This is a genomic window from Streptomyces sp. NPDC048734 (assembly GCF_043198675.1).
Lineage (GTDB): Bacteria > Actinomycetota > Actinomycetes > Streptomycetales > Streptomycetaceae > Streptomyces.
On record NZ_JBICUZ010000024.1, the window covers coordinates 1 to 57028 of the forward strand.

Annotated in this window: 51 protein-coding genes and 2 pseudogenes (1 of these 53 cut by a window edge); 38 read left to right on the top strand and 15 right to left on the bottom strand. The window is 72.8% G+C overall.

The features are described 5' to 3' along the window. Positions 1-205: 205 nt before the first annotated feature. Positions 206-949, top strand: coding sequence for a hypothetical protein (locus ACGFQC_RS34320; RefSeq protein ID WP_363092772.1), 744 nt, complete (start codon positions 206-208; stop codon positions 947-949). A gap of 69 nt (positions 950-1018) precedes the next feature. Here the strand turns inward: ACGFQC_RS34320 and ACGFQC_RS34325 are convergent, their stop codons facing one another. After that, complete coding sequence (locus ACGFQC_RS34325; RefSeq protein ID WP_363092768.1) at positions 1019-2302, bottom strand: DUF1015 domain-containing protein; 1284 nt, start codon at positions 2300-2302, stop codon at positions 1019-1021. Positions 2303-2373: 71 nt separating this feature from the next. On the opposite strand from ACGFQC_RS34325, the gene ACGFQC_RS34330 reads away from it, so the two are divergent. The 4 genes from ACGFQC_RS34330 (at position 2374) to ACGFQC_RS34345 (ending at position 6580) form a co-directional block, all read left to right on the top strand. Then, positions 2374-3402, top strand: a complete 1029-nt coding sequence (locus tag ACGFQC_RS34330; protein WP_363092767.1) for an HAD hydrolase-like protein — start codon at positions 2374-2376, stop codon at positions 3400-3402. A 123-nt stretch (positions 3403-3525) separates the two neighbouring features. Beyond that, positions 3526-4569, top strand: coding sequence for an iron ABC transporter permease (locus ACGFQC_RS34335; protein ID WP_363092766.1), 1044 nt, complete (start codon positions 3526-3528; stop codon positions 4567-4569). A 125-nt stretch (positions 4570-4694) separates the two neighbouring features. Beyond that, positions 4695-5714 (top strand): iron chelate uptake ABC transporter family permease subunit, encoded by a 1020-nt coding sequence (locus ACGFQC_RS34340; RefSeq protein WP_363092771.1) that lies wholly within the window; start codon positions 4695-4697, stop codon positions 5712-5714. After that, the gene (locus ACGFQC_RS34345) at positions 5711-6580 is read left to right on the top strand and encodes an ABC transporter ATP-binding protein (RefSeq protein ID WP_363092765.1); all 870 of its coding nucleotides are present in this window, start codon (positions 5711-5713) and stop codon (positions 6578-6580) included. The genes ACGFQC_RS34340 and ACGFQC_RS34345 overlap by 4 nt, the downstream gene beginning before the upstream one ends. A gap of 22 nt (positions 6581-6602) precedes the next feature. On the opposite strand, the gene ACGFQC_RS34350 is transcribed toward ACGFQC_RS34345, so the two are convergent. Further along, entirely contained in the window at positions 6603-6950 is a 348-nt protein-coding gene (locus ACGFQC_RS34350; protein ID WP_363092764.1) for an SCP2 sterol-binding domain-containing protein, read from the bottom strand. 42 nt (positions 6951-6992) lie between these two features. Between ACGFQC_RS34350 and ACGFQC_RS34355 the strand changes: the two genes are divergently transcribed. The 6 genes from ACGFQC_RS34355 to ACGFQC_RS34380 all read left to right on the top strand — a co-directional run bounded on the left by ACGFQC_RS34355 (position 6993) and on the right by ACGFQC_RS34380 (position 13493). Then, a complete protein-coding gene (locus ACGFQC_RS34355) occupies positions 6993-7292 on the top strand; it encodes a hypothetical protein (protein ID WP_363092763.1) in 300 nt (99 codons plus the stop codon). Positions 7293-7346: 54 nt separating this feature from the next. Next, the gene (locus tag ACGFQC_RS34360) at positions 7347-8162 is read left to right on the top strand and encodes a TlyA family RNA methyltransferase (RefSeq protein WP_363092762.1); all 816 of its coding nucleotides are present in this window, start codon (positions 7347-7349) and stop codon (positions 8160-8162) included. Further along, complete coding sequence (locus ACGFQC_RS34365; RefSeq protein ID WP_363092761.1) at positions 8159-9064, top strand: NAD kinase; 906 nt, start codon at positions 8159-8161, stop codon at positions 9062-9064. Before ACGFQC_RS34360 ends, ACGFQC_RS34365 begins: the two co-directional genes overlap by 4 nt. Before the next feature lie 208 nt (positions 9065-9272). Further along, a complete protein-coding gene (recN, locus tag ACGFQC_RS34370; RefSeq protein WP_363092760.1) occupies positions 9273-11015 on the top strand; it encodes a DNA repair protein RecN in 1743 nt (580 codons plus the stop codon). Between the two features lie 84 nt (positions 11016-11099). Continuing rightward, on the top strand, positions 11100-11912 hold the full coding sequence (locus tag ACGFQC_RS34375) for a hypothetical protein (RefSeq protein ID WP_363092759.1): 813 nt from the start codon (positions 11100-11102) through the stop codon (positions 11910-11912). A 459-nt stretch (positions 11913-12371) separates the two neighbouring features. Further along, positions 12372-13493, top strand: a complete 1122-nt coding sequence (locus tag ACGFQC_RS34380; RefSeq protein WP_363092758.1) for a glycosyltransferase family 4 protein — start codon at positions 12372-12374, stop codon at positions 13491-13493. Positions 13494-13559: 66 nt separating this feature from the next. Here the strand turns inward: ACGFQC_RS34380 and ACGFQC_RS34385 are convergent, their stop codons facing one another. Then, positions 13560-15197, bottom strand: coding sequence for a PucR family transcriptional regulator ligand-binding domain-containing protein (locus ACGFQC_RS34385; RefSeq protein WP_363092757.1), 1638 nt, complete (start codon positions 15195-15197; stop codon positions 13560-13562). An 86-nt stretch (positions 15198-15283) separates the two neighbouring features. Then, on the bottom strand, positions 15284-17086 hold the full coding sequence (locus tag ACGFQC_RS34390; protein ID WP_363092770.1) for a glycoside hydrolase family 15 protein: 1803 nt from the start codon (positions 17084-17086) through the stop codon (positions 15284-15286). A gap of 532 nt (positions 17087-17618) precedes the next feature. On the opposite strand from ACGFQC_RS34390, the gene ACGFQC_RS34395 reads away from it, so the two are divergent. The 11 genes from ACGFQC_RS34395 to ACGFQC_RS34445 all read left to right on the top strand — a co-directional run bounded on the left by ACGFQC_RS34395 (position 17619) and on the right by ACGFQC_RS34445 (position 30338). Beyond that, a complete protein-coding gene (locus tag ACGFQC_RS34395) occupies positions 17619-19286 on the top strand; it encodes a CTP synthase (protein WP_363092756.1) in 1668 nt (555 codons plus the stop codon). Between the two features lie 134 nt (positions 19287-19420). Further along, positions 19421-20047 carry an NUDIX hydrolase gene (locus ACGFQC_RS34400; RefSeq protein ID WP_363092755.1) on the top strand — a complete coding sequence of 209 codons (627 nt, stop codon included), beginning with the start codon at positions 19421-19423 and terminating at the stop codon, positions 20045-20047. Positions 20048-20221: 174 nt separating this feature from the next. After that, a complete protein-coding gene (locus tag ACGFQC_RS34405) occupies positions 20222-22279 on the top strand; it encodes a tetratricopeptide repeat protein (protein WP_363092754.1) in 2058 nt (685 codons plus the stop codon). Between the two features lie 144 nt (positions 22280-22423). After that, on the top strand, positions 22424-23539 hold the full coding sequence (gene ald, locus ACGFQC_RS34410) for an alanine dehydrogenase (protein WP_363092769.1): 1116 nt from the start codon (positions 22424-22426) through the stop codon (positions 23537-23539). Positions 23540-23940: 401 nt separating this feature from the next. Continuing rightward, positions 23941-25077, top strand: a complete 1137-nt coding sequence (locus tag ACGFQC_RS34415; protein ID WP_363092753.1) for a ParA family protein — start codon at positions 23941-23943, stop codon at positions 25075-25077. After that, positions 25062-25625: a hypothetical protein gene (locus ACGFQC_RS34420; protein WP_363092752.1), complete on the top strand. Its 564-nt coding sequence runs from the start codon at positions 25062-25064 to the stop codon at positions 25623-25625. The genes ACGFQC_RS34415 and ACGFQC_RS34420 overlap by 16 nt, the downstream gene beginning before the upstream one ends. Before the next feature lie 17 nt (positions 25626-25642). Next, the gene (locus tag ACGFQC_RS34425) at positions 25643-26695 is read left to right on the top strand and encodes a segregation/condensation protein A (RefSeq protein ID WP_363092751.1); all 1053 of its coding nucleotides are present in this window, start codon (positions 25643-25645) and stop codon (positions 26693-26695) included. After that, positions 26692-27366, top strand: a complete 675-nt coding sequence (gene scpB / locus ACGFQC_RS34430) for an SMC-Scp complex subunit ScpB (protein WP_363092750.1) — start codon at positions 26692-26694, stop codon at positions 27364-27366. The genes ACGFQC_RS34425 and scpB overlap by 4 nt, the downstream gene beginning before the upstream one ends. Then, positions 27366-28487 (top strand): pseudouridine synthase, encoded by a 1122-nt coding sequence (locus ACGFQC_RS34435; RefSeq protein WP_363092749.1) that lies wholly within the window; start codon positions 27366-27368, stop codon positions 28485-28487. The genes scpB and ACGFQC_RS34435 overlap by 1 nt, the downstream gene beginning before the upstream one ends. Positions 28488-28596: 109 nt before the next feature. Then, positions 28597-29319 (top strand): NUDIX domain-containing protein, encoded by a 723-nt coding sequence (locus ACGFQC_RS34440; RefSeq protein ID WP_363092748.1) that lies wholly within the window; start codon positions 28597-28599, stop codon positions 29317-29319. Beyond that, complete coding sequence (locus ACGFQC_RS34445) at positions 29316-30338, top strand: ADP-ribosylglycohydrolase family protein (protein ID WP_363092747.1); 1023 nt, start codon at positions 29316-29318, stop codon at positions 30336-30338. Before ACGFQC_RS34440 ends, ACGFQC_RS34445 begins: the two co-directional genes overlap by 4 nt. A 53-nt stretch (positions 30339-30391) precedes the next feature. Here the strand turns inward: ACGFQC_RS34445 and ACGFQC_RS34450 are convergent, their stop codons facing one another. Then, a complete protein-coding gene (locus tag ACGFQC_RS34450) occupies positions 30392-30805 on the bottom strand; it encodes a Rieske (2Fe-2S) protein (RefSeq protein WP_363092746.1) in 414 nt (137 codons plus the stop codon). A gap of 207 nt (positions 30806-31012) precedes the next feature. On the opposite strand from ACGFQC_RS34450, the gene aroH reads away from it, so the two are divergent. The 5 genes from aroH (at position 31013) to der (ending at position 35611) form a co-directional block, all read left to right on the top strand. Beyond that, complete coding sequence (gene aroH / locus ACGFQC_RS34455) at positions 31013-31375, top strand: chorismate mutase (RefSeq protein ID WP_363092745.1); 363 nt, start codon at positions 31013-31015, stop codon at positions 31373-31375. Next, positions 31372-32457, top strand: a complete 1086-nt coding sequence (locus tag ACGFQC_RS34460; protein WP_363092744.1) for a prephenate dehydrogenase — start codon at positions 31372-31374, stop codon at positions 32455-32457. The genes aroH and ACGFQC_RS34460 overlap by 4 nt, the downstream gene beginning before the upstream one ends. 190 nt (positions 32458-32647) lie before the next feature. Continuing rightward, positions 32648-33334 carry a (d)CMP kinase gene (cmk, locus tag ACGFQC_RS34465; RefSeq protein ID WP_363092743.1) on the top strand — a complete coding sequence of 229 codons (687 nt, stop codon included), beginning with the start codon at positions 32648-32650 and terminating at the stop codon, positions 33332-33334. Then, positions 33331-34008, top strand: coding sequence for a lysophospholipid acyltransferase family protein (locus ACGFQC_RS34470; RefSeq protein WP_363092742.1), 678 nt, complete (start codon positions 33331-33333; stop codon positions 34006-34008). Before cmk ends, ACGFQC_RS34470 begins: the two co-directional genes overlap by 4 nt. 124 nt (positions 34009-34132) lie before the next feature. Continuing rightward, the gene (gene der / locus ACGFQC_RS34475) at positions 34133-35611 is read left to right on the top strand and encodes a ribosome biogenesis GTPase Der (protein WP_363092741.1); all 1479 of its coding nucleotides are present in this window, start codon (positions 34133-34135) and stop codon (positions 35609-35611) included. 73 nt (positions 35612-35684) lie between these two features. Here der and ACGFQC_RS34480 read toward each other — a convergent pair whose 3' ends face one another. Both ACGFQC_RS34480 and ACGFQC_RS34485 read right to left on the bottom strand, forming a co-directional pair. Further along, positions 35685-36176, bottom strand: a complete 492-nt coding sequence (locus tag ACGFQC_RS34480; RefSeq protein ID WP_363092740.1) for a hypothetical protein — start codon at positions 36174-36176, stop codon at positions 35685-35687. A 92-nt stretch (positions 36177-36268) separates the two neighbouring features. Beyond that, positions 36269-37051, bottom strand: coding sequence for a hypothetical protein (locus ACGFQC_RS34485; protein ID WP_363092739.1), 783 nt, complete (start codon positions 37049-37051; stop codon positions 36269-36271). Positions 37052-37568: 517 nt separating this feature from the next. Between ACGFQC_RS34485 and ACGFQC_RS34490 the strand changes: the two genes are divergently transcribed. Next, entirely contained in the window at positions 37569-38282 is a 714-nt protein-coding gene (locus ACGFQC_RS34490; RefSeq protein WP_363092738.1) for a transglycosylase family protein, read from the top strand. A gap of 58 nt (positions 38283-38340) precedes the next feature. Here ACGFQC_RS34490 and ctaD read toward each other — a convergent pair whose 3' ends face one another. Beyond that, a complete protein-coding gene (ctaD, locus tag ACGFQC_RS34495; protein ID WP_363092737.1) occupies positions 38341-40020 on the bottom strand; it encodes a cytochrome c oxidase subunit I in 1680 nt (559 codons plus the stop codon). Between the two features lie 421 nt (positions 40021-40441). On the opposite strand from ctaD, the gene ACGFQC_RS34500 reads away from it, so the two are divergent. Continuing rightward, a complete protein-coding gene (locus tag ACGFQC_RS34500; RefSeq protein WP_363092736.1) occupies positions 40442-40657 on the top strand; it encodes an I78 family peptidase inhibitor in 216 nt (71 codons plus the stop codon). Positions 40658-40716: 59 nt separating this feature from the next. Here the strand turns inward: ACGFQC_RS34500 and ACGFQC_RS34505 are convergent, their stop codons facing one another. Both ACGFQC_RS34505 and ACGFQC_RS34510 read right to left on the bottom strand, forming a co-directional pair. Continuing rightward, positions 40717-41730, bottom strand: coding sequence for a phosphatase PAP2 family protein (locus ACGFQC_RS34505; RefSeq protein WP_363092735.1), 1014 nt, complete (start codon positions 41728-41730; stop codon positions 40717-40719). 238 nt (positions 41731-41968) lie between these two features. Continuing rightward, positions 41969-43135: a glycosyltransferase family 39 protein gene (locus ACGFQC_RS34510; protein ID WP_363092734.1), complete on the bottom strand. Its 1167-nt coding sequence runs from the start codon at positions 43133-43135 to the stop codon at positions 41969-41971. Positions 43136-43391: 256 nt separating this feature from the next. Here ACGFQC_RS34510 and ACGFQC_RS34515 point away from each other — a divergent pair, with 256 nt between their 5' ends. Then, positions 43392-44987 carry an MFS transporter gene (locus ACGFQC_RS34515; protein ID WP_363092733.1) on the top strand — a complete coding sequence of 532 codons (1596 nt, stop codon included), beginning with the start codon at positions 43392-43394 and terminating at the stop codon, positions 44985-44987. 203 nt (positions 44988-45190) lie between these two features. After that, positions 45191-46396, top strand: a complete 1206-nt coding sequence (locus tag ACGFQC_RS34520; RefSeq protein WP_363092732.1) for an acyl-CoA dehydrogenase family protein — start codon at positions 45191-45193, stop codon at positions 46394-46396. Between the two features lie 36 nt (positions 46397-46432). On the opposite strand, the gene ACGFQC_RS34525 is transcribed toward ACGFQC_RS34520, so the two are convergent. Continuing rightward, positions 46433-46870, bottom strand: coding sequence for a cell division protein SepF (locus ACGFQC_RS34525; protein ID WP_363092731.1), 438 nt, complete (start codon positions 46868-46870; stop codon positions 46433-46435). Between the two features lie 365 nt (positions 46871-47235). Between ACGFQC_RS34525 and ACGFQC_RS34530 the strand changes: the two genes are divergently transcribed. From ACGFQC_RS34530 to ACGFQC_RS34540, 3 genes and pseudogenes are all read left to right on the top strand, one after another. Next, entirely contained in the window at positions 47236-48417 is a 1182-nt protein-coding gene (locus ACGFQC_RS34530) for a DUF5685 family protein (RefSeq protein ID WP_363092730.1), read from the top strand. Positions 48418-48998: 581 nt separating this feature from the next. Continuing rightward, a complete protein-coding gene (locus tag ACGFQC_RS34535) occupies positions 48999-49904 on the top strand; it encodes a S1 family peptidase (protein ID WP_363092729.1) in 906 nt (301 codons plus the stop codon). Between the two features lie 322 nt (positions 49905-50226). Next, positions 50227-51252: pseudogene (locus tag ACGFQC_RS34540) on the top strand (S1 family peptidase). 153 nt (positions 51253-51405) lie between these two features. On the opposite strand, the gene ACGFQC_RS34545 reads toward ACGFQC_RS34540, so the two are convergent. Together ACGFQC_RS34545 and ACGFQC_RS34550 are read right to left on the bottom strand one after the other, a co-directional pair. Next, on the bottom strand, positions 51406-52443 hold the full coding sequence (locus tag ACGFQC_RS34545; protein WP_363092728.1) for a DUF3533 domain-containing protein: 1038 nt from the start codon (positions 52441-52443) through the stop codon (positions 51406-51408). A gap of 303 nt (positions 52444-52746) precedes the next feature. Then, positions 52747-53121, bottom strand: coding sequence for a cupin domain-containing protein (locus ACGFQC_RS34550; RefSeq protein WP_363092727.1), 375 nt, complete (start codon positions 53119-53121; stop codon positions 52747-52749). Between the two features lie 98 nt (positions 53122-53219). On the opposite strand from ACGFQC_RS34550, the gene ACGFQC_RS34555 reads away from it, so the two are divergent. Continuing rightward, the gene (locus tag ACGFQC_RS34555; RefSeq protein WP_363092726.1) at positions 53220-53663 is read left to right on the top strand and encodes a MarR family winged helix-turn-helix transcriptional regulator; all 444 of its coding nucleotides are present in this window, start codon (positions 53220-53222) and stop codon (positions 53661-53663) included. Between the two features lie 189 nt (positions 53664-53852). Next, positions 53853-54728 (top strand): alpha/beta fold hydrolase, encoded by an 876-nt coding sequence (locus ACGFQC_RS34560; RefSeq protein WP_363092725.1) that lies wholly within the window; start codon positions 53853-53855, stop codon positions 54726-54728. A gap of 66 nt (positions 54729-54794) precedes the next feature. On the opposite strand, the gene ACGFQC_RS34565 is transcribed toward ACGFQC_RS34560, so the two are convergent. Next, a complete protein-coding gene (locus tag ACGFQC_RS34565) occupies positions 54795-55859 on the bottom strand; it encodes a lytic polysaccharide monooxygenase (RefSeq protein WP_363092724.1) in 1065 nt (354 codons plus the stop codon). A 141-nt stretch (positions 55860-56000) separates the two neighbouring features. Here ACGFQC_RS34565 and ACGFQC_RS34570 point away from each other — a divergent pair, with 141 nt between their 5' ends. After that, positions 56001-56462, top strand: a complete 462-nt coding sequence (locus ACGFQC_RS34570) for a GNAT family N-acetyltransferase (RefSeq protein WP_363092723.1) — start codon at positions 56001-56003, stop codon at positions 56460-56462. Between the two features lie 40 nt (positions 56463-56502). Here ACGFQC_RS34570 and ACGFQC_RS34575 read toward each other — a convergent pair whose 3' ends face one another. After that, on the bottom strand, positions 56503-56637 hold the full coding sequence (locus tag ACGFQC_RS34575; protein WP_363092722.1) for a hypothetical protein: 135 nt from the start codon (positions 56635-56637) through the stop codon (positions 56503-56505). Positions 56638-56777: 140 nt separating this feature from the next. On the opposite strand from ACGFQC_RS34575, the pseudogene ACGFQC_RS34580 reads away from it, so the two are divergent. Beyond that, positions 56778-57028, top strand: a pseudogene (locus ACGFQC_RS34580) (class I SAM-dependent methyltransferase) (it continues 370 nt past the right edge of the window).

The following is a 57028-nucleotide window of genomic DNA, read 5'->3' on the forward strand; positions in this document are numbered from 1 at the left end:
ACGCGGTGGTGACCGTGGCGGGTTCCGCGGCCGTGACGACCGCGGCGACCGTGGCGGACGGCCCGGTGGCTTCCAGGGCCGTGACGACCGCGGTGGTCGGCCCGGTGGCTTCCGGGGGCGTGACGACCGCGGCGGACGTGACGACCGACGTGGTGGCGGCCGGTTCCGTGATGACCGGGACCGGGACCGGGAGCCGATCAAGCGGCTGCCGATCCCCGAGGACGTCACCGGCGAGGAGATCGACAAGGACGTACGGCAGGAGCTGCAGAGCCTGCCCAAGGGGCTCGCCGAGGACGTCGCCAAGAACCTGGTGATGGTCGCGCGGCTCATCGACGAGGAGCCCGAGCGTGCCTACGGGTACGCGAAGGTGGCGCTGCGGCTGGCGTCGCGCGTCGCCGCCGTGCGGGAGGCGGCCGGATTCGCGGCGTACGCCACCCAGAAGTACAGCGAGGCGCTGGCCGAGTTCCGTGCCGCCCGGCGGATGACCGGGACCGTGGAACTGTGGCCCGTCATGGCCGACTGCGAGCGAGGGCTCGGGCGGCCGGAGAAGGCGCTGGAGATGGCCGGCGCGCCCGAGGTGCACAAGCTCGACAAGGCCGGACAGGTGGAGATGCGGCTCGTCGCGGCCGGTGCCCGGCGTGACATGGACCAGCTGGACGCGGCCATCGTGACGCTCCAGAGCCCCGAGCTGGCCTCGAACTCCGTGCAGCCGTGGACCGCGCGGCTGCGGTACGCGTACGCCGACGCGCTGCTCGCCGCCGGCCGCCGGAGCGAGGCGCGCGAGTGGTTCGCGAAGGCCGTCGAGGCCGACCGGGACAGCAGCACCGACGCCTCGGACCGGCTGGCCGAGCTGGACGGTGTGGAGTTCGTCGACGCGCTGGACGAGGACGAGGACGTCGTCGCCGAGGACGAGCGACCGGTCGAGGACAAGGCCGACGACCAGGACTGACGTGGGTGCGTGAAAGGGGCTCGGCTCCGGTGTCATACCGGAGCCGAGCCCCTTTCCTCGTTCTCCCGGTCAGAGGTCCAGTGCGCGCAGGACCAGACCCGAGGCCGGTTTCGGGCCGAACGACGTCGACTTGCGGGGCATCATGACGCCCTGCCGGGCGAGGTCGCGGACGACCTCCTCGCGGACCGGGTGCAGCAGCACGGCCGTACCGGCGTCGCGTTCCGCCTTCTCGACCGTCGCGGCGGTGTCGTGGATGTAGGCGATGCGGGCGGGGTCGTCCTCGGGGACGTGCCACACGTGGTCGAGGAGTGTGGCGTGCAGGACCGTCGCGTCGAGGGTGCGCCAGGCCCGAGGGCGGTCGGCGGGAACCGTGCGGGCGAGGAGGGCCGGGTCCGGGCGGTCCAGGAGGTGGAAGGCGCCGTCGCCGGCCAGCAGGAAGGCGTTGCCCCCTGCGGTCGCGTCCGCGAGGGCGCCGAGGGCCCGGGGCAGGGGCACCTCCAGCCGCCGTACGCGGAACAGCCCCTCCACCGCGGCCAGGGCCTCGGCGACCGGCAGGCCGTGCAGGAGACGGTGGATGGCGCGGACGCGCAGGGGATAGCGGGCCGTGTCCACGAGGAGGACCAGGCCGTCGTCCCAGGGGCCGGGGGAGGCGTGCTCCGCGCGTAGACGCAGGTACGTCGCCCAGCGGTGGTGGCCGTCGGCGATCAGGGCCTGGTGGTGGGCGAGGCCGGCCTGGACGCGGGCCACCTCGGCGGGGTCGGTGATCGACCACAGGCGGTGGCTGAAGCCGTCCTCCGTGGTCGTCGACAGGAGCGGAGGCCGCTCCGCGGTCCGCTCGACGGCCTCCGTCGCCGTGCCGTCGCCGCGGTACGTCAGGAGCAGCGGTTCGAGGTTGGCCCGGGTGGCGCGCATCAGGGCCGCGCGGTCGGCGACGACGTGCGGCATCACGTCCTCGTGGGGGAGGACGACGCCGGCCGATGGCTCGGAGACCCGCAGGGTGCCGATGAGGCCGCGCTGGAGCATGCCGTCGGCGTGCCGCTGCTCGTAGACGTACAGGGCGGGTACGGCGTCGGCCGTCAGGACGCCTTCGGCGAGCCAGCGGCGCAGGGTGTCCGCGGCCTGCTCGTTGCGGGCGCCGACGGTGGTGGCCTGAGGGAGGATCAGGCGGACGATGTTGTGCGGGTCCGCGTCCTGGAGGTGGTGCAGGCCGTCGGGGCGGACCACGACGTCGTACGGCGGGGAGGTGACGGCGGCGAGACTGCCGACCCGGTCGGGGTCGTAGCGCAGGCCTCGGAACGGGGTGAGTTCCAGGCCTCGGGGCGCCGTCGCTTCCGAGTGACCTGCTGAGTTCATCCCGGCATCGTACGTGTGCCGGTGGCATGCGGGATGATCGGGGAAAGCGATCGAACGAGGAGCGATGCGGAATGAGCCGGAGCGTCAGGACGAGGCCCGAGGCCAGTGGGCAGGCCCTGAGCGAGGCGTACGACACGGCGCTGCTCGACCTGGACGGGGTGGTGTACGCGGGCGGGAACGCGATCGTGCACGCCGCCGAGTCGCTGGCCACCGCGCGCGGTGGCGGGATGCGGCTGGCGTACGTCACCAACAACGCGCTGCGCACGCCCGGCGCCGTGGCGGACCACCTCACCGAGCTGGGCATACCCACCGGAGCGGACGACGTCATCACCTCGGCGCAGGCGGTCGCCCGGCTGATCGCCGAACAGGTGCCGGCGGGGGCGCGGGTCCTGGTGATCGGCGGGGAGGGCCTGCGGGTCGCGCTGCGCGAGCGCGGGCTCGAACCCGTCGAGTCGGCGGAGGACGACCCGGCGGCAGTGGTGCAGGGGTTCGGCGGGCCCGACCTGCCGTGGGGGCGGTTCGCCGAGGCGTCGTACGCCGTCGCACGCGGCGTGCCGTGGTTCGCGTCCAACACCGACCTGACGATTCCGAGCGGGCGGGGCATCGCGCCGGGCAACGGCGCGGCGGTGGAGGTCGTGCGGATCGCGACCGGGGCCGAGCCGCAGGTCGCGGGCAAGCCGTTGCCCCCCATGCACCGCGAGACGATCCTGCGGACCGGCGCCGAGCGGCCGCTGGTGGTCGGGGACCGGCTGGACACCGACATCGAGGGCGCGTTCAACGGCGAGGTCGACTCGTTGCTCGTGCTGACCGGGGTGACCGACGGCGCGCAGCTCCTCGCGGCGCCGCCGCGGCACCGGCCGACGTACGTGGACGCCGATCTGCGCGGCCTGCTGACCGGGCAGCCGGAGGTCGCCGAGGAGGGGAGCGGTTTCCGGTGCGGGGGATGGACCGCGTCGGCCGGGGCGGAGAAGCTCGAACTCGACGGTGAGGGCGCCGCCCTGGACGGGCTGCGGGCGCTGTGCGCGGCGGCCTGGACCGCGGCGGGCGACGGCTCGTGCGGGCTGGACGGGGGGAAGGCGCTCGCCCGGCTGGGGCTGTGAGCCCGGCGGCGTGCCCGCCGCGGTGACCCGTACGACGGGGCGGACCGGTCGTGGCCATGGCCTTCGGGCGGTGGCCGTGGCCGACCAACGAAGAGAAATGGCAGGGTAGGCTAACCTAACTGCGTGTTGGTCGACAGTGTTCCCGAACAGCGCGCGGAGAGCGCCCCCGCGCCCCCAACCCGCCGGGCCCTACGGCCCCTTGGGCTGCTCGTGTCCGTCGCCGTCCTGCTGCTGGTGGCGGTGGCGAGCATCGCCATCGGCGCCAAGGAGCTGTCCCTCGAACAGGTCTGGCACGGCCTGTTCCAGGACACGGGGACGTACGGCGACATCGTCGTGGGGGAGCGGGTGTCGCGGACCGTGCTCGGACTGCTGGTCGGCGCCGCGCTGGGACTGTCCGGGACGGTGCTCCAGGCCCTGACCCGCAACCCGCTGGCCGACCCCGGACTGCTCGGCATCAACGCGGGCGCCTCGGCCGCGGTGGTCACCGCCATCACCTTCCTCGGTGTGACCAGCGTCAGCGGCTACGTGTGGTTCGCCTTCCTGGGCGCGGCCGCCGTCGGTGCGCTGGTCTGGTTCCTGGGCGGCAGCCGGGGGGCCACGCCCGTGCGGCTCGCGCTCGCCGGGACCGCGCTCAGTGCCGCGCTCTTCGGGTACGTCCAGGCCGTGATGATCATGGACAAGGCGGCGCTCGCCCGGATGCGCTTCTGGACGGTCGGCTCGCTGACCTCGGCGACGAACGACACGATCTGGCGGGTGCTGCCCTTCCTGGCGGCCGGCACACTCCTCGCGTTCGCGCTCGCCCGGCCACTGAACGCCATGGCCATGGGCGACGACACCGCCAAGGCCCTCGGCGCCCACCTCAACCGCACCCGGGCGCTGTCCATGCTCGCCGCCACCGTGCTGTGCGGGGCCGCGACCGCCGCCTGCGGGCCGATCGTGTTCATCGGACTGATGGTCCCGCACGTGGTGCGCTCCTTCACCGGGCCCGACCTGCGCTGGATCATGCCGTACGCGGCGGTCCTGTCGCCCGTGCTGCTGCTGGGCTCCGACGTGATCGGCCGGGTCGTCGCCCGCCCTTCGGAGGTCCAGGTGGGCATCATCACCGCGCTCATCGGCGGCCCGGTCTTCATCCATCTCGTACGACGGCGGAGGACGGCCCAGCTGTGAAGACCGCACCCCAGTCCGAGCCGGAGCGGACCACGCAAGCCACGAAGGTGACGGAGGCCACGAAGGTTGCGGAGGCCACGGAGGCCACCGGTGCCGGACGTCGCAATGGCGGCACCGTCCGGGCCCTGCGCACACCCGGCGGGCTGTCCGTCCGGGTGCACCCGCGCGCCCTGATCGTCGTGCTCGCACTGGCCCTGGCCGCCTTCGCCGCGAGCGTGGTGCTCATCGGCACCGGCGACTTCCCCATCTCCACCGGTGACGTGCTGAAGACGCTCGCCGGCAACGGCACCGAGGGCCAGGAGTTCATCGTCAACGAACTGCGGCTGCCGCGGGTCCTCGTGGGGCTGCTGGTCGGCGCCGCGCTGGGGCTGGGCGGCGCCGTGTTCCAGGCCGTCTCCCGCAACCCGCTGGGCAGTCCGGACGTCCTCGGGCTCGGGCAGGGGGCGACGGCCGGCGCGCTCGTGGTGATCGTGCTGATGTCCGGCTCCGCCACCCAGGTCGCCCTCGGCGCCCTCGTCGGCGGGCTGGTCACGGGTGCCGCCATCTACCTGCTCGCCTGGAAGCAGGGCGTGCACGGCTACCGGCTGGTCCTCGTCGGCATCGGTGTGTCGGCGATCGCGACCGCGGTCAACGGCTACCTGATCACCAAGGCCGACCTCGTCGACGCGGCCCGCGCGGTCGTGTGGATGACCGGATCGCTCGACGGCCGGGACTGGAAGCAGGTCTGGCCGCTGCTCGTGCTGTGCTGCGTGCTCGTCCCGCTCGTCCTCGCCAACGCGCGCGGGCTGCGCATGATGGAGATGGGCGACGACGTCTCCCACGCCCTCGGAGTGCGCGTGGAGCGGGTGCGGCTGCTGCTCATGGTGTGCGCCGTCCTCCTCACCGCCTCCGCCACCGCCGCCGCGGGACCCGTGGCCTTCGTGGCGCTCACCGCGCCACAGCTCGCCCGGCGCCTGACCCGCTCACCCGGACCGAACCTGGTGCCCGCCCTGTTCATGGGCGCCGCCCTCCTGGTCACCGCCGACTGGGCCGCGCAGCGGCTGTTCGGTGACGGACAGCTGCCCGTGGGCGTGGTCACCGGCGTGCTCGGCGGCGTCTACCTGCTGTGGTTGCTGGTCACCGAGCGCCGGGCGGGCCGGATATGAGCAGCGCCACCACCCGTGCCGGCCGCGGGCCGAACAACCGAAGGAGCACCGTGAACCGCCTGTCCGCCGAGAACGTCACCCTCGCCTACGACCAGCGGGTCATCGCCGAGCAGCTGTCGGTGGAGATCCCCGACCACTCGTTCACCGTGATCGTGGGCCCCAACGCCTGCGGCAAGTCGACGCTCCTGCGCGCGCTGTCGCGGATGCTCAGGCCGAGCGAGGGCCGGGTGCTCCTCGACGGGCAGGTCATCCAGTCGATGCCCGCCAAGAAGGTCGCCAGGACGCTCGGACTGCTGCCGCAGTCCTCGATCGCGCCCGACGGGATCACGGTCGCCGACCTGGTGGGCCGCGGCCGCTATCCGCACCAGGGCATCCTGCGCCAGTGGTCGGCCGAGGACGAGCGGGTCGTCCAGGAGTCCATGGCACGGACCGGGGTCGCCGAACTCGCCGAGCGCTACGTCGACGAGCTGTCCGGCGGTCAGCGCCAGCGGGTGTGGATCGCGATGGCCCTCGCCCAGCAGACCCCGCTGCTGCTCCTCGACGAGCCGACCACCTACCTGGACATCCAGCACCAGATCGACGTCCTCGACCTGTGCGCCGAACTCCACGAGGAGCAGGGCCGCACCCTGGTCGCCGTCCTGCACGACCTCAACCACGCCGCCCGCTACGCCACCCACCTCATCGCGCTGAAGGGCGGCACGGTGATCGCGCAGGGCGCACCCGGCGACGTCGTCACGGCGCCTCTGGTCGAGGAGGTCTTCGGGCTGCGCTGCCAGGTCATCGACGACCCGGAGACGGGGACGCCGCTGGTGGTGCCGGCCGCCCGCAAGGCACGTGCACGCGTGCCGGTGACGGAGGCCTCCTGACGGTCACGGGGGCTGCCCCAGGTCACAGCAGCTTTCTGAGCACGAGCAGATCCCTGAGGCTCGCCTCCAGCCGCACCCGGCCCGAACCCCAGGCCTTCGCGAAGTTCAGCTCTCCGTCGACCAGCGCGACCAGGTCGTCGCCGGCCATCCGCAGCCTGATCCCGGCCCTCTCCGCAGGCGGGCCCTGCACGGTGTCCCGCACGACGATCCGGCCGTCCGTCATCCGGCCGACGAACGTCACGTCCAGGTCGGTGATCCAGCAGCTCACCGACCGGTCGAGGGCGGCGGCCGCGCGGGCGTTCCCCTCGGCGCGGCCCATGCTCTGCGAGAACTTCTCGAGTGCGGCGCGGCACTCCTCGATCGTGGCCATCGCGCTCGACGGTACCCCAGCGGTTCGCGGTAGCGTCGGGGCATGAGCGACACAGTTCCGGAGCCGGCGGCCACGCCTCGGGAGCAGGGACAGGGACAGGAGCCGGAGCCCGAGCACGACCCCTCGGCTCCCGCCCCGCTCCAGGTGCCCCGCACCCCCACCGGCGACGCCGGGGTGGACGCCCACCTGGACCGGCTGGCCGACGCCGACCACCTCGCCACGGCCGGACACCTCGAGGTGTACGAGGATGTACACCGGGGGCTGCGCGACGCGCTCACCGCGCTCGACGCCCGCCCGGGACCTCCGGTTCCCACCCGTCACCCGACCACCACCCCCGAATGAGACCCTGTGGGTCCCCCTTTGATCCAACGCACGGCAGTAGGAGCTGAACCGAACGTGGCAGGAGTCGCACGTCGTCGTCTGGACGCGGAGCTGGTGCGCCGCAAGCTCGCCCGCTCGCGTGAGCACGCCGGCCAGCTGATCGCCGCGGGGCGGGTCTCGGTCGGGAAGACCGTCGCCACCAAACCCGCCACACAGGTGGAGACGGCGGCGGCGATCGTCGTCTCCGTCGACGACAGCGACCCCGACTACGTGTCGCGGGGCGGGCACAAACTCGCCGGTGCCCTGGAGGTGTTCGTGCCGCAGGGCCTCCTGGTCGAGGGGCGGCGGGCACTGGACGCCGGCGCGTCCACCGGCGGCTTCACCGATGTGCTGCTGCGGGCGGGGGCCGCCCACGTCGTCGCGGTCGACGTCGGCTACGGACAACTCGCCTGGTCTCTGCAGAGCGATGAACGCGTCACCGTCAAGGACCGTACGAACGTACGCGAGTTGACGCTCGAAGCGATCGATGGGGAGCCAGTGGATCTTGTCGTGGGGGACTTGTCCTTCATCCCGCTCGGGCTGGTGCTGCCGGCCCTGGCGCGGTGCGCCGCGCCGGACGCGGACCTGGTGATGATGGTCAAGCCACAGTTCGAGGTGGGTAAGGAACGGCTGGGCAGCGGGGGTGTCGTGCGCAGCCCCCAGCTGCGGGCCGAGGCGGTGCGGGGCGTGGCCCGCAAGGCGTGGGAGCTGGGACTCGGGGTGAAGGGGGTCACCGCCAGTCCGCTGCCCGGGCCCTCCGGCAACGTCGAGTACTTTCTGTGGCTCCGGGCCGGGGCGCCCGCTCTGGACCCGGCCGATGTCGAGCGTGCAGTTGCGGAGGGGCCGCGTTGACCCAGAACCGAGCTCGTACTGTTTTCCTGCTGGCCCACACCGGGCGGCCCGCCGCGATCCGCAGCGCGGAACTGGTGGTGAAGGGGCTGCTGCGCGAGGGCATCGGGGTGCGCGTCCTGGAGTACGAGGCCGCCGACCTGCCCCTGCCGGGCGAGGTGGAGCTGGTCTGCGAGGCCACCCCGCAGTGCCTGGAGGGCTGCGAGCTGCTCATCGTCCTCGGCGGTGACGGGACGCTGCTGCGCGGCGCGGAGTTCGCCCGGGCGTCCGGGGTGCCGATGCTCGGCGTGAACCTCGGCAGCGTCGGCTTCCTGGCGGAGGCCGAGCGGGACGACCTCGACAAGGTCGTCGACCGGGTGGTCACCAAGTCGTACGAGGTCGAGGAGCGGATGACCGTCGACGTCGTCGTGCACCGCAACGGGGACATCGTGCACACCGACTGGGCGCTGAACGAGGCGGCCGTGCAGAAGGCCGGCGCGGAGAAGCTGCTCGAGGTGGTGCTGGAGATCGACGGGCGGCCGGTCACCGGGTTCGGCTGCGACGGGATCGTGCTGTCGACGCCGACCGGCTCCACCGCCTACGCCTTCTCGGCCGGCGGGCCCGTGGTGTGGCCCGAGGTCGAGGCGTTGCTGATGGTGCCGATCAGCGCCCACGCCCTGTTCGCCAAGCCGCTGGTGACCTCACCGAACTCGGTGCTCGCGGTGGAGCTGCTGCCGCACATCCCGCCGGGCGTCCTGTGGTGCGACGGGCGGCGTACCTTCGAGCTGCCGCCGGGGGCCCGGGTCGAGGTACGGCGCGGAGCCGTGCCGGTGCGCCTGGCCCGCCTGCACCACGCGTCCTTCACCGACCGGCTGGTCGCCAAGTTCGCGCTGCCCGTCTCGGGGTGGCGCGGGGCGCGGCACTAGGAAATGCCCGGCGCCCCGGTACGGCCCGGGCGCCGGGCCGTACCCGCGGCGGCGGGGAGCACCGCATCCGCGACTCGTCCGGGACGGAGACGACCGGATCGTCCCCGCCACGGCGGGGACCTGTCAGGGCAACGACGATCGGCTGACAAGAGTAACGCCCGACCATCGTTACAGGGGGCGGCGTCGCACGCCGCCGGCAAAACCTCGTATGGTCGGGGACGTGTTGGAGGAGATGCGGATACGGTCGCTCGGAGTCATCGACGACGCTGTCGTCGAGCTGTCGCCGGGCTTCACGGCGGTCACGGGTGAGACGGGCGCGGGCAAGACCATGGTGGTCACCAGCCTCGGGCTGCTGCTGGGCGGGCGCGCCGACGCCGCGCTCGTGCGGCTCGGTGCCGACAAGGCGGTCGTGGAGGGGCGGATCACCGTGCCCGCGGGCGCTCCGGTGGCCGTACGGGCCGAGGAGGCCGGGGCCGAACTCGACGACGGGGCACTGCTGATCAGCCGTAGCGTGTCCGCCGAGGGGCGGTCGCGGGCGCACGTCGGCGGACGGAGTGTGCCCGTCGGGGTGCTCGCCGAACTCGCGGACGAGCTGGTGGCCGTGCACGGACAGACCGACCAGCAGGGGCTGCTGAAGCTGTCCCGGCAACGGCAGGCGCTCGACCGGTACGCCGGTGACGCCGTCGCCGTGCCGCTCGCCAAGTACACGGAGGCCTACCGGCGGCTGCGGGCCGTCTCCGGCCGGCTCGACGAGATCACCACGCGCGCGCGTGAACGGGCCCAGGAGGCCGACATGCTGCGCTACGGCCTCGACGAGATCGCCGGTGTCGAGCCGCGCGCGGGCGAGGACGCGGAACTGGCGGAGGAGGCGGAGCGGCTCGGCCACGCGGAGGCGCTGTCCTCGGCCGCCACGGCCGCCCACAGTGCCCTCGCGGGCAATCCCGAGGACCCCGAGGGCATCGACGCGGCCACGCTCGTCGCGGGCGCCCAGCGGGCCCTGGAGGCCGTACGGTCGCACGATCCGGCGCTGGCCGCGCTCGCCGACCGCATCGGGGAGATCGGGATCCTGCTGGGCGACGTGGCGGGGGAGCTGGCGGGCTACGCCGACGACCTCGACGCCGATCCGCTGCGGCTGGCGGCCGTGGAGGAGCGGCGCGCCGCGCTGACCGCGCTCACCCGGAAGTACGGCGAGGACGTCGACGCGGTCCTCGACTGGGCCGAGCGTGGTGCCGCCCGGCTCGGCGAACTGGACGGCGACGACGAGCGGATCGGCGAGCTGACCGCCGAGCGCGACGCGCTGCGGGCCGAACTGGGCGGTCTGGCACAGGCCCTGACCGACGCGCGGACGGAGACCGCCGAGCGGTTCGCCGCCGCCGTGACCGCCGAGCTGGCCTCGCTGGCGATGCCGCACGCGCGCGTGTCGTTCGACATCCGGCAGACCGAGGACCCCGAGGGCGTGGAGGTCGACGGCCGTCCCGTCGCCTACGGGCCGTCCGGCGCCGACGAGGTGGAGCTGCTGCTCGCCCCGCATCCGGGGGCGCCGCCGCGGCCCATCGCCAAGGGCGCGTCCGGCGGTGAGCTGTCCCGCGTGATGCTGGCCGTCGAGGTCGTGTTCGCGGGGACGGACCCCGTGCCGACGTACCTCTTCGACGAGGTCGACGCGGGCGTGGGCGGCAAGGCGGCGGTGGAGATCGGGCGGCGCCTGGCGCGGCTCGCGAAGACCGCGCAGGTCGTCGTCGTCACCCACCTGCCGCAGGTGGCGGCCTTCGCCGACCGGCAGCTGCTGGTCGAGAAGACCAACGACGGGTCCGTGACCCGTTCCGGAGTGAAGGTGCTGGAGGGCGAGGAGCGGATCCGGGAGCTGTCCCGGATGCTCGCAGGCCAGGAGGACTCGGAGACGGCGCGCGCGCACGCGGAGGAACTGCTGGAGACGGCCCGCGCGGACGCGTAGCGCCCCGGGCGGAGGGCGGGACGGCGACCCACGTGCCGGTCCCGCCCTTCGGCCTTCCCGGATCGGCTTCCCTAGGGTGGTCCGATGATCACACGGAGGAGCAGGAGGGCCGCGTTCGCGGTGGCGGCCGGTCTCACCCGCGCGGGAGCGGCCGCCCTGCGCGAGGCGGCGCCCGGTGGGCCGGCGCGCTGGCAGCGGACGAACTTCGCCGGACGGACCGTGGAGCTGTACGCCGGTCCGGCGGCCGTCCTCGCGGCGGCGCTCGGGGCGGCACGGGTGCGTCCGGCCGCGGCCGGGGCCGTGCTGGCCGCCGGGGTCTGCGGGGCGTACGACGATCTCGTGGGCGCCGGTGATCCGCGGCGCGGCTTCCGGGCGCACCTGGGGGCACTGCGGCGCGGGGAGGTCACCAGCGGGACCGTCAAGCTGGGCGGGATCGGTGCGGCGGGGCTGCTGGCCGGGGCCCTGCTGAAGGAACGGCTCGTGGACAGGGCGCTCGCGGGTGTCGTGATCGCCGGTGCGGCGCACTTCGTCAACCTCGTGGACGTACGGCCCGGGCGGGCCGCCGGTGCCGTGCTCGTGCTGGGCGTGCCGGGGCTGCTGCGGGCCGGTCCCGCCGGGGAACTGACCGCGGTGGCGACGGGGGTCGCGGCGGCCGTGCTCCCGGACGACCTGGGGGAGCGCGCGATGCTGGGTGACACCGGGGCGCACGCGCTGGGCGCGCTCCTGGGTGCGGCGGTCGTGGTGGGCAGCGGACGCCCGGGACTCGTGGCGCACGCGGCCGCGGTGGTGGGCGCCGCGGTGTACGGGGAGCGGGTCAGCGGGATGGCGCGGATCGGGGTGAGCGGGACGGCGCGGATCGGGCGGCGGACGGCAGTGCAGGGGCGCACGCCGGTGTGAGTGGGGGTGTGCACGGGTGTGGTCGGCCAGGTCCGCGCGGGACTCGGCGGGAGGCGCCGGCCGACACGTCTGCGCGAACGGGGCGGCCGGTTCTCCTGCCGACGCGCCGCCAGGGCCGGTCGGCGCCCGGAGGCCCGGCCGTACGCCGACCGGCCCCACGCGCGGGCCGCGCGGTGCGCACCGCGTCCTCCGGGGTCGCCACCGCTTCGTGACAGGACCTCACCAAGGCGCGGCGACCGGCTCGTCCGTCGAACGGAACTTCGCCTTCCTTCACTCGTGTGGGTGACGCGCGGGGGTGTGTTGCCGGGGCCGCGGGTGCTCGGCGGCACGGAACACCCGTGCGCCCTGGCATCCTTGGGCGGAGGACGTGGAGGAGTGCGACCGGTCCACCCCCGCGCCCGAGTCCCCTCTGTACGTTCCTTCGTGATCGACCGATGCCGAACCAGGAGCCCCGGCCACGTGAGCAGCCACTCACCGCACGGCCAGTCGCCGCTGCGCACCGTGCAGGTGCTGGGCGGGGGCAACGCCGGCAGCAGCGCCCATGTGCGCTCCCTGGCCGCGGGGCTCGTCGCGCGGGGCGTGCGGGTGACGGTGTGCGCCCCCGCCGAGTCCGATCACCTTCACGACTTCACGGGCGCCGGAGCCGACCACGTGCCCGTGCCCCGCAGCAGCGATCCCGCGTCCGTGGCGGCGCTGCGGGCGGCCTGCGCGGACGCCGACCTCGTCCACGCGCACGGACTGCACGCCTCCTTCCGGGCCGTGCTCGCGCTCAGCGGGCGGAGCACCCCGCTCGTGGTCACCTGGCACAACAGGGCCCACGCCGAGGGAGCCCGCGCCCATCTGGTGCGCCTGCTGGAGCGGCGGGTCGCCAGGACGGCCGCCGTGGTGCTCGGCACCACCTCCGAGCTCGTGGACCGGGCGCGCCGCACCGGCGCCCGGGACGCCCGGTTCACCGCGGTGGGACTTCCCGGACCCCGCGGGACCGAGGAGGACCCGGAGCGGCCGCGGGCCAAGGTGCGGGCCGAACTCGGCGCGACCGGACGCCCGTTGCTGATGGCCGCCGGCTCCCTCGACCGGTTCCGCGGTCACGACGTCCTGCTCGACGCCGCACGCGTGTGGGGCCGGCTGGACCCCGTGCCGCTGGTCGTGGTCGCGGGGGAGGGGCCGCTGCGGGCGGAACTCCAGCACCGCATCGAGGACGAGGAACTGCCCGTCCGGCTCCTCGGGCGCCGGGACGACGTGGGCGAACTGCTGGCCGCCGCCGACCTCGCCCTGCTGCCCGCCGCAGGGGAGTCGCGTTCGGTCCTGGCGCAGGAGGCCCTCCACGCGCGCGTGCCGCTCGTCGCGGCGCTGACCGGCGGAGTGCGCGAACTCGTCGGCGACGCCGCCGAACTCGTCCCGCCCGGCGACGCGGAGGCCTTCGCCGACGCCGTCGTACGCCTGCTCGCCGCACCCGAACGCCGCGAGCGGCTCCGGGAGTCGGGCACCCGGCAGGCGGCCACCTGGCCGAGCGAGGACGACACCGTCGCCCAGATCCTCAGCGTCTACGACGAGTTGACGCAGCCGCTGCCGATGATCTGACGCGCATCCGCGATCCCGCTCCGTGTCACCCGCCCGGCCCGGCACAGGGCACCAGCCGGCGGCGGCTCAGGGCACCAGCCGCCGGGCCCGCAGCGCCAGGCTCAACGCCAGTACCGTCTGCGGGTCGTCGAGGTCGGTGCCCAGCAACTCGCCGATGCGCGCGAGCCGGTTGTACAGCGTCTGCCGGTTGAGGTGCAGCTCGCGGGCCGTCTCCGCCTTGCGGCCCGCGTGCGCCAGATAGGTCTCCAGGGTGGGCAGCAGGGGCGGCCTGGAGCGTTGGTCGTGGTCACGGACCGGGCCGATCGCGCGGTCGACGAAGGCCGCCAGGTCGGGGTGATCGCGCAGCCGCCACAGGAGCAGGTCGATGTCCAGGCGGCGGGCGTCGTACCAGGGCCGGTCCGGCAGGCCCTGCGCCGCCGTCGCCGTCTCCGCCGCGTGCCCGAGGCCCGCCGAGGCCGCCGCCCAGCCGCCCGCGACACCGACCACCACGACCGGAGGCTGAGCGCCCGGCCGCTGGATCCCGGCCCGCTCCACCCCGGCGCGCAGCGCCGCCGCGACCCGCTCCGCGACCGCCGGCCGTTCCGACTCCGAGCGAAGGCCCAGCAGCAGCGGCACACGACCCTCCACCGGCCGCACGCCCAGCAGGACCGGCACCCCCACCGACGCCAGCTCCTCCGCCACCGCCCGCGCCAGCACCGCCCAGCCGCCGCCCGGGGACAGCGTGTCCCCCAGGCGCATCACGACCGGCAGCAGCGGACCGTCGCCGGGCTTGAAGCCGAGGACACGCGCCTGCGCCGGAGCGTCCTCCGCCGCGATACGCCCCTCGGCGAGGTCGGTCAGGAAGTCGCCCCGGCCGCGCGCCGCCAGCTCCTCCTCCTGCCGCGCCTGCATCAGCACCACGGCCAGGATCCCGGCGGCCCGCTCGGCGGCGATCCGGTGCACCGGAGCGAGTGGGGCGCGTACCGGCAGCAGCACCAGCCGGGCCCGCACCGCACCCGCCCCCGGCCCGCCGCCGGGGACGTCCACCAGCACCGAACCGGCGGGGGCGTCCTTGTGCGGGCCGCGCAGTCCCTCCCACACCTGGAGCGGATCCGCCCCCTCCGGGCCGGCCCCGGCGGCGTAGAGCAGCTGTCCGTCGGTGGTCTCCAGGAACACCGGGTTGCCGCCGAAGTCGGCGAGAATGCCGAGCACCTGGGGGATCCCCCCGCCGCCCAGCAGTGCCCGGGTGCAGCGGCGGTGCACCTCCTCGGCCTGCTGGAGCAGCGCGTAGTGGCCGTTGACGATCTCGGTGTGGATCTCCTCGGTGACCGCGACGAACGGCACCTCGCGGTGCAGCTGCACCAGCGGCAGGCCGGTCGTGCGGGCCGTCTCCACCAGCGCCGCGGGCAGCCGGGCGAACCGGGGGCCCAGCTCGACCACCAGGGCCGCGATGCCCCGCTCGGCCAGGGTGCGCACGAACGCCCGCTGCTCGGCCGGGCGGGTGCCGAGGCCGTAACCGGTGGTGAGCAGCAGCTCGCCGCCCTTGAGCAGGGAGGCGATGTTCGGGACCTCCCCGGCGTGCACCCAGCGCACCGTGCGGCCCAGCCGCTCCGCGCCCGCCAGGATCTCGGGCAGCCCGCTGCGCAGACCGGGCAGCTCCAGCGCCCGCTGCACGGTGATGCCGGCGCCCCGGCTGTCGAATCGGTGGTCCGCGCGGCTGTCCATGGAGCGGACGCTACCCGCGGACCCCGGCCGGCCACATCTCCCGCCCGGTCACGGGAACGCTCCGCGGCCGGGCGGGACACGAGGGCTCAGCCGCCGTACGCCCCCGAGGCCGTCAGGCGCAGGGCGGTGTCGATCAGGGGGACGTGGCTGAAGGCCTGGGGGAAGTTGCCCACCTGGCGCTGCAGGCGCGGGTCCCACTCCTCGGCGAGCAGCCCCAGGTCGTTGCGCAGGGACAGGAGCTTCTCGAACAGCTTGCGGGCCTCGTCCACGCGGCCGATCATCGCCAGGTCGTCCGCCATCCAGAACGAGCAGGCCAGGAAGGCGCCCTCGTCGCCGGGGAGGCCGTCGACGCCCTCGCTCTCGCCCTCGGTCGGGTAGCGCAGGATGAAGCCGTCCTCCGTGGACAGCTCGCGCTGGATCGCCTCGATGGTGCCGATCACGCGCTTGTCGTCCGGGGGCAGGAAGCCCATCTGCGGGATCAGCAGCAGCGACGCGTCCAGCTCCTTCGAGCCGTAGGACTGCGTGAAGGTGTTGCGCTCCTTGTCGTAACCCTTCTCGCACACGTCCCGGTGGATGTCGTCGCGCAGCTCGCGCCAGCGCTCCAGCGGGCCGTCCGCGTCACCGGACTCGATCAGCTTGATCGTGCGGTCCACGGCCACCCAGGCCATCACCTTGGAGTGCACGAAGTGGCGGCGCGGGCCGCGCACCTCCCAGATGCCCTCGTCCGGCTCGTCCCAGTGCCGCTCCAGGTAGCGGATCAGCTTCAGCTGGAGCAGCGAGGCGTAGTCGTTGCGGGCCAGCCCCGTCATGTGGCCGAGATGCAGTGCCTCGGTGACCTCTCCGTACACGTCCAGCTGGAGCTGGTGCGCCGCGCCGTTGCCGACCCGGACCGGGGCGGAGCCCTCGTAGCCTGGCAGCCAGTCCAGCTCCGCCTCGCCCAGCTCGCGCTCGCCGGCGATGCCGTACATGATCTGGAGGTTCTCCGGGTCGCCCGCGACCGCGCGCAGCAGCCATTCGCGCCAGGCGCGGGCCTCCTCGCGGTAGCCGGTGCGCAGCAGCGAGGACAGGGTGATGGCCGCGTCACGCAGCCAGGTGTAGCGGTAGTCCCAGTTGCGGACTCCGCCGATGTCCTCGGGCAGGGAGGTGGTGGGGGCCGCCACGATGCCGCCGGTGGGGGCGTACGTCAGCGCCTTCAGCGTGATCAGTGAACGGATCACCGCCTCGCGGTAGGGCCCGTGGTACGTACAGTGCTCGACCCACTCGCGCCAGAAGTCCTCCGTGGCCTGGAGCGACTGCTCGGGCTCCGGCAGCGCGGGCGGCTCCTTGTGCGAGGGCTCCCACGAGATGGTGAACGCGATCCGGTCACCGGGGGCGACCGTGAAGTCGGAGTACGTCGTCAACGACTTGCCGTAGGTCTCGGCCTCCGTGTCGAACCACACCGAGTCGGGACCGGCGACGGCGACCGTGCGGCCCTCGTGCTTGTGCACCCACGGCACGACGCGGCCGTAGGAGAAGCGCATCCGCAGGGTCGAGCGCATGGGGACGCGGCCCGAGACGCCCTCGACGATCCGGATGAGCTGCGGGGCGCCGTCGCGCGGGGGCATGAAATCGGTCACCCGGACCGTGCCGCGCGGGGTGTCCCACTCGGACTCCAGGATCAGCGAGTCGCCCCGGTAGCCGCGCCGGGCCGCTCGCGGCGGTTCGGCGTCGGAGGCGTGCGCCGGGCCGAGCCGCCAGAAGCCGTGCTCCTCGGTGCCCAGCAGCCCGGCGAAGATCGCGTGGGAGTCGAAGCGGGGCAGGCAGAGCCAGTCCACCGTCCCGTCGCGGCAGACCAGTGCGGCGGTCTGCATGTCTCCGATGAGTGCGTAGTCTTCGATGCGCCCGGCCACGTGCAACTCCAGTCGAACGGCCACGTAGCCCCCATCAGGCGGGGGCAGTCGCTTGGTGCGGTCAAGGGGAAATGTGTCATGCGTCGTTGAGCGGTGAAGCAAAGCAGTCGCTCAGTCGTATTGGCAAAAGGCCAATTCTTGCTCAACGAACTGCCGAGCTCTCATTGTTCCGGTGGATACGGGCTGGGGTGTGCCGTCTTGCCGGCCGGGCTCGGCAGCGAGTGTCCGAGCAGGATACGACGCACGTAGATGATCTGTGTGCCGCTCCGGGCAACGCGGGTGGGCCGAACGGGTGAGCAGGGGGTGAGGCCCCGGCGTGCCGGTGCCCCGGGGTGCCGGACCGTGCGCGGAGCGTGGCCGGAAGCCATCCCCCCGAGGCGCTGATACCCTGGTAGCCCGTGGACCGGTGGGCACGAAACCCCCGAACCGCAGCGACGGCACCCCCGGAGATCTCCGGCACGAACCGCCGGCGAAAGCCTCCGGGAGCCGCACCGCACCCCCAGATCGCGACCACGGGAGCCCCCTCTTGGCCATGCCGCCCGCTGCTTTCCGAAACAGCACCGCCACGACGACCAAGCACATCTTCGTCACCGGGGGTGTCGCCTCCTCCCTCGGCAAGGGGCTGACCGCCTCCAGCCTCGGCATGCTGCTCAAGGCGCGGGGCCTGCGCGTCGTGATGCAGAAGCTCGACCCCTATCTCAACGTCGACCCCGGCACGATGAACCCCTTCCAGCACGGTGAGGTGTTCGTCACCAACGACGGCGCCGAGACCGATCTGGACATCGGCCACTACGAGCGCTTCCTCGACCGCGACCTCGACGGCTCCGCCAACGTCACCACCGGCCAGGTCTACTCCACCGTGATCGCCAAGGAGCGCCGCGGCGAGTACCTGGGCGACACCGTGCAGGTCATCCCGCACATCACCAACGAGATCAAGCACCGCATCCGCCGGATGGCGACGGACGAGGTGGACGTGGTGATCACGGAGGTCGGCGGCACGGTGGGCGACATCGAGTCGCTGCCGTTCCTGGAGACCGTCCGCCAGGTCCGCCACGAGGTCGGCCGGGACAACGTCTTCGTCGTCCACATCTCGCTCCTGCCCTACATCGGTCCCTCGGGCGAGCTGAAGACCAAGCCCACCCAGCACTCCGTGGCAGCCCTGCGCAACATCGGCATCCAGCCGGACGCGATCGTGCTGCGCTGCGACCGCGAGGTCCCGACCGCGATCAAGCGGAAGATCTCGCTGATGTGCGACGTCGACGAGGCCGCCGTGGTCGCCTGCCCCGACGCCAAGTCGATCTACGACATCCCCAAGACCGTGCACGGCGAGGGCCTGGACGCCTACGTAGTCCGCAAGCTGGACCTGCCCTTCCGGGACGTGGACTGGACGACCTGGGACGACCTGCTCGACCGCGTCCACCACCCCGACCACGAGATCACCCTCGCCCTGGTCGGCAAGTACATCGACCTGCCCGACGCCTACCTCTCGGTCACCGAGGCGCTGCGCGCCGGCGGCTTCGCCAACAAGGCCCGCGTGAAGATCAAGTGGGTCACCTCGGACGACTGCAAGACCCCGGCGGGCGCCGAGGCGCAGCTCGCCGACGTGGACGGCGTCTGCATCCCCGGCGGCTTCGGCGACCGCGGCGTGCTCGGCAAGGTCGGCGCGATCCGCTACGCCCGTGAGAACAGGATCCCGCTGCTCGGCCTGTGCCTGGGCCTGCAGTGCATCGTGATCGAGGCGGCGCGCAACCTGCTCGACATCTCCGACGCCAACTCCACCGAGTTCGACCCGGCCACCGCCCACCCGGTCATCTCCACGATGGCCGAGCAGCTCGACATCGTCGCCGGTGAGGGCGACATGGGCGGCACCATGCGACTGGGCATGTACCCGGCGAAGCTGGCCGAGGGCTCGATCGTGCGCGAGGTCTACGACGGCAAGGAGTACGTCGAGGAGCGGCACCGGCACCGCTACGAGGTCAACAACGCCTACCGCGCGGAGCTGGAGAAGAAGGCGGGCATCCTGTTCTCCGGCACCTCGCCGGACGGCAAGCTCGTCGAGTACGTGGAGTACCCGCGCGACGTCCACCCCTACCTGGTCGCCACGCAGGCCCACCCGGAGCTGCGGTCGCGGCCGACCCGTCCGCACCCGCTGTTCGCCGGGCTGGTGAAGGCCGCGGTCGAGCGGAAGACCTCGAAGTAGCAGACCAGTTGTACGGTGGCCGGGGTGCATCCCTTCAAAGGTGAGCACCCCGGCCTCTTTTTTCTGGTTTCCCGGTTCGGAACGGCCTGCTCCCCTCCGGCCGGATTCCTTTTGTACGTGTGGAAGGACAGGGCATGACGATCAAGGACACCGCGCAGGCGTGGGAGATCCGCGCGACGGAGACCCCCTTCGTGGGCAAGAAGACCTCCGTCCGCACGGACGAGGTGGTCATGCCCGACGGCTCCGTCGTGCACCGTGACTACCAGGTCCACCCCGGCTCCGTGGCCGTCCTCGCCCTCGACGACGAGGACCGCGTCCTGCTGATCAAGCAGTACCGCCACCCCGTGCGGCAGAAGCTGTGGGAGATCCCGGCCGGCCTGCTCGACGTGCCCGGCGAGAACCCGCTGCACGCCGCCCAGCGGGAGCTGTACGAGGAGGCCCACGTCAAGGCCGAGGACTGGCGGGTGCTGACCGACGTCTACACCACTCCCGGCGGCTGCGACGAGGCGGTGCGCGTCTTCCTGGCCCGCGGCCTGTCCGAGGCCGACGGGGAGCGCTTCGCGGTCGAGGACGAGGAGGCCGACATGGAGCACGCGCGGGTGCCGGTCGACGAACTCGTGCGAGGGGTGCTCGCCGGCGAACTGCACAACAACTGCCTCGTCGTGGGCGTCCTGTCGCTGGCCGCCGCGCGCGGCGGCGAGGGGCTCGACGTGCTGCGCCCGGCTCAGGCGCCGTGGCCGGCCCGCCCCTTCGAGGCGTGACCCCGTCCCGCGTCCTCCCGTCGACCTCTGCGGTGTGACGATCTGCTGATCCGATCGGGGGACGTCACCGCCGCGCTCCTCACGGAACGTCGCAGAGCGTGAACTAGGCTCGGGAATCGCCCGATCCGGAGTTCCCGGCGGGCTCGCGCGTGCGGTGGGACGGGAGTGTGGCCCGTGACGGATCAGGCAGTGGACACAGACGGCGTGCAGCTGTCCGGACACGCTGCGACGGAGGGCCATTTCCTGGGCCGTACCCGGGAATTGAAGGAACTGTGCGCCGACATCGAACGCGCGGGGCTGGACACCCTCTCCGGAAAGAAGGCCCCCCGCGCGCGTGTGCTCCTCATCGCCGGACGGCCCGGCTCCGGCCGTACCGCGCTGGCCGAGGAGTTCGTCCGGCAGGTCGCCGGGCGCTACCGGGACGGCGTGCTGCGCGTCCGGCTCGGCGAGCCCGACGGCACACCCGTGCCCGTCGAGCGGGCCGCCCGCGACCTGCTCACCGCGCTCGGCCGACCGGTTCCGCCGGGCGCCGGCGAGGACGACCTCTCGGCCCGCCTGCGCGAGGCCCTCGCCGAGCGGCGCGCGCTCCTCCTGCTCGACGACGCGGCCGGCGCCGACCAGGTCGACGCGCTCCTTCCGGACACCCCCGAGTGCCTGGTCGTGGCCGTCTCGGCGGGCCCGCTCACCGGGATCTCCGACGTGCGGCCCTGCACCCTGGGCGGCCTCGACACCAAGTCCGCCCTCGAACTGCTCACCCGCCGCACCGGCTCGGTCCGCGTCACCGTCGACCCGCGCGCCGCCGAGGGCCTCGTCGAGGCCTGCCAGGGGCACCCCGCCGCGCTGATGCTGGCGGGCGGCTGGCTCGCCGCGCGCCCCAAGTCGGCGATCGCCGACCTCGCCAAGCAACTGCACGCCGCGGGCGACGACGGGACCCCCCTCAGCCGGATCTTCCGGCTCGTGCACGCCACCCTGCCCCCGGCCGCCGCCCGGATACTGCGGCTGCTCTGCCTCGCCCCGGCCGGCCTGGCCGACCCGCACACCGCCTCCGCGCTCGCCGGCTGCTCGATCGGCGCCGCGCGCACCACCCTGGACGACTTCGCCGCCCTGGGCCTGCTGCGGGCCCTGCCGTCGCCGGTGCCCCAGTACGAGGTTCCCGGCTGCCTCCAGCCCCTGCTGCGGGCGGCCGCCGAGACCCACGAGCGTCCGGCCGAACTCCAGCTGGCCCGCGCCCGCATGCTGGAGCGGACGGTACGGCTGCTCCAGTCCTGCCGGGCGATCACCGAGACGGACAACCCGCAGGCCCGGGAGAAGCTCCAGGGGATGCCCCGCGCCCTGCGGTTCGCCACCCCACGCGCGGCCGCCGACTGGCTGCGCGCCCGCCGGCCCGCACTGCTCGCCTCCGCGCGGCTCGCGGTCGCCGACGGCGAGCTGGACACCCTGGCCAGACGGCTGATGGCCCAGCTGGTCAGGGCGATGGTCGCGCACCTCGGCACCCAGGGGGCCGCCCCCGACCTGTACGGCGTCCACCAGCTCGTCCTGGACGTGGCCGAGCGCCGCGACCTGCCCCGCGAGAAGGCCGCCGCCCTGCTGAACCTGGGCGACGTGGACGCCCACACCGGGCGCACGGCAAAGGCCCTGGTGCGCTACCGGGCCGCGCTGGACGCCGGGCGGGAGGCGAACGACCCGTACGCGACCGGCCGCGCGATGGAATCCGTGGGCGGCGCGCACCTGGAGCTGGGGGACTACGACCGGGCCGCCGACTGGTTCGGCCGGGCCCTCGCCCAGCGGCTGGCCCGCGACGAGCGCGCGGACGCCGCCCGGCTGTACGGCCGTATCGCCACCGCCCACACCTACGCCGGACGGTACGGCGAGGCGCAGCGGGGCTGGCGGGCGGCGGCCGCCGGGCACCGCAAGGCCGGTGATGTGGCCGCGTCCGCACGGGCGTTGAGCGAGCTGGCCCGGGTCCAGGAGTACGCGGGCCGGCCGGAGGAGTCGCTGCGCACCTGCCAGGAGGCGGCCCAGTGGGCCCGGCGCGCCGACGACACCCGGCTGCAGGCAGCCCTCCAGCTCCGGCTGGCCGACACCCTGGAGCACCTCGGCGACCCCGCGGCCGCCCGCCTGCACCGCGGCGCGGCCGAGCGCATCCTGGGAGATGAGCCCGGAGACCGTGATCCGGAGCCGGAACACGGCGATAACGCCTGCGAAATCCGCAGTACACCCGCTGAAGATTGATGCAATGAAAGGCTAGACAGCGGGAACACCTTCATTAAAATGGCTCTGCCGCACGTTCTCCTGCGGTGCATCCCGGTGCGTCCGCTACCTCCGGGTATGTGTTGCTGTTTCCCCACACCCTCTGAGCCAAGGACCGTGATCGACGTGAAGGTCGGCATCCCCCGCGAGGTCAAGAACAACGAGTTCCGGGTGGCCATCACCCCCGCCGGCGTGCACGAGCTGGTGCGCAACGGCCACCAGGTCGTCATCGAGCGCAACGCCGGTGTCGGATCGTCGATCACGGACGACGAGTACGTCGCCGCCGGCGCGCGGATCCTGGACACCGCCGACGAGGTGTGGGCCGCGGCCGACCTGCTGCTGAAGGTCAAGGAGCCCGTCGCCGAGGAGTACCACCGCCTCCGCAAGGACCAGACCCTCTTCACCTACCTGCACCTGGCCGCCTCCAAGGAGTGCACCGACGCCCTCGTCGCGTCCGGCACCACCGCGATCGCCTACGAGACCGTCGAGCTGCCGAACCGCGCGCTGCCGCTGCTCGCCCCGATGTCCGAGGTCGCGGGCCGGCTGGCCCCGCAGGTCGGCGCCTACCACCTGATGAGGGCCAACGGCGGCCGCGGCGTGCTGCCCGGTGGCGTCCCCGGCGTCACCCCGGCCAAGGCCGTCGTCATCGGCGGCGGGGTGTCGGGCTGGAACGCCACCCAGATCGCCGTCGGCATGGGCTTCGACGTGACCCTGCTGGACCGCGACATCAACAAGCTGCGCGAGGCCGACAAGATCTTCGGCACCAGGGTCAAGGCCGTCATGTCCAACTCCTTCGAGCTGGAGAAGGCCGTCCTCGACGCCGACCTCGTCATCGGTGCCGTGCTGATCCCGGGCGCCAAGGCCCCGAAGCTGGTCACCAACGAGCTGGTGTCCCGGATGAAGCCCGGCAGTGTTCTTGTCGACATCGCGATCGACCAGGGCGGCTGCTTCGAGGACTCCCGTCCCACCACCCACGCCGAGCCGACCTTCCCGGTGCACAACTCGGTCTTCTACTGCGTCGCGAACATGCCGGGCGCGGTGCCCAACACCTCCACCAACGCCCTCACCAACGCCACGCTGCCGTACATCGTCTCGCTCGCCAACAACGGCTGGGCCGAGGCGCTGCGCCGCGACGCCGCGCTGGCCAGGGGTCTCAACACCCACGACGGCCAGGTCGTCTACCGCGAGGTCGCCGAGGCGCACGGCCTGGCGCACGTGGAGCTCGACACGCTCCTCGGCTGACACGCCCGGGCAAGTCACCTTTCCGTAAAGGCGATACGTCAACAGGACGAGTCAATCGCGCACATCCGGCCGGACCTTGCCCGACAAGGTCCGGCCGGATGTGTGTATGGTCACTTTGCGGCTCTCGGTCAACTCGCCTCGAACGTGACCCTTCGACCGATTCGCACACCGGTGGAACCTGCTGTGCGACGGCCGTACGCCCTTGACAGCGGGATGTTTCATTGTCGACACATCGAGTCGGGTCCGGCGGATTGTGTTGCTGCGAACACCCGACACGCCATAGAGTCGCCAACCGTCGGCATGGTGCCACGCTGACCTTGTCTAGAAGTTTCCTGGTCACCAAGGAGGTAAGACGACTTGTGAATGAGTCGACATTTTCTCCCGGGGGTGGTCAACCAGGAATGCCTACGCGGAGTCAGGGCTCCACGGGGCTCGAGGCTGTCGGCTCCGTCGCTGTCCGAACCTTCGCAGCCCACCAGAGCCGGTCAAGCCCCCACACGGCTCTGTCAGCACCCCAGAGCATGGATGGCCATCACGTGAACGCCATGGCCGGCGACGGAAGTGGCGCGCCCCGCAACCACTTCGCCGACTACGACGAACTGCCCGAAGGGCACTTCTACGACCCCGACGCCGAGTACGAGCCCGACCCCGAGTACGCGGCCACCCTCGCGCCCGACGCCGCCCGCCAGCGCCGCGAGCGCATCGGCCCGACCGGTCGTCCGCTGCCGTACTTCCCGATCCCGGGACCGCTGACCAACCACGGTCCCGCGACGATCATCGCGATGTGCAACCAGAAGGGCGGCGTCGGCAAGACCACGTCGACCATCAACCTGGGTGCCGCGCTCGCGGAGTACGGACGCCGGGTACTGCTCGTGGACTTCGACCCGCAGGGCGCGCTGTCGGTCGGTCTGGGCGTCAACCCGATGGAGCTCGACCTCACGGTCTACAACCTGCTCATGGAGCGGGGCATGTCGGCCGACGAGGTGCTCCTGAAGACGGCGGTCCCCAACATGGACCTGCTGCCCAGCAACATCGACCTGTCCGCCGCCGAGGTCCAGCTGGTCTCCGAGGTCGCGCGCGAGTCGACGCTGCAGCGGGCGCTGAAGCCGCTGATGGACGACTACGACTACATCGTGATCGACTGCCAGCCCTCGCTCGGCCTGCTCACCGTCAACGCGCTCACCGCCGCGCACAAGGTGATCGTGCCGCTGGAGTGCGAGTTCTTCGCGCTGCGCGGTGTCGCCCTGCTGACGGAGACCATCGAGAAGGTCCAGGAACGGCTCAACCCGGAGCTGGAGCTCGACGGGATCCTGGCGACCATGTACGACTCGCGCACGGTGCACAGCCGCGAGGTGCTGGCGCGGGTCGTCGAGGCCTTCGACGACCACGTCTACCACACGGTCATCGGGCGCACGGTCCGCTTCCCGGAGACCACGGTCGCCGGTGAGCCGATCACCACCTACGCCTCCAACTCCGTCGGCGCCGCCGCCTACCGCCAGCTCGCCAGGGAGGTGCTCGCCCGGTGTCACGCCGAGTGAGTCTGCCGGGGGCCGACGAACTCTTCCGCACGACAGGGGGAACGGCGCTCCAGCCGTCCGCACCCCGGCGCCCCGCGGGCGGTGAGGCCCGGGTGCCCGCTCCGACGGGGGAGCGCGGCGGGGCGGCGGCCGGTCCCGCCGACGACGCGCCGAACGCCGTACCCGCGCAGGGCGGGGACGGCGAGGGAACCGAACACGCGGCGGCCGGCGCCGAGCAGGGCGGCACCCGGGGCACCGGGGAGCGTCCCGGTCCCCGACAGGGCGCGCAGGAAGGGTCTGCCACCCAGGACGACGCCCCGTCGCGCAAGCGCGGACGGGCCTCCGCCCGCCGGCCCAGCGGCCGCGAACGGCACGACGAGAAGATCACCGTGTACGTGTCCGCCGAGGAACTGATGGACCTCGAGCACGCCCGTCTGGTGCTCCGCGGCGAACACGGGCTCGCGGTCGACCGCGGACGCATCGTCCGCGAGGCGGTCGCCGTCGTCCTCGCCGACCTGGAGAGCCGCGGAGACGCCAGCATCCTCGTACGACGACTTCGCGGGCGGTAGCGGTAGCCTGCGGGGCCATGACCTCGAACGATCCCGACCCCGGCCCCGGCGCACCCGCCGGCCGTCGGCGTGCGCTGGGACGGGGACCGGGGGCGGCGCCCGCGGAACCGGCCCCGGAACCGATGCTCGTTCCCGCCCCGGTGCACGATCCGGCTCCCGTACCGGAACCGGTGCACGCGCCGGAACCCGCTGCCGAGCCCGCCGGCAGCCCCCGGGGCGGCGTCCGTGACAACGGTCAGGACACCGCCCAGGAGGCCCCCGACGGTGTCTTCAAGGTCCGGCTCGCCAACTTCGAGGGCCCCTTCGACCTGCTGCTCCAGTTGATCTCCCGGCACAAGCTGGACGTCACCGAGGTCGCGCTGTCGAAGGTCACCGACGAGTTCATGGCGCACATCCGGGCGATGGGCCCCGACTGGGACCTGGACCGGACGACCGAGTTCCTCGTCGTCGCCGCCACGCTGCTCGATCTGAAGGCGGCCCGCCTGCTGCCCGCCGCCGAGATCGAGGACGAGACGGACCTGGCCCTCTTCGAGGCCCGCGACCTGCTGTTCGCCCGGCTGCTGCAGTACCGCGCGTACAAACGGATCGCCGACATCTTCCGGGAACGGCTGGACGCGGAGGCCCACCGCCATCCGCGGACCGTCGGTCTCGAACCGCACCACGCCGAACTGCTGCCCGAGGTCGTCATCGGCATCGGCGCGGAGGGCTTCGCGAAGCTCGCCGTCAAGGCGATGCAGCCCAGGCCCGAGCCGCAGGTGTACGTCGACCACATCCACGCCCCGCTGGTCAGCGTGCAGGAGCAGGCCCAGATCGTGGTCGCACGGCTGCGGCGGCTCGGCGAGGTCGGTTTCCGCACGCTCGTCGAGGACACCGACGACACCCTCACCGTCGTGGCGAGGTTCCTCGCCCTGCTGGAGCTGTACCGGGAGAAGGCCGTCGCCCTCGACCAGGAGACCGCGCTCGGGGAGCTGCTGGTGCGCTGGACCGGCGGGGACGGGGACGACCAGCCCAGGGTGACCGACGAGTTCGACCGGCCGCCGGAGAAGACCGAGGAGGAGCGCAAGCCGTGAGCGAGGAGACCGTGGGGGCCCCGGCGGCCCCGGCCGGACCGCCTGCCGTCGCCGGCCTCGACCTCAAGCCTGCCCTGGAGGCCGTGCTGATGGTCGTGGACGAGCCCGCCGGCGAGGAGCACCTGGCGAGGATCGTGGAGCGTCCGCGCCGCCAGGTCGCGGACGCGCTGCGGGAGCTGGCCGACGAGTACACCGCGCAGGGGCGCGGCTTCGAGCTGCGGTTCGTCGCGGGCGGCTGGCGGTTCTCCACCCGTGCCGACTACGCCCCGGCCGTCGAACGGTACGTCCTGGACGGCCAGCAGGCCCGGCTTACCCAGGCGGCGTTGGAGACCCTCGCGGTGGTCGCCTACCGTCAGCCGGTCAGCCGCAGCAGGGTCTCCGCGGTGCGCGGAGTGAACTGCGACGGCGTGATGCGCACCCTGCTCCAGCGCGGTCTGGTCGAGGAGGCGGGCACGGAACCCGAAACAGGTGCGATCCTGTACAGGACGACGAACTACTTCCTGGAGCGGATGGGCCTGCGCGGTCTGGACGAGCTCCCGGAGCTCGCGCCCTTCCTCCCGGAGGCGGAGGCGATCGAGGCCGAGACCCAGGAAGCCGTACCGTCGTTCGATCCGGACGCCCCGGATGCGGACGACGGTCCCACGACGGACACGACGACGACGGAAATCTGATGCGAAGCAGCGGCAGCGGTAGCGGCAGGAGCGGTGGGCGCGGTAACCCCCGCGGCGCCGGCAACAACAGGGGCCAGAAGCAGGGCCAGGGCCAGGGCCGGGGACAGGCCCAGAGCCGGGGGCAGGGCCAGGGCCAGGCTCAGGGCCGTCCCAGCAAGCCCCGCCCCGAGGAGCGCCGCTACGACGTGGGCCCCGGCGCGTCTCACGAGGGCCCGAAGGCGGGGCGCGGGGGCGCGGCCCGCGGCGGCGCCAAGGGCGGTCCGAAGAAGCCCCAGCAGCGCGGGCCGTCGGCTCCGGCGACCTCGCGCGAGTACGAGACGCGCGCCGAGGAGCGCAACCGCGAGCGGTACGCGGCCAAGAAGGACATCAAGCTGCCCAAGACCTTCCCGGGCGCCGAGCAGGAGGGCGAGCGGCTCCAGAAGATCCTCGCGCGCGCGGGCTACGGCTCCCGGCGGGCCTGCGAGGAACTGATCGAGCAGGCGCGGGTCGAGGTCAACGGCGAGATCGTCCTGGAGCAGGGCAAGCGGGTCGACCCGGAGAAGGACGAGGTCAAGGTCGACGGACTGACCGTGGCGACGCAGTCGTACCAGTTCTTCTCGCTGAACAAGCCCGCCGGTGTGGTCTCGACGATGGAGGACAACGAGGGCCGGCAGTGCCTCGGCGACTACGTCACCAACCGTGAGACCCGCCTCTTCCACGTCGGGCGGCTCGACACCGAGACCGAGGGCGTCATCCTGCTCACCAACCACGGTGAGCTGGCGCACCGCCTCACGCACCCCAAGTACGGCGTGAAGAAGGTCTACCTCGCGCACATCGTGGGCCCGATCCCGCGCGACCTGGGCAAGCGGCTCAAGGACGGCATCCAGCTGGAGGACGGGTACGCGAAGGCGGACCACTTCCGGGTCGTCGAGCAGACCGGCAAGAACTACCTCGTCGAGGTCACCCTCCACGAGGGCCGCAAGCACATCGTGCGCCGGATGCTCGCGGAGGCCGGGTTCCCGGTCGACAAGCTGGTCCGCGTGGCCTTCGGCCCGATCACCCTGGGCGACCAGAAGTCGGGCTGGCTGCGCCGGCTGTCCAACACCGAGGTCGGCATGCTGATGAAGGAAGTCGACCTGTAGAGCGGCCCGACGGAGCGGCCGGTCCCGGATGTCCGGGACCGGCCGCTTTCTTGTGCCCGGACACCGGCCATGTTTATAGTCGGTACGACTATTAAAAGGGGGTGGGTGGATGCGGGGCTACGACAAGCACGCCTTCGAACCCTTCGCCGTCACCGTGGACCTCGCCGTCCTCACCCTGCGCGCGGGCGCCCTGCACGTGCTGCTCGTCGAGCGAGGGCAGGAGCCGTACCTCGGCCGCTGGGCGCTGCCCGGCGGGTTCGTGCTGCCGGACGAGTCCGCCGAGGCCGCCGCCCGGCGCGAACTCGCCGAGGAGACCGGCCTCGCCGACGTCTCCGGCCTCCACCTGGAACAGCTGCGCACCTACAGCGAGCCCGACCGCGACCCCCGCATGCGGGTCGTCTCCGTCGCCTTCGCCGCCCTGCTGCCCGACGCCCCCGAACCGCGCGGCGGCGGCGACGCTGCCCAGGCCCGCTGGCGGCCGTACGACGACGCCGCACCGCTCGCCTTCGACCACGACCGGATCCTGGCCGACGCCCACGAACGGGTCGGCGCCAAGCTCGAGTACACCTGCCTCGCGACCGCCTTCTGCCCGCCCGAGTTCACCCTCGGCGAGCTCCAGCAGGTCTACGAGAGCGTCTGGGGCACCGGCCTGGACCGGCCCAACTTCCGCCGCAAGGTCCTCGCCACCCCCGGCTTCGTCGAACCCGTTCCCGGCGGCCCCGCACGGCTGACCGGAGGCCGCGGCAAACCGGCCGCCCTCTATCGCGCGGGCACCGCCACCACCCTCCACCCGCCCCTGCTGCGACCGCCCCGGAAAGGACGTTCCGCATGACCACCACGACCGTCAGGAAGCGCGCCGCGACGGGGGCCCTGCTGGGCCTCGCGCTGGGCGACGCGCTCGGATTCCCCACCGAGTTCGACGACGTCCCCTCGATCCTCGCCACGTGCGGGCCGTGGCGGGAGATGGAACTGCCGGGGCGGGCCTTCGTCTCCGACGACACGCAGATGACGCTCGCCGTCGCCCGGGCCCTGCGCACGGCCGGGGACCGCGGACCGCTCGAGCCGGCCGGGCTGGAGAGGCCGCTGCGCGAGGAGTTCGTGGACTGGTACCGCTCGCCCGAGAACGACCGCGCCCCCGGCCGGACCTGCCTGACCGCCTGCGGCCTGCTGGAGGAGCGCGGGCGCCCCTGGCAGGACGCCGCTCAGATCGACTCCAAGGGCTGCGGCGCCAACATGCGCGTCGCGCCCCTCGGCCTCGCCCCCGGCCTCGACGACGAGCAGCGGGCCGGTGCCGCCCAGCTCCAGTCCGGCCTCACCCACGGCCACCCCACCGCGCTCGCCGCCTCCGACCTCACCGCCCACGCCGTACGGCTGCTCGCGGACGGCGCCGAACCGACGGGCCTCGTCGGACTGCTGCGGTCGTACGCCCTCGACAACCGCACCCGCTACCACCACCGCTGGCTCGGCGACCTGTGGACCCGCTCCCAGGACCCGACCCCGGAACACTTCATCGCGCGGGGCTGGGACGACTGCCTGGGCGTCCTGGAGCGGCTCCAGGAGGCCCTGCGCAGCCCCTCGCCGGAGACCGACCCGTGCCTGGCCACCGGGGAGGGCTGGATCGCCGAGGAGGCACTGGCGACCGGGCTGCTGTGCTTCCTGCTCTTCCCCGACGAGCCGGTCACCGCACTGCGCCGGGCCGCCTGCTCCGCCGGCGACTCCGACTCCCTCGCCTGCCTGGCCGGTGCCTTCGCGGGCGCGTACGCCGGGGCCGACGCCTGGCCGGCGGAGTGGGCGGACCGGATCGAGCACCGGAGCGAGCTGGTCACCCTCGGGGCACTGTGGGACCGCTGACCACCGGCCACTCGTCACCGGTCACTCGTCACCGGTCACCGGTCCCGCTGACCTCACGCCAGCCTGATGGCGTCGCCCTTCACCGCGATCTTCGCCGCGGGCAGCGGCTCGGTCGCCGGGCCGTTCGTCACCGCGCCGTCGCCGATGGCGAAACTGCTCTTGTGGCAGGCGCAGTTGATGGTGCCGTCGGCGACGGTCGCCACGATGCAGCCCTGGTGGGTGCAGACCGCCGAGAACGCCTTGAAGTCGCCCCGCGCGGGCTGTGTGACCACGACCTTCGCGTCCTCGAAGATCCTGCCGCCGCCGACCGGGATGTCGGCCGTCCTCGCCAGCTCCTGACCGGCGGTGGGGGAGGCGCCGGACTCGTCACCGGCGTTGCGGTCGTCGTTCCGGCCGCCACAGCCGACGGCGAGCGCCGCCGCGCCCGTCGTGAGGAGAACCGTCCGGCGGGAGGCGGGGAGGGGCATGTCGTCACTCCGGAAGTGCGGAAGAAGCGGAAGAGGCGAAGGGGTGGATCCGGTGGACAGGGTGGCACACGGGACGCGCCCCGGGCCCGCGGGCCGGCCGCTCGCACGGGGCGCGTCTCAGCGGGCGGGCGCCGTGCTCCGGGTCGGTCCGCGCTGACTACGCTGGACGGCGAAGAGCCGTGACCTACGTGAGCAAGGAGCAGCGCCGTGGCGGTACGAGCGGTCCGGGGAGCCGTCCAGCTGGACAGGGACGAGGCCGGGCACATGGACGAGCGGGTCGGGGCCCTGCTCACCGCCGTCATGGAGCGGAACGCCCTCGCCGCCGACGACCTGATCAGCATCTGGTTCACGGCCACCCCCGACCTGCACAGCGACTTCCCGGCCGCCGCCGCGCGCAAGCTGGGCATCGTCGACGTACCGCTGATCTGCGCCCAGGAACTCGACGTCCGGGGCGCCATGCCGAGGGTCGTCCGCGTCCTCGCGCACATCGAGTCGGACCGGCCCCGCTCCGAGATCAACCACGTCTACCTCGGCGCCGCGGCCGCCCTGCGCAAGGACATCGCCCAGTGAGGACCGCGCTCGTCATCGGCACCGGACTCATCGGCACCTCCGTGGCCCTCGCCCTCGCCGGGCGCGGTGTCGTCGTCCACCTGGAGGACCACGACCCCGAGCAGGCCCGTACGGCGGCGGCGCTCGGCGCCGGCACCGACGACGCCCCCCAGGGCCCGGTCGACGTCGCCATCGTCGCCGCCCCGCCCGCCCACGTGGCCGCCGTGCTCGCCGGCGCCATGCGCCGGGGCGTGGCCCGCGGCTACCTCGACGTCGCCAGCGTCAAGGGCGGACCGCGCCGGGAACTGGAGGCGCTCGGCCTGGACCTGTCGTCCTACCTCGGCACCCACCCCATGTCCGGCCGCGAGAAGTCCGGCCCGCTGGCCGCGACCGCCGACCTCTTCGAGGGCCGCCCCTGGGTGCTGACGCCGACCCGCGACACCGACACCGAGGTGCTGAACCTCGCCCTGGAGCTGGTCTCGCACTGCCGGGCCGTTCCCGTGGTGATGGACGCCGACGCCCACGACCGGGCCGTGGCGCTCGTCTCGCACATGCCCCACCTGGTCTCCAGCATGGTCGCCGCCCGCCTGCAGAACGCCGAGGAGGCCGCCGTACGGCTGTGCGGGCAGGGCATCCGGGACGTGACCCGGATCGCCGCCTCCGACCCCCGGATGTGGATCGACATCCTCTCCGCGAACCCCGGGCCGGTCGCCGACCTGCTCGGCGACGTCGCCGCCGACCTCGACGGGACGGTCCGGGCGCTGCGCGCCCTGCAGTCCTCCGACGAGGACAAGCGGCGCGCCGGCGCCGGCGGCATCGAGGACGTCCTGCGGCGGGGCAACGCCGGTCAGGTCCGGGTCCCCGGCAAGCACGGGTCCGCGCCGCGGGCGTACGAGGTCGTGGCGGTGCTCATCGACGACCAGCCGGGGCAGCTGGCCCGCATCTTCGCCGACGCCGGCCGGGCCGGGGTCAACATCGAGGACGTACGCATCGAGCACGCGACGGGGCAGCAGGCCGGTCTGGTGCAGCTGATGGTGGAGCCGAAGGCGGTGGCCGTGCTGAGCGCCGCGCTGCGGGAGCGGGGCTGGGCGCTGCGGCAGTAGGCACACCGGCGCCCGGGCGTCCGGCGAGCGCGGCGGAAGCTTGCGGGGCGTCCGGAGAGCGCCGCGGAAGCGTGCCGGACGGGCCCCCGCCGCGGCCGTCGGCCGGACGAGTGACCCGCAGCCAGTAACCTTGTGCGGGGCACGTTGTCGTCCCGCAGCCCACCGCCTCGCACCAGGAAGGTGTCCTCCCGTGGAAAACGGCGCCGCCCAGCCCGTGATTGTCGCCATCGACGGTCCCTCCGGCACGGGCAAGTCGAGCACGTCCAAGGCCGTGGCCGCCCAGCTCGGGCTGAGCTACCTGGACACCGGCGCCCAGTACCGGGCGATCACGTGGTGGATGGTCAGCAACGGGATCGACATCGAGGACCCCACGGCGATCGCCGCCGTCGCCGGCAAGCCCGAGATCGTCTCCGGCACCGACCCGACCGACCCGACGATCACGGTCGACGGTGTCGACGTGGCCGGTCCGATCCGCACCCAGGAGGTCACCTCCAAGGTCAGCGCGGTGAGCGCCGTACCCGAGGTGCGGTCGCGGATCACCGAGCTGCAGCGGTCGCTGGCGGTCTGTGCCGAGCGGGGCATCGTCGTCGAGGGACGGGACATCGGGACGACGGTGCTGCCCGACGCCGACCTGAAGATCTTCCTCACCGCCTCGCCGGAGGCCCGCGCCGCCCGCCGCAGCGGCGAGCTGAAGGGCGCGGACGTGCACAGCACCCGCGAGGCGCTGATCAAGCGGGACGCGGCCGACTCCTCCCGCAAGACCTCCCCGCTCGCCAAGGCGGACGACGCCGTCGAGGTGGACACCACCGAGCTGACGCTGGCCCAGGTCATCGAGTGCGTGGTCACCCTCGTCGGGGAGAAGCGGGCGGCGAAGTGAGCGAACTGCCCTCGGAGAGAGGGGCGGAGGTCGGGCGGCGCATCGGCGTCGGCCTGATGTTCGGGCTGTGGAAACCGCGGGTGCTGGGCGCCTGGAAGGTGCCGGCGACCGGCCCCGTGATCTTCGCCGTCAACCACTCCCACAACATCGACGGGCCGATGGTCATGGGTGTGGCCCCCCGGCCGACGCACTTCCTGATCAAGAAGGAAGCGTTCATCGGCCCCCTCGACCCGTTCCTGACCGGCATCGGCCAGCTCAAGGTCGACCGGGACACCACCGACCGCAAGGCCATCACCCGCGCGCTGGGCGTGCTGGAGGCGGGCGGCGTCCTCGGCATCTTCCCGGAGGGCACGCGGGGCGAGGGCGACTTCGCCTCCCTGCGCGCGGGGCTCGCCTACTTCGCGGTGCGCAGCGGGGCGGCGATCGTCCCCGTGGCCGTCCTGGGAAGCACCGAGCGCCGCGGACGGTTGTTCAAGACGCTGCCCCCGCTGCGTTCCCGCGTCGACGTCGTCTTCGGCGACCCGTTCGAGGCGGGCGACGGCAGCGGGCGGCGCACCCGCAAGGCGCTGGACGAGGCCACCGAGCGCATCCAGAAGCAACTGGCCGCCCACCTGGAACACGCCAGACGGCTCACCGGCCGCCCGGCGGACGACGGACGGCGGCGCGACGCATAGCGGCGCGACGGTACGAAAACGCCGGGCGTCCGAGCGGGCGCTGGGCGACACTGAGTAGTGGATCAAACCGCCGAAAACGGGTGCTCCACCGATCACCACGAATGAACGCAGAGGTACGGACTTCATGAACGACCACATCCAGCCCGACGGCTCGGACTCCTTCGAGCACGACCACGGGGCGCTCGGCGACGCCGAGTACGCGGAGTTCATGGAGCTCGCCGCGGTCGAGGGCTTCGACATCGAGGACGTCGAGGGCGCGATCGAGGCCGCCGGGCACGGGCCGCTGCCCGTCCTCGCGGTCGTCGGCCGCCCGAACGTCGGCAAGTCGACCCTCGTCAACCGGATCATCGGGCGGCGCGAGGCGGTCGTCGAGGACAAGCCGGGTGTCACCCGCGACCGGGTCACCTACGAGGCCGAGTGGGCCGGCCGCCGCTTCAAGGTCGTCGACACCGGCGGCTGGGAGCAGGACGTCCTCGGCATCGACGCCTCCGTGGCCGCGCAGGCCGAGTACGCGATCGAGGCCGCCGACGCCGTCGTGTTCGTCGTCGACGCCAAGGTCGGCGCCACGGACACCGACGAAGCGGTCGTACGACTGCTGCGCAAGGCGGGCAAGCCCGTCGTGCTCGCCGCCAACAAGGTGGACGGCCAGAGCGGTGAGGCGGACGCCGCCTATCTGTGGTCCCTGGGCCTCGGTGAGCCGCACCCCGTCTCCGCGCTGCACGGCCGCGGCACCGGCGACATGCTGGACGCGGTCCTGGAGGCACTGCCGGAGGCGCCCGAGCAGACCTTCGGCACGGCGGTCGGCGGCCCGCGCCGCATCGCCCTCATCGGCCGTCCGAACGTCGGCAAGTCCTCGCTGCTGAACAAGGTGGCCGGCGAGGAGCGCGTCGTCGTCAACGAGCTGGCCGGCACCACCCGTGACCCGGTCGACGAGCTGATCGAACTGGGCGGCGTCACCTGGAAGTTCGTCGACACGGCCGGTATCCGCAAGCGGGTCCACCTCCAGCAGGGCGCCGACTACTACGCCTCGCTGCGCACGGCGGCCGCGGTGGAGAAGGCCGAGGTGGCGGTCATCCTGATCGACGCCTCCGAGTCGATCTCCGTGCAGGACCAGCGGATCGTCACCATGGCCGTGGAGGCGGGCCGCGCGATCGTCCTCGCCTACAACAAGTGGGACAACCTCGACGAGGAGCGCCGCTACTACCTGGAGCGGGAGATCGAGACCGAGCTGGCCCAGGTGGCGTGGGCGCCGCGGGTGAACGTCTCGGCGCGCACCGGACGGCACATGGAGAAGCTGGTACCGGCGGTCGAGACCGCCCTCGCGGGCTGGGAGACGCGCGTCCCGACCGGCCGGCTGAACGCCTTCCTCGGCGAGCTGGTCGCCGCCCACCCGCACCCGATCCGGGGCGGCAAGCAGCCGCGCATCCTCTTCGGCACCCAGGCGGGCACCAAGCCGCCGCGGTTCGTGCTGTTCGCCTCCGGCTTCATCGAGGCGGGCTACCGGCGCTTCATCGAGCGCCGGCTGCGCGAGGAGTTCGGCTTCGAGGGCACGCCGATCCACATCTCGGTGCGGGTGCGCGAGAAGCGCGGCAAGAAGAAGTGACCTGACGGTACGGCCGGAGGGCGGCACCCGTCACGGGTGCCGCCCTCCGGCCGTACCGAGCCCGCCGCGGGCCTCAGACGCTCCGCCGGGGTGCCGGGGGCAGTGCCGCCGGGACGCGGTGCGTCCCGGTCGGCGTGTGCGGCCGGCCGGTCTGCCCGAGCGGGCCGATCCGCTGCCACTGCGGCGCCTGAGACTGCTCCTGGCCCTGGCCCTGGCCTTGTCCCCGCTCCTGCGGCGGGGAGGGTGCCGGTGACTGCGACGGCTGCCCGAGCCGTGCGCTCTGCGCGCCCGCGCTGTAGGCGCTGTACGAGCTGCTGAACGACCCCGGCCGCGGCGCCGCGTACGTCCCCGTACCGTGCGGCATGTTCCCGAAGGCGGTGAAACCCAGTTCGTCCTCACCGCTGCGGTCACCGGGCAGCGAGCGGAACGACTTGACGTACTCGGCGTAGAGCGCGTCGTAGATCGGCGTGGCCGAGGGGCCGCCCTGGGGGGCCTGGGAGTCCTGGGCCGCTCGCGCGGACGGGATCGGGTAGGGCTGGCGGCGGGGAACGTCGTAGGTGTGCACGTATGTCCAAACGACGTGTGAGGTCGGGGGATGCGGTCGGCTACCGGCCTTCGGGGGCGCGGGGACGCGGCCCGCGTCCCCGCCCTGCGGGCTCAGGTGCCGGCGAGGGGCAGCGCCGCCCCGACCAGCTGGCCGTTCGCCGCGGCCTTGTCCAGCGCGTCCCGCAGCAGGTCCTCCCGGGGCTGGCGGCCGATCGCCCCCACCGGTGCCGCGAACATCAGCACCTGCTGGTGCTTGTTGGCGGCGGCCCGCCAGCCCTCCGTCACCTGCAACGGCTGGTGGGCCTGCCACCAGGCCACCGGCTGACCGCCGTTGACCGAGGGCTGGAGCACCGCGTGCAGCTGGCCCATCGCCAGCAGCACGGACCAGCCGTGCCGCACGGGCGGCACCTCGGACAGCTCGGACAGCGGCATGAAACCCTGTTCGATGAGGAGCGGCAGGAAGTCGTCGCCGATGTCGGTGGCGCCGGGCCGCACGACGGGCGCGGTCGGCTCGACGACCAGGGCCGGGTGCAACTCCCCGGCGATCAGGACCAGTCCGCTGGTCACGCCGAGCACGGCCTGCTCGGGCACGACCTTGCCGGGGTCAGGGTCGACGGTGTCGCCGCTGATGGAGCGGACGGCACCCTGGAGCTGTTCCTCGGTGACCTGGACGATCTGCGAGGGCAGGCAGGTGGCGTGGGCGAAGGCGAGAACGGCGGTCTCGTCCCCGATGAACAGAACGGTGCTGGTGCGCTCGTACTCGGAGTCGCCCGGGGTGCGGCAGGACGTGCAGTCGTAACTGCCCGGGGCGTTCTCTCCGGCGATCAGCCGGTCGGCTTCTTCGGCGCCGATCTCGGCACGTACCTCGTCGCTGACGTCGAGCATGCGCGGCACGGGTGACTCCCTCGGATGCGGTGCGTGGGCGGGCCGGGTGGCTCCCCGGCCCACGCAGAGACAACGGGCGAGCTGTGGCGGGGGTCACGCTGCCGGACGAGAGGAATCGAACCGGCCTGCGCACACGGTCACGATTCGTGCGGAATCGGCCACTCATCGTCAAGTAACGGGAACATCACGGAAGTTGAATGCGTGAGGTGGGACACAGGCGGGGCGCGGCACTGGTCGACAAATCAGGAAATCAGGATATGAAATAGGTGTCCTGATTTCGCTGATACCGACGGTAACGGTGAACTGGCCTGCGATGACGGCGTGTTGATTGATGACGGGCCGTCGGATTCCCTAGATTGCTCGGCCGTGTGCAGCGAGCACCGCCCGGGTACGTCCGCCGGCCGCGCAGAACCAGACATCGCGCAGCACCACCGCCGGCGGACGGGGCGGAGCACGACGACCGCGTTCCCGCGCGGACGGCGCGCTCCGCTCGGGGGGAGACCCGGGTTCGTAGAGAGGGATCCTCATGTCCGAATGTGCCGATGACACCCGCCTCGACGCTCGCGCCGCCAAGGCGCGTACGACGGCGGTCCTCGCCGGGGCGGCGCTTCTCGCCCCCCTGGGACTGCTGGCCGCCGGCGGCGACGCCGCCGCGGCGGACGCCGGAGTGTGGGACCGCATCGCCCGGTGCGAGAGCGGCGGCAACTGGCACATCAACACCGGCAACGGCTACTACGGAGGGCTCCAGTTCTCCGCCTCCACCTGGCGCGCCTACGGCGGTACGGCCTACGCGCCGACCGCCGACCGGGCCACCAGGGAGCAGCAGATCGCCGTCGCCACCAAGGTCCAGCGCTCCCAGGGGTGGGGCGCGTGGCCGACCTGCTCCACGCGCGCCGGGGCCTCCGGCGACGCGCCCACGGCCGCGAGCGGTCCGGCCAGGAGCGGCTCGGCCAAGAGCGGTTCCGCGCGGGCCGGCTCGTCGGCCGACGGGGCGTCGAAGAGCGGTTCGTCCACGGGAGGCTCCTCGAAGCCGGCCGACGCCGCCGAGCGTTCTCCCGGCCACGGCTCCCGCGGTACGTCCTCCCGCGGCGACAACGACTACACCGTCCGCGCGGGCGACACGCTCAGCACGATCGCCGCGCGCCACGGAACCACCTGGCAGCAGGTCTACACCGCGAACAAGACGGCCGTCGGAGGGAATCCCGACCTGATCGTGCCCGGTCTGCGGCTGAACTTCTGACAGTGCCCGGCCCCGTGGCCCGTCCGGCGTGCACGCCGGACGGGCCACGGGGCCTCGCTCACGAGCCCGCCTGGTGCTTCTCCGGCTCCGGCTGCGGGATCTCCGCCGCGTACTCGGGATGGCGCAGGTCGAACGCCGGGGACTCCGAGCGGATCCGGGGCAGCGTGGTGAAGTTGTGCCGGGGCGGCGGGCAGGAGGTCGTCCACTCCAGGGAGCGGCCGTAGCCCCAGGGGTCGTCGACCCCGACCTTCTCGCCGTACCTGGCGGTCTTCCAGACGTTGAGGAGGAACGGCAGTGTCGACAGGCCGAGCAGGAACGCGCCGATCGTGGAGACCGTGTTGAGGGCGGTGAAGCCGTCCGCGGCCAGGTAGTCCGGGTAGCGGCGCGGCATGCCCTCGGCGCCCAGCCAGTGCTGGACCAGGAACGTGGTGTGGAAGCCGATGAACAGCGTCCAGAACTGGATCTTGCCGAGTCGCTCGTCGAGCAGCTTGCCGGTGAACTTCGGCCACCAGAAGAAGAATCCGGCGAAGACCGCGAAGACCACCGTGCCGAAGACGACGTAGTGGAAGTGCGCCACCACGAAGTACGAGTCGGTGACGTGGAAGTCCAGCGGCGGCGAAGCCAGGATCACCCCGGTCAGACCGCCGAACAGGAACGTCACCAGGAAGCCGGCCGCCCACAGCATCGGCGTCTCGAAGGAGAGCGAGCCCTTCAGCATGGTTCCGGTCCAGTTGAAGAACTTCACGCCCGTCGGCACCGCGATCAGGAACGACAGCAACGAGAAGAACGGCAGCAGCACCGCGCCGGTGGCGAACATGTGGTGGGCCCAGACGACCACCGACAGCCCGGTGATCGCCATCGTCGCGCCGACCAGGGTCAGGTAGCCGAAGATCGGCTTGCGGCTGAAGACCGGGATGATCTCGGTGATGATCCCGAAGAACGGCAGCGCGATGATGTACACCTCGGGATGCCCGAAGAACCAGAAGAGGTGCTGCCACAGCAGCGCCCCGCCGTTGGCGGCCTCGAAGACCTGCGAGCCGAACCGCCGGTCCGCCTCGAGCACCAGCAGCGCCGCCGCCAGCACCGGGAACGCCAGCAGGATCAGGATCGACGTGAACAGCGTGTTCCAGGTGAAGATCGGCATCCGGAACATGGTCATGCCGGGCGCGCGCATCCCGATGATGGTGGTGATGAAGTTGACCGCGCCGAGGATCGTCCCGAAGCCGGCCAGCGCCAGCCCCATGATCCACAGGTCGGGGCCGAGGCCGGGGGAGTGCGTGGCGTTGTTGAGCGGCGCGTAGGCGAACCAGCCGAAGGCGGCGGGGCCCTCCGGTACCAGCAGCGAGCCGAGCACGATCACCCCGCCGAACAGGAACAGCCAGTACGACAGCATGTTCAGCCGGGGGAAGGCGACGTCGGGGGCGCCGATCTGGAGGGGCATCAGCTCGTTGGCGAAGCCCGCGAAGGACGGGGTCGCGAACAGCAGCAGCATGATCGTGCCGTGCAGGGTGAACAACTGGTTGAACTGCTGGTTGTCCACGATCTGCAGACCCGGGCGGGCCAGTTCGGCCCGCATGACCAGCGCCATGAACCCGCCGATCAGGAAGAACGCGAACGACGTGATCAGGTAGAGGTGCCCGATCTTCTTGTGGTCGGTGGTGGTCAGCCAGTCGACGACCACCCGGCCCCGCCTCCCGCCCGCGGTGCGCGCCGTCACCGGTACGGTCTCCGTCCCCATTGCTCGCTCGCCCCTTCGCTCGTCGCGTCCCGGGTCCCGCCCGCTCGAGCCGCACGGGTGCCCGCGAGCCGCCGCCATGATGCTCGCGCCGCCACAGGCCCGACAGCGGGCATACGGGGGATGTGTGGGGGAGCCGTGTATTTCCTATGAGGATCCGACTCCCGCGGAGCCCCGCGGAATCGAAAGGAAACGGGATCCGGGAACGGTTCCCCGGGAACTTTCCGCCGGGTAAGGGGAGGAGTCGGTAGGACACGCGGAAATGGCGGTCGAATAGGTGCGGAAGGCTGACGGAACCGCCCGTTCGGGTGATGGATTCGTACGGAAACTCGTGTCGGGATCCTGTGACAGAAGTGTGACCGTAGTGATCCACATCTCCCGTTCGGGGTTCCCGGAACGGCGGTCCCGGCCTAGCGTTGCGGGTATGGCACCGATTCCCACTCCGCCAGCGGAGCCCCAGGACAGTCCGGACGGATACGTCGGCCTCGAGAGCGGCCGGGCCGAGCGGCTCGCCCGTGAGCGAGGGTGGTCGGCGGTGCGTTCGCTGGCGCCCGGAACGATCATCACCATGGAGTACCGCGTGGGCCGGCTGAACTTCGAGGTGAGCGAAGGCCGGGTGACGCGGGCCTGGAAGGGGTGAGGCGCGCGGGGCCCGGTGTGTGCGCACCGGTGGGCCCCGCGCGTGAGGTCAGCCGCCGGTCAGGGGCGGGCGGCCGGGTTGGCCGAACCGTGCGGAAGCCGGTCCGCGTGCGGCGGGCGGCGACTGCCGGCCGGGGTGACCGGGGCGCGCTCCGCGCGGGTCGTGTGCGGGCCGGGGGCGAGGTAGACCGGCGCCCTGGGAGGACGGGCCGCAGTCTCGTGGACCGCGGTGGTCTCGTCCGGCCGGCCGGACGTGGCGCGCTGCGTGAGCGGCACGGCCACGGGTACCGGGGTCGGGACGGGCGCCGTCCTCGCGCGGCGGTCGCGCAGGCGGTCGCGCAGAGTGAAGATCCAGGCCTCGGTGCGGGCGATCAGCGGCTCGAACGCGGGCAGGGCCAGCAGGATCAGCAGCCCGGCGGCCCAGCCGAGGACCACGTCGCTCAGCCAGTGCGTACCGAGGTAGACCGTGGCCAGGCCGACGCCGAGCGAGGTCACCGCGGAGAGCGCGGACAGCCAGCGGCGGGCTCGTGGGGTGGAGGCCAGATAGGCCAGGATTCCCCAGGTCACGACCGCGTTGGCGGTGTGACCGCTGGGAAATATATCGCCGCCCAGACCCATCTCGTTCGAGCCGATGGCGGTGGCGTAGTGCGGCCCGAGACGGCCCATGCCGATCTTGGCGGCACCGACGGTGAGGTTCAGCAGCAGCAGCGACGTGCCGAGCGTGAGCAGGGGCCGCAGGGTGTGCTGGCGCCAGGATCTCCAGCCGAGCCAGGCGCAGATCATGACGGCGGTGGGTCCGCGCTGGCCGAGGACCACGTAGTAGTCCACGAACCAGTGGATCTCCGACCACTGCTGGTACGGCCGGAAGAACATGACCTGCCAGTCGAGGCGGACCAGCCACGAGGTGGTCACCACGAGCCACACGATCGCCAGGTAGAAGGCCAGGGTCGCCGAGAACAGCGCGACCCGGTGCCTGCTCATCTGCGGCACGTCGATGTGGGCCGGTCGTTCCGGCTCACGGTCGAGCCTTGCGAACACCCGGTCCAGACGGGTGAGGTTTCGTTCGGTACGCACCCAATCGACGTTACAGCGAGTGAGCGCGGTTACCTGCCGAATCCACGGCTTTGTGATGACGATGTGATGTGGGATTGCTCTCAGAAGGGTGAATATTCCACTGGAATCCGCAATCTCCGCACCGCGTTCCTCGCAATTCTTTTGATCATTCCGGGGGATGGTTTTGGCTTACTTATGAATGCGTTCACCGAATGCACTGCCGCCATTCTCCGTTCGCTCATCCGCCCGGCGGGACGGCTCAGGGCGGACCGGAGCCGTTCAGCCACCACGCGCCGTACGCGGCCGACGCCGCCGCGACCCCGCCGACGACCAGGGCCGATCGCCAGGGCCGCAGCCGCGCGAGGGCCGTGGCGAGGGGGAACAGCAGCGGGAAGGCGGGCAGCAGCAGACGCGGCTTCGAGCCGAAGTAGCCGGAGGCGCACAGTGCGAGCGTGAGGACGATTCCCGTGTGGACCAGCAGGGGGAGGGGCTGGCGTCCGCGCACGCCGGCGACGTAGAGCCGGATCAGCAGGACGACGCCGACGCCCAGGGCGAGACCGGCGAAGGCCGAGGGGATCGACGTGAACTTGCCGATGATGAACAGGGCGAAGGCGTGGCCGCCGTCGAAGCCGTTGCGCCAGCCCGCCTGGACGTCGAGATAGCCGAGCGGCCCCCTCCCGGTGCGGTGGCCGACCCAGAGGACGTAGCCGGCGGCACCCAGGGGCGCGAGGAGAAGCCCCAGGGCGCGCGGATCTATGCGCGCGCCCGGCGTGTCCGCCGCGCTCCGCTCTCGCACGAACGAGACCACGCCCGCCGCCCACACCGCCGCCACCACGGCGATCCCCACCGGGCGGGTCAGCCCGGCGAGCGACGCCAGCAGACCGGCGGTCACCCAGCTGCCGGTGAGGACCGCGTACAGCGACCAGGCCGCCAGCGCGGTGAACAACGACTCGCTGTACGCCATCGACTGCACGATCCCGACCGGCAGCACCGCCCACAGCAGCACCGCGCACACCCCGGCCCGGCGCCCGTACAGACGGTCGGCGACCGCGAAGATCCCCCAGGCCGCGGCGAGCGAGGCGACCAGGGAGACGGCGAAACCGGCGTCGGCGTACGACAGCGGCGTCAGCTCCGCGACCAGCCGCTCCAGCCACGGCAGCAGCGGGAAGAAGGCGAGGTTGGAATGGACGTCGCCGTTCGGCAGGCGCACCTCGTAGCCGTACCCCAGTTCGGCGACCCGGGTGTACCACAAGGAGTCCCAGCGGGCGGTCAGCAAGGTGTACGCGCTCTTGTCCCGTGCGGCGCTCCACACCGCCAGGACGAGCAGCCCCAGCGCGCGCACGGCCGCGTACCCCAGGAGAGCGGGTGCCGCCCGGCGCAGGGTCGGAGGGCCGGGCGGCGCCACCCGGGTCTCGAGATCGGTCACGGGGCGATTATCGGCGGCGCCCGGAAACGGAGGGTGCGCCGGGGTGCGACGGGCCGTGAGGAGAGTGGCGCACGCCACATTTTCGGCGGGGAACTGTGAGAGGTCCGCCACGTGGCCGACGCGCGAACTCGCGTACGCTGCGTGTCACTCGTCGTTCGTCGCGCGGGCCGGAGACCACCGCTCCTCTCCGGCCGAGCCCCGGGGAGTCCCCACCCCGCGAGCCCGCCGAACCGGGGAAAATCTGGGAGGTACGTTCATGTCCGGGACGACCACGGCCGCCGTTCGGTGGCGCCGTCGGGCGGCCGGGGCCGGTGCCAACCGCTGGGTCGTGCTGGTGGTGCTGTGCGTCAGCCTGCTCCTGGTCGCCGTCGACGCGACCGTGCTGCACGTGGCGGTGCCCGCCGTCACCGAGGACCTGCGGCCCGGCGCGATCGAACTGCTCTGGATCGTCGACACCTATCCCCTGGTCTGCGCCTCGCTGCTGATCCTGTTCGGCACGCTCGGCGACAGGATCGGCCGCAGACGGGTGCTGCTGCTCGGTTACGCGCTGTTCGGCGTGGCCTCCGCGCTCGCGGCGTTCGCCGGAAGCGGCGAGGTGCTCGTCCTCGCGCGGGCGCTGCTCGGCGTCGGCGGCGCGATGATCATGCCCGCGACGCTGTCCATCCTGCGCCAGGTCTTCCCCGACCGGCGGGAGCGGGCGCTCGCCATCGGCGTCTGGAGCGCCGTGGCCGCGGTCGGCGCGGCGGTCGGGCCGCTGCTCGGCGGCTTCCTGCTGGAGCACTTCTGGTGGGGCTCGGTCTTCCTCGTCAACATCCCCCTGATGCTGGTCAGCCTGCCGGTGGGCCGGCTGCTGCTGCCCGAGTCCAAGGGCGCCGGGGAGGGGCCGTGGGACGTCGTGGGCGCGCTGACGGCCGCCGCCGGACTGTTCGGCGCCGTCCTCGGCGTGAAGCGGCTGGGCAGCGGCGAACTGGGTCCGCTCACCCTGGTGCCGCTGGCCGCGGGCGCGCTGCTGATCGTGCTGTTCGTACGGCGTCAGCGGCGGCGTGCGCATCCGCTGGTGGACCTGCGCATGTTCGCGCGGCCCGCGTTCGGTACGGCGGTGGGGTGCATCGTGCTGGCGATGCTGGCGCTGGTGGGCCTGGAACTGATCGCGGCGCAGTACCTCCAGCTGGTGCTGGACCTGTCCCCGCTGGAGACGGGACTGCGCCTGCTGCCCCTGACCTTCGCGGCGATGGCCGCGGGGCTCGCCGGCGCGCGGCTGCTGCGGCGGTTCGGGCCGCGGCGGACGGTGTGCGCCGGGTTCTGCCTCACCGCCGCCGCGGTCGTCACCCTGACCGCGATGGGCGGGGCGGACAACCCGGCGCTGCTGCTGGTCGGCTTCCTGCTGCTCGGGTTCGGGCTGGAGACGACGCTGTTCGGGGCGTACGAGTCGATGCTGAGCGAGGCGCCGCCGGAGCAGGCGGGCGGGGCGGCGGCGATCGGCGAGACGTCGTACCAGCTGGGGGCCGGGATCGGGATCGCGCTGCTGGGCAGCGTGATGAACGCGGCCTACGCCCCGGGGTTGTCGTCGGTGCCGGGGGTGCCGGCCGCGGCGTCGGCGGCGGCGGGGAACTCGCTGGGCGAGGCGTACGAGGTCGCCGGGCGGCTCGGCGGGCCCGCCGGGGAGGTCCTGCGGCAGACGGCGCGGGACTGCTTCGTGCACGGACTGCACGTGACGCTGATGGTGAGCGCGGGGCTGTTGCTGCTGGGCGCGGTGATGGCGCTGCGGCTGCCGCGGGTGATGCAGTGCGAGGCCCCCGCGGTGCGGCTGCCCTCGCCCCGGGAGGCCGGGCAGCCGCGGGTCTCGGCCTGACGATCGGCCGGTCTCCCGCCCGCGCACCGCCCGGGGCGGCCCCCGCAAGGCCGGGCGTCCTCCGTGGCGCTGCGACGCCGGCGGCGGCTCTCCGTTCGCCACGCGCCCCGTGGGGGTGAGGGCTGGACGGGGTTCGCCGGGCGTCGTAACGTCGGGGGAGTTGCGTGACTAGCGGTGCTAGTTTTCAGGTTTCGGAGGGAATCATGTCGTCGTCCTCGGGGCCCGTGAGGTCTGTGCTGCCTCCTTTCGACCCGTCCGACCCCCTCGGGATCGACGATCTCCTGGACGACGAGGACCTCGCCGTACGGGACACCGTGCGCTCCTGGGCCGGGGACCGGGTGCTGCCGTACGTCGCCGAGTGGTACGAGAAGGGCGAACTGCCCCGGATCCGGGAGCTGGCGAGGGAACTGGGCGGGATCGGCGCCCTCGGCATGTCCCTCACGGGCTACGGGTGCGCCGGTGCCACCAACGTGCAGTACGGGCTGGCCTGCCTGGAGCTGGAGGCCGCCGACTCCGGGATCCGCTCGCTCGTCTCCGTCCAGGGCTCCCTCGCCATGTACGCCGTCCACCGGTTCGGCAGCGAGGAGCAGAAGCGGGCCTGGCTGCCGCGCATGGCCGCCGGTGAGGTCATCGGCTGCTTCGGGCTGACCGAGCCCGACCACGGTTCGGACCCCGCCGGCATGCGGACCCACGCCAGGAAGGACGGCTCCGACTGGGTCCTGAACGGGCGCAAGATGTGGATCACCAACGGGTCGGTCGCGGGCGTCGCCGTGGTGTGGGCGCAGACCGAGGACGGCATCCGGGGCTTCGTCGTACCCGCCGACGCCCCCGGGTTCTCCGCGCCCGAGATCAAGCACAAGTGGTCCCTGCGGGCCAGTGTCACCAGCGAACTCGTGCTGGACGACGTGCGGCTGCCCGCCGACGCCGTACTGCCGGAGGTCGTCGGGCTCAAGGGTCCGCTCAGCTGTCTGTCCCACGCCCGGTACGGGATCGTCTGGGGCGCGATGGGGGCGGCACGGGCCTGTTTCGAGACCGCCGTCGACTACGCGAAGTCGCGGGAGCAGTTCGGGCGGCCGATCGGTGGGTTCCAGCTCACCCAGGCCAAACTCGCCGACATGGCGGTCGAACTGCACAAGGGGATCCTGCTCGCCCACCACCTGGGGCGGCGCATGGACGCCGGCCGCCTGCGGCCCGAACAGGTCAGCTTCGGCAAGCTCAACAACGTGCGGGAGGCGATCGAGATCTGCCGTACGGCGCGGACGATCCTCGGGGCCAACGGGATCTCCCTCGAGTACCCCGTCATGCGGCACGCGACCAACCTCGAGTCGGTGCTGACCTACGAGGGCACCGTCGAGATGCACCAGCTCGTGCTGGGCAAGGCGCTCACCGGACTGGACGCCTTCCGCTGACCCCGGGAGGAGGCAGGGCCGGCGAGCGGCCCTGCCTCAGCTCTGGTTGAAGAAGCCGTCCGCGCGGCGCGCGGCCGGGTCGCCGTTGACGATCTCGGTGTTGGCGGGGCTGAGCAGGAACACCCGGGTCGACACCCGCTCGATCGAACCACGCAGACCGAAGATCAGCCCGGCCGCGAAGTCGACCACGCGCTTGGCGTCGGCGGCCTCCATGGCCGTGAGGTTCATGATGACCGGGACACCGTCGCGGAACAGCTCGCCGATCGCCCGCGCGTCCCGGAAGCTGTCCGGGGTCACGGTGCCGATCCGGCGGCCCCTCTCCTGGGCCGTGTCGGTGGCGACCTTCACCCGCGGGTCGGTGACCCAGGCGTCTCCGGGGTCGGTCCCCTCGGAATAGTCGTCGTCGTAGTAACGCTCGTCATCGTTGTCGTCGACGAGGCCAAGCCAGGCACTCGCCTTGCGTACCGATCCCATGGACGCCTCCTCTCACAGCGGTCATTCTTGCTTTCCGCATTCCCCATGGTCGTCCATGATGCGGATGTCGCGCCAAGTGGATAGACGCCGCGCGGGGGGTTTGTGACGCTACTGGTGCACAGTCGATCCGTCGAGAGTCCATGTGCCCCAAGGGTCGCGACTCATACGGCTGCTGACTGTGAGTGAAATATGATTCTTCACGGCGTACGGGTGAGTGGCGGAGCGTACGGGTGAGTGGTGGCGCGGAAGGGTGAACCGGGCGCGCCGTTCCCACGTGACGAGCGGTCGATACGATGCGGCGGCTGACGGCGGTCTCCACGACCGCTCGACGTCGCGGGGATCGACACACATCACGGGGGATCGACATGTTCGGGATCGTCAGGCCGTGCCGGCACCGGCTCGGTGAGGGGCTCAAGACCCAGTGGATGGCGCATTTGTGCGGGCTCTGCCTCGCCCTGCGGCGCGATCACGGACAGTTCGCGCGGATCGTCACCAACTACGACGGCCTGCTCGTCTCCGTTCTGACGGAGGCTCAGGCCGAACGGTCCGAGGGCGCGCGGCGTACGGCCGGGCCCTGTCCGTTGCGCGGTATGCGCTCCGCGTCCGTCGCACAGGGTGAGGGGGCCCGGCTCGCGGCGGCGGTCTCGCTGGTGCTGGCCGCCGCCAAGGTGCGCGACCACGTCGCCGACGGGGACGGGCTGCTGGCGCGCCGCCCGGTCGCCCTGGCCGCGCGCCGGGTGGCCACGGGCTGGGGGCGGGCGGGCGCGCGCGGCGGCTCCGCCGTCGGCTTCGACACGGCCGTCCTGGTGGACGCAGTGGACCGGCAGGTCGGCATCGAGGCACTCGCCGGGCCCGGCACACCGTTGCTGACCGTCACCGAGCCGACCGAGACGGCCACCGCCGCGGCCTTCGCCCACACCGCGGTCCTGGCGGGGCGGCCCGGCAACGCCGAGCCGCTCGCCGAGGCCGGCCGTCTCTTCGGCCGGCTCGCGCACCTCCTGGACGCCGTGGAGGACCGGGAGGCCGACGCCGCGTCCGGCGCCTGGAACCCGCTCACGGCCACCGGGACCTCCCTCACCCAGGCCCGACGGCTCGCGGACGACGCCGTGCACGGGATCCGGCTGGCGCTGCGCGACGCCGAGTTCACGGACGCCAGGCTCGCCCACGTGCTGCTCGTGCACGAGCTGCGCACCTCCGTGGACCGGGCCTTCGGCACGGCCTCGTGCGGACACGCGCACGCGCCGGAGCAGTACGGACCGCCGCCGGGCAACCCCTACGCCCCGTCCGGCCCCGGCAGTCCCCCGCCCCCGCGCCCGCCGCACCGGGACCGGCGCGGACTGCTCGCCGGGTGCCTGGTGTGGGCGGGCCTCGCCTGTACGTGCCAGATGTGCTGCGGCACGTACGAGGACCCGTGGACCCGGGAGCCCAAGGACGGGCTGTGCCAGCGCTGCGACTGCGACAACTGCTCGGACTGCTGCGACTGCTGTGACTGCTGCGGCAAGTGCTGCGACGGCTGCTGCTGCGACGGCTGCGGCTGCGACTGCTGAACCGCGCCCGGTGCGGGTGCCGTCGGCGGTGAGCCTGCCGACGGCCACCCGGCGCGGCCGACGCCGGCGACGGTCCCACCCGGCGCGGCCGACGCCGGCGACGGTCCCGCCCGCCGCGTCCTCGCCCGGTACGCCGAGGTCGTACCGGGCGAGGGTGACGAACCGGGCGAGGGCCCGGCCGGTCGGTCCGTACGCGGGAGGGCCGGCGTGACGTCCCGCAGGGGCTGCTTCCGGACATCCCGTGGCGCGGGCGGCCGAAGGCGTGGGAACGCTGCCCGCGGCGTCGATGCCGGCGCGTCGACGCCCTTGCGCACGAACCGAGTTGCTCTGTACCGGGGCGCTTCGTGCCGTACGGCGGGAAGCGCTGCGGCCGGCCGGCCGGGCCCCGGCTCGCACAGGTGGTTCAAGGATCGACGGCCGAAAGGCGCCCTTGCGCCGACCGGCCGTTCGATCGAATACTCCCCCTCAGCGCTTGTCAGGGGCATGGTCTGTTCGTGATCCGGTCACCCGGTGCCCTCGACTGCGCCTCACGGGCCCCGACCCCACGCGGGCCCCCGATTTCCCCTGGGAGGGAACGAAACGTGAGGATCAAGCGCACCACCCCCACGAACGGCATCACGAGACGCACCCGGCTGATCGCCGTCACCACCGGACTCGTGGCCGCCGCCGCCGTCGCCATCCCCCACGCGAACGCCGCGGACACCACCCCCTTCAGCGCCGCCGAACTCAAGAGCGCCGGCAGCGCGGTGCTCAAGGCCGACGTCCCGGGCACCGCCTGGGCGGTCGACAGCAAGACCAACCGGCTCGTCGTCACCGTCGACAGCACGGTGTCCCAGGCCGAGATCGCGAAGATCAAGGAGCAGGCGGGCGGCAACGCCGACGCCCTGACGATCAAGCGGACCGAGGGCAAGTTCCAGAAGTACATCCAGGGCGGCGACGCCATCTATGCGAGTAGCTGGCGCTGCTCCCTCGGCTTCAACGTCCGCGACAGCGCGGGCAACTACTACTTCCTGACCGCCGGTCACTGCACCGACGGCGCCGGCACGTGGTGGTCCAACTCGGCGCACACCACGACGCTCGGTACCACGTCGGGTTCGAGCTTCCCGACGAACGACTACGGCATCGTCCGGTACACCAACACCTCGGTGGCCAAGGCGGGCACGGCCGGCGGCGTGGACATCACCCGCGCGGCCAACCCGACCGTGGGCACCACCGTCTACCGTGACGGCTCGACCACCGGCACCCACAGCGGACGGGTCACCGCGCTCAACGCGACCGTCAACTACGGTGGCGGCGACGTCGTCTACGGCATGATCCAGACCAACGTCTGCGCCGAGGGCGGCGACTCCGGCGGCTCGCTCTACGGCAGCAACGGCGTGGCCTACGGCCTGACCTCCGGCGGCAGCGGCAACTGCACCTCCGGCGGCACGACGTTCTTCCAGCCCGTGGTGGAGGCGCTGAACGCGTACGGCGTCAGCGTCTTCTAGCCCGGACGCACGGCTTCGGCCGGCAGCAGGGGAGCCCTCGCACGCGGTCGGCGTGCGGGGGCTCCCGCACGTCCGCGCGAGTCCGCGCAGACCGGCGGTATTTGCAATTCGAACTACTCTCGTCGTGGCCCGAGTCGGCCGCCGGGCCGGCCCCCGGGGTGGTGAAGGCGGGAAGGGCGCGCGGTGTTCACGCTGTGCGCGTCCTCGGTTCGACCTTGTGTGCTCCCCGTGCGGTTCGGAAGAGTGGGTGCCCGTCAACCCGGCCTCGCGGGCTGGTCGGCCCCCACTGCCGTCCGGCCCGTCCCCCCACAGGAGAACCGAGTTGAAGCACCGACGCATATCCGGCGACGGACCGTCATGACCGCAGCGGGCATCGCCGCTCTCGTCGTCGCGGGTGTCACCTTCCAGACTGCGAACGCCAGCGAAACCCGAAGCACCGTCCCTGGGGACTGAGCGAGAGTGAGTCCTGTTGCCAGAACCCGTGCTCAGCCGGACGCCCCGAACGGTGTTGGGTGTCCTGGTCGACCGCGTTCGCTCCGCGTCCGGCGCGCACGGATCGTGTCCGTGGTCCAGGGATGCGGGGGCGGTGTCCCTCACGCCCCGGGGCCTCCGGGCCGGCCTGGACGCTCCGATGCCCCACACGATCGCTCCGGTCGTGTGGGGGCGGTGCCGTCCGTCGCCGGATCGGGTGCCCCAGGGCGCGTCTGCCGATCGCCACGGCGGCCGCGTCGTGGCGCGTGGGCTTGTGGCTCTTGGCCGGCGGACCCAGGGCGAGTTCAAACCCTTCGTGGCGGGCGGCGACGCGATCACCGGCGGCGGGCGCTGCTCGCTCGGCTTCAACGTGGTCAAGGGCGGCGAGCCCTACTTCCTGACCGCCGGTCACTGCACCGAGTCCGTCTCCACCTGGTCGGACTCCTCCGGTGCCGAGATCGGCACCAACGAGACCTCCAGCCTCCCCGGCGACGACTACGGCCTGGTCAAGTACACGGCAGAGGTCGACCACCCGAGCGAGGCCAACCTCTACAACGGCTCGGCCCAGGCCATCACCGGCGCCGCCGAGGCCACCGTCGGCATGAAGGCCACCCGCAGCGGCTCGACGACCCAGGTGCACGAGGGCACGGTCACCGGTCTGGACGCCACCGTGAACTACGGCAACGGAGACATCGTCACCGGCCTCGTCCAGACCGACGTCTGCGCCGGGCCGGGCGACAGCGGCGGCTCCCTCTTCGCGGGCGCCAGCGCGATCGGCCTCACCTCCGGCGGCAGCGGCGACTGCGCCTCGGGCGGGGAGACGTTCTTCCAGCCGGTCACGGAGGCACTGTCGGCGACGGGCACCCGGATCGGCTGACGCCCTTGGCCTCCGGGTCCGTCCGGGCTTGGGCCCCAGGCCTTGTTCGAGCAGGTGGGCGGCTTCGCGGCGGACCTCGGCCGGGTCCTCGGCCGGGAGGAGTCCCGCCCCGTGCGACCAGCAGGGGCGGGACTTCCGCGTCGTACCGACGCCTCAGGGGCCGGCTCGCCGGGTGCGCAGGGCCGTCGCCAGCAGGGTGATCGCGGTTCCGGCGACCGCCCACGCCGACAGGACCAGCAGGGCGGACGTCATGGCGTTGCCCTCGAAGTACGCGATCGACCGCGCGGCCCAGGTGCCCGCGCCCGGCGGCAGGGCCGGGCCGACCGCCTTCCAGAAGGGCGGCAGCAGCGGAGGAGGCAGGGCGCCGCCCGCGCTCGGGTTGCCCAGGATCACCACGACCAGGATGGCCAGGCCGATGCCGGCGAGCCCGAAGACGGCCTGGCAGGCGAGGGTGGCCGCGCCGACCGCGAAGATGATCAGGGCGCCGAGTCCCCAGAGGGCCGGGAAGCCGCCGGGCAGCGCGCCCAGGACCGGCCCGGCGATCAGGGCGCCCCCGAGTCCGCCGAGGAGCGCGACGAGAACCATGGCGGCCAGCCGGATCGTCGCCCGTCGCGGCGTGGAACGGGCGGCGCCCGCACTGATCGTCATGATCGACGCGCAGAGGTAGCCGCCCACGCACCAGCCCACGGTCACGTAGAAGGACGACAGTCCGTTGGCGTCGCCGGTCTCGGCCGGGGCCACGTCGACGGTCCGTACCGTGCGGCCTTCGGACTTCTCCACGCGGGTGGTGAGCGTCTCCAGGGTGGTGGCCAGCACCCGGCCGCCTCCCGTGGCGACCAGGAGGGTGTCGGTGGTGCCGGCCGGACCGACGATCAGCGCGCCGTCGATCTTCCGGTCCAGGATCTGCTTCCGGGCCGTCGCCCGGTCGGCCACCGTCCGCGGGTCCAGCGGCCCGCCCGGGAGCCCCGCCAGCCGGGTCACCGTCCGCTCGGCCACGGCCTGGGGCGCGACGACCCCGAAGGGCACGTCCCTGGGGCGCGGATCGTGCAGCGCGCCCACGTAGGAGGCGATGAAGAGCAGGTGCAGGGCGAGCACGCCGATGACCAGCAGGGTGGCGCGCGGGGTGACCGCGTCCTTCACCTCGGCGAGGAGGGAACGGTCGGGAGGCGGTGCGCCGAGGGCCTGTGACATGTCCCCACCGTCCGGCTTCGAGGGGAGGGGCGCAGGCGGGAGGGAGCCGAACGGACGTCATGCGTGTGTTCGGGGCGTGGTCCACAGTGAGGGCGGGGGAGAGGGAGTGGGGGTGGGGAGTGGGGAGTGGGGGGAAGCGTTCGGGGATGTGTTTCCGAGGACTGCTCGGCGCCGGGCACCCGCGGACCGGCCGCAGCGGGTACGACGGGTCCCCGTACGGAAGGGCCGCCCGTGACGACGCGGGCCGCAACCGGGTGGGCCGTCCGCCGGAGCCGGTCCGCTCCGAGGTGTTCGCCGCCGGGGTCAGTTCGCCCACGGGGGAGTGAGCAGGGTTCCGTCGGCCAGTTCCGCCGTCAGGCCGACGGAGGTGGTGACCCAGGTGAGCGCGGTGTGATCGGTGGGGTTCTCCACGCTCAGGGTCGATCCGGCGTTGACGATCACGGTGTCGCCCGCACCGACCCGCTCGGTGCGGCCGTCGAGCGTGAGGGCCAGCTCGCCGACGAGGACGTGGAGGATCTCCTCCCGGCTGACGGTGTGCGCGGGAGCCTTCGTCCCCGGCGGGATCTCGCCCCGCCAGGCGGCCAGCTCCTTGCTGCCGGTGCCGGGAGTCGCGTACGAGACGAAGCGGGCGCCGTGGATCTCGTGCGTCACGGCGTCGGAGGAACGGACGAACGGCATGGGTGTCTCCTCGGAATACGGTCAACCAGCTTGACTAAATGGACTGTGTCCATGGTCAAGCCGCTTGACCGAAACGTCAACGGTGTTTGAATGCGGACGTGCAGAAATCCGAAGCCCTCGCCCTGACCGCCGCCCTGCTCGCCGTGGCCGGCGATCTCACGCGACGCATCAACGACGGCGTGGAGGCGCGCGGGTTCGAGGGGCGGCCCGCCTACGGCTTCGCCTTCGCGCGGCTCGCTCCGGACGGGGCGACCGTCACCGAGCTGGCCGCGCACCTCGGGGTGACCAAGCAGGCCGCCAGTCAGCTCGTCGACGAGCTGGTCCGCAAGGGGTACGCCGAGCGGCGGCCGCATCCCGTGGACGCGCGCGCCCGGCTGGTCGTCCTCACCGGACGGGGCTGGGACTGCACCCGCGCCGCGGAGGAGGCCGCCGCCGACGCCGTACGGGCCTGGGCCGAGGTTCTCGGGGAGGGAGAAGTGCGCGTGTTGTGCGACCGTTTGGGGCGAATCGCCCCCAACGGCTCTCTCAGGCCCACCTGGTGACCCTGTGTCAGTCGCCCCCCCCGGGCCCTTGCCCCCGTCGACCGTCGACCGTCGACGGAAGTTTTGCCGACGCGTAACTTCACACTTCACCTACTCGCCCGTAACTTGACGAGTGAACAGCATCCTCGTGATCCGGATCACCAGGCGTAAGGCCGTCGAACCTCCCCTGAGCCGCGAGGAGATCACGCGATGCTGCCCTGGAAACGCCTGCTCGGACCGCTCACCGCCCTGCTGCTGGCGATCGCGGCCACCGCCGTCCCCGCCGCCGCGGCCGCGACCACCGCCCACGCCGCCACCGCCTCGGGCCGGGGAGGCTGGAACGACTACGACTGCGAGCCCGCCGCCGCCCACCCCCGCCCCGTCGTCCTCGTCCACGGCACCTTCGGCAACTCCGTCGACAACTGGCTCGGCCTCGCGCCGTACCTGAAGCACCGCGGGTACTGCGTCTTCTCCCTCGACTACGGCCGGTTGCCCGGCGTCCCCCTCTTCCACGGCCTCGGTCCCGTCGACAGGTCGGCGGAACAGCTGTCCGTCTACGTCGACAGGGTCCTCGCCGCGACCGGCGCCACCGAGACCGACCTCGTCGGCCACTCGCAGGGCGGCATGATGCCCCGCTACTACCTCAAGTTCCTCGGCGGGGCCGCCAAGGTGAACGCCCTCGTCGGCATCGCCCCCAGCAACCACGGCACCACCCTCGGCGGGCTGACCAACCTGCTGCCCCTCTTCCCCGGAGCCGAGGACCTCCTCACCACCGCCACCCCGGCCCTCGCCCAGCAGATCGCCGGCTCCGACTTCATGACGAAGCTGAATGAGGGCGGCGACACCGTCCCCGGCGTCCGCTACACCGTCATCGCGACCCGGTACGACGAGGTGGTGACGCCGTACCGGACGCAGTTCCTGAGCGGGCCGAACGTCAGGAACGTCCTCGTCCAGGACCTCTGCCCGCTCGATCTGTCCGAGCACGCGCTGCTCGGACTGACCGACCGGATCGCCTTCCACGAGGTGGCCAACGCGCTCGACCCGGCCCACGCCACCCGCACCACCTGCGCGTCCGTCCTCGGCTGACGCGCAGGTGGTTCCGCCGGGGCCTGTCCGGCCTGAGCCGCCGGTCAGGCCCCGGAGTCCGTCGGGTCAGCGGCCGCTCCGGCCACCGCCCACCGCACGCCGCCGCACCGACGCGAACAGCACGCCCGCCCCCAGTGCCAGGACGGCCGCCCCGCCGACCGCGAGGTACGGCGTGCTGCCGTCGCCGCCGGTCTCGGCGAGACCGGCGGCGGTCCCGGCCGCCTTCGGCTCGTTGGCCTCGGCGGCGGGGGGCGCCGAGGCCGGGTCCGTCGTGGTGGCGGGGTCGTCGTCACCGTGACCGCCGTGCTCGACCGTCGACTTGTCGGCCCCCTCCTCGATCTGCTCCTCGGACGGCGCGGACGCGGCCGGTGCCGGGGCGGAGCCACCGGCCGGGCCGCCGGTGGAACCGCTCGCGGAACCGGCCGGGGGAACGCCGGTGGACCCGCTCCCGGAACTGCCCTCCGAACCACTCCCCGAACCGCTCTCCGTCCCGCCGAAGGTGACGTCCGAGCAGGAGTAGAACGCCTCCGGGCTGTCCGAGCGCTGCCACACCGCGTACAGCACGTGCCGCCCCGAACGCTCGGGCAGTGTGCCGGAGAACGTGTAGAAACCGCCTGCCGCGACCGGGTCGACGGCTGTCGCCACCGGATGCTCCAGGTCCAGGTCGGACCAGGCCAGCGGCTGCGCGGGGTCGTAACCCGGCTTGGTGACGTACACCGTGAAGGTGCCCTTGTGCGGGGCGGTCACCCGGTACCTGAAGGTGGAGGAACCGCCGCGCACGCTCGTCGCCGGCCAGTCCGCGCGGGCCAGGTCGAGGCCCTTGAACGCGGCGTTGTTCGCGCTGCACAGCCTGCCGTCCGGGATCAGCTCCCGGTGCCGGCCGGCGGCGTCGCCGATGCGGATGCCGTTCCAGTCGTACAGCGCCTGCGTCCCGCCCGCCGCGACCGCCGCCTCGCAGGCGTCCGACCGCGGACTCTCGGGGCCCTCCGCGTAACACTGCGCGACGCGGCTGACCGGGTCGCCCATCGAGCCGTGCGCGGCCGCGGGACCCGCGACCAGCACGGACAGCGCGGTCAGGGCCAGCGGGGCCGGGCCCAGGGCGGTGGCGGCGGCCTTGCGGCGTGCGGGCATGGGGGATCTCCTCGGAACCGGTGCTCATGTGTGCCGGAACCAAGAAACCCCGAAACCGTCCGGCGGGGAGCTCCGCCGGCGATCTTTAGGGTCCCCTTAAGGACCTGCTGAGGCAGGGATCAGGTAGGTGGCGTGCACGGCATGGCCAACGACGGGATCCGGCCCGCGACCCAGGCCGACGTACCGGCCGTCACGACCGTGACCGATGCCGCGTACCGCCCCTACGTCGAGCGCATCGGCGTCGTGCCGCAGCCCATGGAGGCGGACCACGCGGCGGACGTGGCGGCCGGAAAGGTGTTCGTCACCGGGCATCCCGTCATCGGCCTGGTGGTGGTCGAGGAGTCCGGGCAGGGGCCGCCGGGCCACCTGCTCCTCGAGAGCGTCGCCGTCCACCCCGACGCCCGGGGGACGGGCGTGGGGCGGCGGCTGCTGCACTTCGTCGACGCACACGCGCGTGCGCTGGGCCCGCACGAGGTCAGGCTCTTCACGAACGCGCTCATGTGGGAGAACCAGCGGATCTACCCCAGGTACGGCTATCAGGCCGTGGAGCGCCGGGTCGACGGGCCCTACGACCGCGTCCACCACCGCAAACGGCTGGACTGACGCGGACCGCGGGCGCGGCTCAGCGGGCCACAGGTGCGACTCACCCGTCGGGCCACCAGGTGCGCGCGATGTCCTCGCGCACCTCGGGACGTCCGGCGGGGCGCTCGCGGGTCTCCTCACGGACCCTGCGGGATTCCGTCTTCTTCAGGGGCTTCTGCACGGTCGTACGGCGCATGGCTGCCTCCTTTGGGGGCCACCGAGTTCCGCGTTCTCACGGAGGCAGACCCGTTCCGGGAGAGTTCCTCATCGCGGCCCGTTCTGTCAGTGGCGGCTGTCACGATTCGAATGTCAGTGGCGGGTGCCACTCTTGAGCACATGGCACACCACAGTGACGGGACGACCTCGGTGCGTGTCGACTGGGACGCGCGGGCCGCCGCCTTCGACGAGGAACCGGACCACGGGCTGCGCGACCCCGAAGTGCGCGCCGCGTGGGCGGACCGGCTGCGCGACTGGCTCCCGGACCCTCCCGGCGACCTCCTCGACCTCGGCTGCGGCACCGGCAGCCTGTCGCTCCTGGCCGCCGAGCGCGGACACCGCGTGACCGGCGTCGACCTCTCGCCGGCCAT

Coding starts and splice junctions, on each gene's coding strand:
- ACGFQC_RS34425 (WP_363092751.1), top strand. CDS start 25,643: ATGACCTCGAACGATCCCGACCCCGGCCCCGGCGCACCCGCCGGCCGT.
- ACGFQC_RS34435 (WP_363092749.1), top strand. CDS start 27,366: ATGCGAAGCAGCGGCAGCGGTAGCGGCAGGAGCGGTGGGCGCGGTAAC.
- ACGFQC_RS34520 (WP_363092732.1), top strand. CDS start 45,191: ATGTCGTCGTCCTCGGGGCCCGTGAGGTCTGTGCTGCCTCCTTTCGAC.
- ACGFQC_RS34355 (WP_363092763.1), top strand. CDS start 6,993: ATGAGCGACACAGTTCCGGAGCCGGCGGCCACGCCTCGGGAGCAGGGA.
- ACGFQC_RS34550 (WP_363092727.1), bottom strand. CDS start 53,121: ATGCCGTTCGTCCGTTCCTCCGACGCCGTGACGCACGAGATCCACGGC.
- ACGFQC_RS34445 (WP_363092747.1), top strand. CDS start 29,316: ATGACCACCACGACCGTCAGGAAGCGCGCCGCGACGGGGGCCCTGCTG.
- ACGFQC_RS34385 (WP_363092757.1), bottom strand. CDS start 15,197: ATGGACAGCCGCGCGGACCACCGATTCGACAGCCGGGGCGCCGGCATC.
- ACGFQC_RS34440 (WP_363092748.1), top strand. CDS start 28,597: ATGCGGGGCTACGACAAGCACGCCTTCGAACCCTTCGCCGTCACCGTG.
- ACGFQC_RS34575 (WP_363092722.1), bottom strand. CDS start 56,637: ATGCGCCGTACGACCGTGCAGAAGCCCCTGAAGAAGACGGAATCCCGC.
- ACGFQC_RS34350 (WP_363092764.1), bottom strand. CDS start 6,950: ATGGCCACGATCGAGGAGTGCCGCGCCGCACTCGAGAAGTTCTCGCAG.
- ACGFQC_RS34395 (WP_363092756.1), top strand. CDS start 17,619: ATGCCGCCCGCTGCTTTCCGAAACAGCACCGCCACGACGACCAAGCAC.
- ACGFQC_RS34570 (WP_363092723.1), top strand. CDS start 56,001: ATGGCCAACGACGGGATCCGGCCCGCGACCCAGGCCGACGTACCGGCC.
- ACGFQC_RS34515 (WP_363092733.1), top strand. CDS start 43,392: ATGTCCGGGACGACCACGGCCGCCGTTCGGTGGCGCCGTCGGGCGGCC.
- ACGFQC_RS34525 (WP_363092731.1), bottom strand. CDS start 46,870: ATGGGATCGGTACGCAAGGCGAGTGCCTGGCTTGGCCTCGTCGACGAC.
- ACGFQC_RS34530 (WP_363092730.1), top strand. CDS start 47,236: ATGTTCGGGATCGTCAGGCCGTGCCGGCACCGGCTCGGTGAGGGGCTC.
- ACGFQC_RS34565 (WP_363092724.1), bottom strand. CDS start 55,859: ATGCCCGCACGCCGCAAGGCCGCCGCCACCGCCCTGGGCCCGGCCCCG.
- ACGFQC_RS34400 (WP_363092755.1), top strand. CDS start 19,421: ATGACGATCAAGGACACCGCGCAGGCGTGGGAGATCCGCGCGACGGAG.
- ACGFQC_RS34545 (WP_363092728.1), bottom strand. CDS start 52,443: ATGTCACAGGCCCTCGGCGCACCGCCTCCCGACCGTTCCCTCCTCGCC.
- ACGFQC_RS34560 (WP_363092725.1), top strand. CDS start 53,853: ATGCTGCCCTGGAAACGCCTGCTCGGACCGCTCACCGCCCTGCTGCTG.
- ACGFQC_RS34415 (WP_363092753.1), top strand. CDS start 23,941: ATGCCTACGCGGAGTCAGGGCTCCACGGGGCTCGAGGCTGTCGGCTCC.
- ACGFQC_RS34500 (WP_363092736.1), top strand. CDS start 40,442: ATGGCACCGATTCCCACTCCGCCAGCGGAGCCCCAGGACAGTCCGGAC.
- ACGFQC_RS34490 (WP_363092738.1), top strand. CDS start 37,569: ATGTCCGAATGTGCCGATGACACCCGCCTCGACGCTCGCGCCGCCAAG.
- ACGFQC_RS34375 (WP_363092759.1), top strand. CDS start 11,100: ATGATCACACGGAGGAGCAGGAGGGCCGCGTTCGCGGTGGCGGCCGGT.
- recN (WP_363092760.1), top strand. CDS start 9,273: ATGGTCGGGGACGTGTTGGAGGAGATGCGGATACGGTCGCTCGGAGTC.
- ACGFQC_RS34325 (WP_363092768.1), bottom strand. CDS start 2,302: ATGAACTCAGCAGGTCACTCGGAAGCGACGGCGCCCCGAGGCCTGGAA.
- ctaD (WP_363092737.1), bottom strand. CDS start 40,020: ATGGGGACGGAGACCGTACCGGTGACGGCGCGCACCGCGGGCGGGAGG.
- ACGFQC_RS34450 (WP_363092746.1), bottom strand. CDS start 30,805: ATGCCCCTCCCCGCCTCCCGCCGGACGGTTCTCCTCACGACGGGCGCG.
- der (WP_363092741.1), top strand. CDS start 34,133: ATGAACGACCACATCCAGCCCGACGGCTCGGACTCCTTCGAGCACGAC.
- ACGFQC_RS34345 (WP_363092765.1), top strand. CDS start 5,711: ATGAGCAGCGCCACCACCCGTGCCGGCCGCGGGCCGAACAACCGAAGG.
- ACGFQC_RS34330 (WP_363092767.1), top strand. CDS start 2,374: ATGAGCCGGAGCGTCAGGACGAGGCCCGAGGCCAGTGGGCAGGCCCTG.